A 57,046-nucleotide genomic window follows, 5' to 3' on the forward strand; every position below is an offset into this window, starting at 1 on the left:
AAAGGTCCGCCGCTGGGTTGCGTCCCTTCGTTTTACTGGTGACGGCCTGTTCGCAAAACTCAATGTCACTTTCGGACAGGCCATATTCCTGCATCAGCTCGGCTGCCTTGGCGGCGGCGGCGAGTGCCTCCGCCTCGGTGCATCCGCGCTCCGTGGTCATCTGGCGCAGGGCGGCAATACGCTTGGCTAAGGCTTCGCGGTTCATGCTTCACCTGCCGGTTCCGATATGCACTCTACACGCGTTACGCGATGTTCAAGAACCCGGCTATAGCCGGTAGCTTGAGAACGAGCGAGATCATCGGTGGTGACGAGCTTGTCACCCACGCCGTGCGGTTGGGCCAAGTTTACGTAATGGTTGCCACTAGCCCACGCCCAAGCCTGTAACGGGCCTGCATCGACAACCTTGCCGATCCCATCGCCCATATCTTCGACGTCCCACCACAGGAAGTCCTGACCATCGTCTTCAAAATGAAACCGGATCATGACCATCCTCACGCGCTGGCGGCATCGAGAGAAACGGGCTTGTAATTGTCCGTCTCGCCCACACGCTTGTAGACGCGAAAATACCGCTTGGAACCGACCACCTGCATGCTGTCGATGATTGCGGTCATGGCATTGAGCCAGCGAGGATCATCAATATCCAAGCGACGCAGGGAAAGGATGCGGTCAACTGAAACCTGCCCCTCCTTGTCCACCTGAAAGGCATGGTCAACCAGAGCCTTGATATTCTTGTTAGAACCCTTCGACCATTCATGAATGCACTCGTCTACGAGCGATTTAGCGACCTGCAAACGCTCGTCAAAGGACTTTGTTTCGCCGCGCTGAATGACGATCTTCACCGATCCGTCATAGTTATAAAGGGTCATGTTACCCTTCGTGCCACGAGGCTTCGCCTTGTATTGGGCGGCTGATCTATCGACAAACTCGCCAACGAGATCGAAACACCGATCGCGGAAATCCGCGATCTGGCCAGATAACATCACTGCTTCGTTGAATATTGCGTTTACAAGCAAATCGCGTTCGCGGTCGATCGGCTTGACCTTATCCTTTGGAACAAGGTGGCCGTCACGATCGCGGACATAGCCTGCAGGGATTTGAATGCTGGAATCAGACATAGGGAAATTCCTTCTAGCGGTAGGGTCAGGGCTTCTGGCGATCGCTGTTGATGTTAAGCAGCACGACATTGGAGCCGGGCTGGGTCGCGTGATCGACAATTGTCGTCACAACCGGATGCGCTTCCATGCATCCGGTGGCACGATAACGGGCGATCTCATGGCCCATCTGTTGGGCGATCATGCCGTTGATCAGAAAGAGTTCCGACAGGTTGCGGATGTCAGCTGGCCGGAAAAAATAACCCGCGATCTCGTATTGCAGGATATTTTTGCGCGCCAGAAACAAGCTCTCGCTCAACTCGTATGGATTGCGGATCATGGCTTCCTCCCGAATTCAGGGCGCAAAATCTTGCCGTCGCGAGGAACGGGCCGAGCCGTCAATGCCGCCGTTGCTTCCGCCTCCATGAAGGCACGGCCTTGCCGGTCCATTTCCAGATGCCGGAAACCCGTAAGCTCTAGCTCCATGGCGACCGCCAGTTCGGAGCAAAGCGACAACTTGGCGTAAAGGTCGGGGCAGCGGTGGGCAGGAATGGGATTGTCAGCATCATACCGACCAAGCTCATCCGCGATGATCTTGAGAGTTCTGGACAGTTCGATGCTCATGCCACCAGACCTTCAACATCGCGGTTTTCCCAAGCCTTTTTGACGATGTCGTAAGTCACGGACATGCCGAGGCCCTGCGCAACTTCGTTTGCCAGCCGCATTGTCTTATCGATCTGGCGCAATGCGCCGCCCTTCATGCCGATGCCAAGCAGAAGCTCAACGGTGGCCTTGTCGGTCACGTCCCACGCTTCGATAAAAGCGAGCAAATCTTCCTTGTGAGGCTTGGCATAGTTCAGTCGCTTTCCGATGCGGCTCCGAAGCTGCGCGTTCTTCGAACCTTCGGACGGCATATCCTGCCGCTTCGTGTAACGACTGTGGATTTCATCATTGCCGATCAGCGCCACACCGCAGTTGTAAACGTCGACAAAGTGCCGGAGCTGGTCGATTGCCTCATTAACGAGGTTCTGGGCCTCGTCCACGATAAGCAGGGTTGGCGCACCGGCGCGGGCGAGCCTGTTGCCGATTGCGCGAGTGAGCTTCGCCGGGTTGTGCTGCATCACCTCAAGTTCCGAGGCAAGATCGACCATCATGCCGTGCACCGTCCGCGTGTGCGGCGACATTGTGACCATGTAGACATGCGGGCGCGTGGCGCGGTACTGGCGGCAAGTCATGGTCTTGCCGACGCCTGCAGGCTGCGTGACCATAACAAGGTCAGGCCCCTTCTGCGCCCACTTCAGCGCGGCTTCGATCTCTGCCGCCGTGCGGGTCAGGAAGAATGATGGAGAGGACGGCAGCGTATCAAGCTCCGCAGCCTCATCGACCGCATCAAGCCATTGCTGAACAAGCTTGTTCTGCGCATCCAGCCGACCATTGTAGCGGCCCGAAAACCATGCGGAAAATGTGCTCTCCGGCATACCGATACGGCGAGCCGTTTCTATCTTGCTCCATTTGTTGACACTCACCACAGGCAAAAGCCGGTCAATCAGCGCCCACCAAGTATCAATGTCCTGTTGGGTGCGGTTGGCAGTCAGTTCCGGGCCGGTCAAAGGTCGCTCCCAGGCATTGGCTGCACGATTGCCTATTGTGTTATTCACGTCTTTCATTTACGAGGTTCCTTGATTGTTTGGACTATTGGGCGGGATTTCTCCCGCCCTTCTTTTTGGAACCGTACTCACTACTTACCGGCTCATGCTTCCCTTGCGGGAACTGGATCACCGTGGGTTCGTCCCCACGAAGCGCACGGGCAAAGCCGCGCTCGAAGTCTTCCTGACTGATTGCATCCGCAACCGCTTCTTCCTGCACCGCGAGATTGCCTCTCGCGATGCGCGTCACCTTCGGGCGGACCGGCTTAGGTTCTTCGGTTCTGGCTTTTTCGCCCTGGTAAATCAGCTCACCCAACTGCTTTGCTGACAGTTTCCGCTTCGCCTCGGCGGTGGCCTTCAGCCCCTTCAAGTAATCGCGGCGGGCGCGAGCATGGTTGCGGGCGGCGTCCTGATCGAAGAAGCCGGTATCGGCGATACATTCGGCATCGCAGATCAGCGCATTGTTGAGGTCATAGACCTTGATCGTGCCGTGAAGATCATCTGGATCAAACCGGATCGTGATCTTCTTCCCGGCATGTTGGGTGAGCGCGCTATTCCAGTAGCGGTTGCCCTGGTAATGGATTTCGCCATTGCCTTTCTGTGTGCGGATGATCTCGGACGCGAGCAGCCAAAGCGATTTCTGCGCGGTAGTTGGCTGACTGACTATTGCGGTTTCCATGCTGGCCGCAAACGTTTCATCGAAGCTGCGGCCCGCGCAGTTTGCCGATCGGCGGCCCGCCTGCGCGTTGTGTTCCGCGACCTGTTCCGAAACGTGCATATGGAAATCAGCGAGCGGAATGGCGCGGGTGCCGTAATTCTCCGGTTTGTTGGCCGTGGTGTTGCCGGTATAGGCCCCGGCGCAAAACGGATGCTTTGATATGTTCTCGGCCAGATCGCGCCATGCGCGCTCAATCGGCTTGGACTGACCGGAAAAGGGGTTGGTCCAGTGGATTTCGATGCCGAGCGTTGTCAGAAGGCCGCGCGGGTCCTCGTCCTTGACCTTAAAGCGATAGCGGTTCGCCGTCCCGCCTGAAATCCAGTGCGAGGCAAAGGCCCGACCGTTGTCGAGGACGATCCCTTCGGGAATACCGAACTTTTCCACCATGTCGCCGATGACAAGGCGCACCGTTTCCTTGTTTTCGCTGTCTGAGAGACGCCAGGAAAGGATTTTGCCGGAATACAGGTCTTGTATGCCGAGCAGGAACATGCGCACCGGGGCTTCAGACCATGGCACCTTCACAAACACGTCGAGCTTGTGGCCGTCCATGTTCACGACCTGCATGGCATGCAGATGGGCGCGGGTTCGGCGCTGTGCTGGATAGAGCATCTTAGCTTTTTCCTTGCCGTCGCGGGCCAAGGTCTGCACTTCGGCGGGCACTTCCGCATCCAGGCGGCGGCGCAGCGCGCGTTCTGAAGGAACCGGCGTCCACTTGTTCTTTTTCGCCACCTTCACCATGCGCCGGTAACAGGCCGAAAAGCTCGGACGCTCCGGGCGCAAGTAGTCTGCGGTCAAAAACTCCCATGCTTCTTGGCTGCATGCCGACGGCTGTTTGCTGGCGGTCGAAGCTGGCGCCAGCGCTGGCAACCAATCGGCACGTGGAAGATGATGCAGCTGTGCCCGCCAATTGTAGATGGACGCGCGGCTGACGCCGTATCTGCGCACCGCAATCAGAACGGCGCTCGTCATGTCGGCTGCGGCACCTGCGGCCAGCAGCTCATCAATAAACGTCAGAATTTCGAGGCGTTTTTCACACTCGGCCTTAACGTCTGCCGAAAGCGTCTCAAAACGCGCCCAAAGAGCCGCTTTCTTTTCTGCCTCGGCATCGCGATCGTCATTGGCAGGTGCGCTGTGCACTACCAGAAGGCGGGTGCGGGCAGACTGCGGCAGAAGATCAATATGATATTCCCAACCACCGCCGCGACGTTCGGCCTTGCGCGCCTTGCCCTCAATGTGCTTCCAGCCTGAGTTTTGCGCGAGAAAATCAATCCCACGCCGGGTTTGCGGCAGTCCGGGCAGTTTGTGCGCCGCCAGTTCGGGAATCGTGTACCATTCCTTCATGATTGCCCCCGGCGCTTCACATTCACGGGCACGGACATGAGCTTCTTGAGTTTCGCCTTCAGTTCGCGTTGCTGCTGTTGAACGGCGGCGATCTCCGCAAGGCGGACCTCATCGCCTTCCAGCAATGTTAGGCCGTCTTCGGAAACCACCATGTCCCAAAGCCAGACCGCGCCGGTTGCCCGGACGAAAGCTTTGAAGCGCACAAGGCTGATATCGTGCGTGGCCCGACTTTCTGCCGTGTAGGCGTCAAGGGCCGCTTTGGTGAGATTAGGAATGCCAAGGTATTGCGCCATGCGCGCCGCGATCACCGGGCGCTCATAAGGACACTGCCGGATCGCCTCGGACATGGCTCGGCGCAGCTTGGAGCGGAAGCGCTGTAAGTCGATCTGCGAAGCGGGGGCGCGAACCGGAAAGAGTTCTTCGGGAAAGAAATCAAACTGATCTGGATGGAGCTTGCTCATGCCGCGTTCTCCTGGACAGCATTCGCGTCAACATGGGCAAGGATACGCGCCTGGGTTTCAGGGCTGGCATCGTTCCAAAGCTTGACGAATGTCGAGAAAATCATCGTCTGCTTATCGGTCGCTGCCGGACGCGGCGCATCGTCAATAAGCTGCAACGCCTTGTTCAAGTCGCCTTCCTCACGGAAGGCGATTGCAGCGCGGCGCTGAAGCGCCGGTTCCAGCTTGGCAAGCTTCAGGAGAGCCGATTGATTGTCGGCAATCGAAGTGCCGCGTACAGCCGCGCGCACGTCCGGGTGAAGATTTTGTGCGATCTTGTTAAGGCGCTCGACCGATCGCTTGGAAAGGCCGAGGCGGTCCGCAACGTGTTCAGAAAAGCTGACGGTTTCGGTTTCGCCATCGAGCAAAGCGACAAGTTGTCGTTTTGCTCCCTGATCGCCGCCGCGTGTAATTGCGCCGTTTTTTTCTTCCCACAATTCGCGGTAAGCCTTGACGAACTCCGCGCGATCAATGGCGGAAAGCTCATTGCGAAACAGGTTTTCGGTGATTTCCTGCAAAGCCGCTTCGGTCTTGTCGGCCTCGACGATCAAAGCATCAATCTCGATGTCACCGTTGAGGACAACACCGCGCAAACGATGCGCCCCCGCAATCAGCGTAAACTTTCCGCCCTTCGCATTTGGCGTAAAACGCACTGTGATAGGGTTTAAAAGCCCATGTTCAGCAATCGAAAGGGCAATCGCCTGGGCGTGATCTTCCTCAACGGCGCGAAGCCTGTCCGTGACCACAATATCGGCTATGGCAATACGCTTAAACTCGGCCATTATGCTGCTGCCTTCTCAAGTTCTTGTTCAAAAAGGGTCTCTGCTAGGGCCGTCATGCGTCGATACGCATCCGCGAACGCCTCGGTCTCAAGGCGGCGGTCAACTGCATGTACGGCGAAGGAAACGGAGGTTCGCTGACGCGCCTGCATCGTGACAATCCGCCGTTTTGGCACGCCGAATTGCGTAGCGAGAATGTGAATAGCGACCTGACGCGCCAGCAGGGCGTCAAACCAGTTATGCGGCGGATCGATAATGTCGCGCAGTGCCAGATGCTGAAATCCGCCTTGCTGCACCGCCGCATAGCAACATGCAAGCATGGTCTGGAGGCGTTCTTCCTCGGAAAACGGGTTGAACATGGTTCACCCCGCAACCTGCCGGATCATGGTGGCCATTACCGCCGCGATAGCGGAAACGACGATCCAGATCGTGGGGTAGATGCTGACCATTCGGGTGACGTTGAGGCGAAACCCGCAGCAATTTTCTGTGGCAATTTTGTCATTGAGTTTCGGCATTGAGAGCCTCGCAAAGTTCTGTGATTGTTTGGGCTGTGGCGCGGCGGTGTGTTTGAGATATCAGCCGGGACGGACCTCGCGGGGGCATAATCCGTCTTGTCAAACACGCGGTTTGCGGTGTCTGATGCTAGGCTAGAATATCCTTTCCGCCGCCGCGCCACGCATCACGCAGCGTCCTTTTGGGGAACGGGGGCAGGCTTGCCGCGTGATGATCTGGAAGGGTATTCAGAAACGTGAATGCGATTCCGCTTCTTCGGATAGCGATCGCAGAAGACGACCTCGACCGGGACGCCGAGCACATCGGCGATTGCGCGTTCGGCGGGTTCGTTGGGGCGGGTCCAGATATTCTTGACCCCGGACAGGGATAGTCCATAGTCCTTGGCAATGCCCGCGAGCGTTTTCTTCTGACGACGCAAGCGGGAAAGTATCTCGTGACGGTCCCATACAACGGGGTCTGTCATGGGGTTTCTCCTCAAGAAGCGGATGTTGGCCCATCCGCTTTTTGTTGGCTCGTTTGGTGCAATTGTTGCCGGTCTTTTCCGGCGACCAAAGTAGGGATAATGCAAAATTCGGGACTTGTAAACCCGGATTTTGCATTAATTGGTGTTGGCTGTGGCTAGACCTGAAACGGCTAAGACGCCGCTCGCAGCGCGGCTGCGCGAAGTTCGAAGAGCAGCGGGCGACATTCCACGCGCTGCGTTCGCGGAACAGCTCTCAATCAGCGAAAAAACGCTGGGGAACTATGAGCGTGGAGACAACGAACCTACGGCGTCCGTGCTGGGCGCTTATCAGTCAGTGCTGGGAGCAAACCTACATTGGATCATCACTGGCGAAGGCAGTATATTTGACGCTGATCGATCACCGGCTCGCAAGCTTCCTGCCATTGAACCCGTATTATTGCGTACGCTAGGCCAACTTGTGCGCAGTACCTTTAGAGAGGAAGATGGGCGTATCAGCGACCTGGACCTAGTCGTAGAAACGGGCAATGCGTACAACGATCTCCGTGCCCTGGTCGATGATCTGACTGATCCAGAAGCGGTTGAGGAAGCACTACCGATCGTAAAACGCCGACTTAAAAAGAGGTTATCCGACACTGCGGATAATCCTGCAGATCGTAAACACTCGGCTTGATCCTAGTGCGTGCCTTCCCGATAGCTCTGCTCACAAATTTTGTGTGGGACTGGAGCGCAATTGCATTCTAAGAATTTCCAGATACGTGCAATCTTCGGGGCTCCATGTTTGAGCGCCGGTTGATAGCTACTTATTGGATAAGCGTTAGAAGTTACCGGTTATTTCCGTGCAGATATGGCGAACACTCAGGAGCGTACCCCTCGCAACGAAAACGGCACTTCGGATAGTCTGGGACGACTGCGGGGAAGCGCTTTCCCAAGTGGGCGTCGACAAAACAAACTTCTGCTCGTTGTCTTTCCCCAATCCAACGAACTGCCCACTAAGAAAGACCGGCTTGTCTGATCGATTGACAACCGAAAAGCTCACACCCAGTTCAGTTTGCCCAGGTGCAAGCGGGCTTTCTTTTTCGCTCAGAACAAAATTATTGACCGTTATCCGATCCGTTCCGCCCGACACTTGGCTGATTTTCTCGATCGGCATGCATTGGAAATTACCGACTGCACTTTGGATTACTTCCCCCGGTGTAGCTGTTCCCAGCACGACCGCCGTCATCAATGAAACGCCTACAATCATGAACTTGCCCCCGCTGCAAAATCAGTAGGGGAGAAATAGCGTCCCGCTAATAAATGCACAATCCATACTGATTAAACTCCGCGTGATCACAGGCATCTGGCCGGTCACCAACGTCCGACCTCAGCATGCAAAAATGGCGATGGGCGTCTTCCATCTTAAATTTGGCATCAAAACAGACTGGAGTAGGAATAACCGTCTGTTATTATTATGCTATTTTCCACCGAGGCCCATGTTGGAACGAACTTCCATCTTTAATTTTACATTTTCACATATTTTCTGCCGTTCGGGTGGACAGCTTTAAAAATCGTTGTTTTTCGGTAGTATCAATAAAATCAACGATTTGAGGACACTTAAAAGGATTTTGAGGGGTTTTCAGCGGACGCTTAAGGGGCTGGCCCGATTTTCGGCGTTCAACCACTTCCTGCTTGATTTCCCGCTGACCCGGTGTCAAAAACGGCTCGTCGCCAGCTTCCGCCGGCTGATATTTAAGCCCTTGAATTGCCGCCGCTTTTCACTTGTTTTCGGGCAGTTTCAGATATTCCCATAAAATCCACTAACCAGTGTCAAACTACATTGCGCTTGGAACACATCGTTCGAAACCCGACCATCGAACGACAAACTCAATTGGCAGCAGAAGCAATGATGCGGCAAAGTCCTTCGCGTACGACTGACTTGCTCGTCGCCTGTCCCGCCTGAATGGTGAAGATCGCATCGACACGCGTGCTCTTGCCCTGCGCCCGGGCAGTGACGCGCAAGGTCTGGATCCGGCCCGATCCGGTCGTTTCCTGAAAAGCCTCGATAGAAGCGAGCTGCTTGTTCACCTTGATACCCGAAAACCCTTCAGCGGCAATGGCTTGTGCCAGACGCTGCAAGGCGGCCGCAGACTTCACGCCGGTAAAGCTCTGTGTCGAGCGATAGCTCACGGATGTTACCAGCGGAACGCCATCGGATTTGAAATTCTGTTCGCACGAAGCCGCAAACCCCACTCCGCCGGTGGCAAGGGTCAACAGACCCGCAAACAGAAACACCCGCATTCATTCCTCCTTCAACCGTGTTCAACCATCGTACTATTAGATCGTCGCAACTGCTTCGCCAACGGGAAGTTGATGCCCATGCGGCAACACTTCACTGGATTGTGGCCGGTACAGCGACTATATCCGCGCCATAGCCCGTTTTTCCGGCGCAAAGATATCAACAGGCGACATGACCGTTCTCACCAATCAGCCTCACCCATCCATCGACCCGGCTTCAATCGAAAGACTGGTGACGACGTTCTATGGACGCGCGCGCGAAGATGCAGTCATCGGGCCGATCTTTGCCGATGCGGTCGATGATTGGGATCACCACATCGCGCAGATCGCCGCGTTCTGGTCGTCGGTCATTCTCAAGACCGGCAATTACGAAGGCCGCCCCATGGCCCCGCATCTGAAACTGGGACTGAAGAACGAACATTTCGACCGCTGGCTCGACCTTTTCGAGAAGACCACGCGCGAAATCTTTCCGCGGGATGCTGCAATCATCTTCATCGACAGGGCTCGCCGAATTGCCGACAGTTTTGAAATGGCAATCGCTACAAATACGGGACAGATCGCCGCGCCGCGGCATTCGCGCCGTCCTCTTTAACCAAAAGAGCACGCAACTCTTGCGGGCAATGCCACATATCTTGTCATTGAATATTTAACTATATAAGCACGTCTTCAGAACAGGCGGGCCGCAATGCCGCTGCGTCAACAGAAAATAAAGGCTTGCGGGAGCAGAAAAAGCCGGACGCATACTGATGTGTTTGCGATGTTGCTAACATTCGCAACATATCACTTGCATAAAGAGACAGAATTTCGAACAGTTGCCGCAGCTTTTCGAGAGGCTTGAGAGATCGTGCCGTCGCATCAACCCAGACGCGAACCTTCGACTTGAGCGAATAAGCAGGGAGTTAGATTATGAATGAATCCATTCGCGAACTTTTGGCCAAGGTCGGCGGTCTGCCGGGACCGGTGACGGACATTGCCGATGATGCCGATCTTTACAGCGCAGGCCTGTCCTCCTTTGCCTCGGTTCAGCTCATGCTCGGTCTGGAAGACAAGTTCGATATCGAATTTCCGGATCAGTATCTGAACCGCAAGTCTTTCGCGAGCATCAAGGCCATCGAACAGACGATCACCCAGATTCTCAAGGACAAAGAGGCCGCATAATGAATGCCGGGGCGGGAAACAGTCTTTCAGAGCGCGCAGGCCGCGTAGCGGCCATAGCGGGTAAATTTTCCGATAGCGTCGATAAGGAAGGCCGCTTCCCGCGTGAAGCAATCGATGCGATGAAGGCCGAGGGTCTGCTTGGCATTCAGGTGCCGAGCGAACTGGGCGGCGAAAGCGCGGAGATCGACCAGATTGCGGAATTGTGCTGCATTCTCGGTCAGTCCTGCGCATCGAGCGCGATGATCTTCGCGATGCATCACATCAAGCTTTCAAGCCTGGTGGAACACGGCCAGACGGTCGAATGGCACCGGGACTTCATGCGTAAAATCGCAAAGGATCAGCTGCTGCTTGCTTCGGCTACCACCGAAGGCGGCATTGGCGGCGATCTGCGCAATTCGATCTGCGCTATCGAAGTCGAAGGGGACAAGTGTCGCCTGGAAAAGAACGCCACCGTCATTTCCTATGGCACCTATGCTGATGCCATCCTGATCACATCGCGCTCCCATAAGGATGCCGCATCGTCGGATCAGGTGATGACGGTGTTTCTGAAAGACCAGTACACGCTCGAAAAGACGCATGACTGGGACACGCTCGGCATGCGCGGCACCTGCTCGGAAGGGTTTGTGTTCCGTGGCGAGGCCGACAAGGTGCAGATCCTGCCGCATCCTTTCGCGGAAATCGCAGCGCAGTCCATGCTGGCGCAATCCCATACGCTGTGGAGTTCGCTCTGGTACGGGATCGCTGTCGACGCGGTCAACCGGGCCCAAGCATTCGTGCGCGCCGCCGCAAAGCGCAATCCCGGCGCGCCGCAGCCTGGTGCATTGCGCGTCGCCGAAGCGTCCAACATGCTGCAGATGCTCAAATCCGAAATCGTTGCCTGTCTGAAGACCTATCGCGAAGCCAGGCATCATCCCGACAAGCTGGCCTCGATGGGTTTTGCGATTGCGATGAACAATCTCAAGATTGCCGCTTCACAGATGATCTTGCAGATCATCAATCACGCCATGCTGGTCTGCGGCATCATGGGCTACAAGAACGATACGCCCTTCAGCCTCGGACGCCATCTGCGTGACGCGCATTCCGCGCAGCTGATGATTTCAAACGAGCGCATCCTCGGCAATACCGCCACCATGCTGCTCATCCACAAACAGAACACCAGCCTTTTGGGATAACCGCCATGGATGCTCAGAGATCATTTCTCGACCGGCTTTTCGATTCCGGTCTCCTGATCGACACCGGCGTGGAAGGTCTTTACGGACGCTCCGGCCAGTTCGAAGATGTCATCCAGGCATTTGAACGCCTGATCGACCGTACCGGAGGCGATGACGGCGCCGAGGGAATCCGCTTCCCGCCCGGCATGAACCGCGCTTTCTTCGAAAAAAGCGGCTACATGAAAAGCTTCCCGCAACTGGCTGGCACCGTGCACAGCTTCTGCGGCTGCGAGCTTGACCACGTCAACCTCATCAAATGCATGGATGAAGGCAAGGACTGGACGCTGGAACAGAAGGCAACGGACATCGTTCTGACGCCGGCAGCCTGCTATCCGCTTTATCCAACCGTCGCCAGGCGCGGGCCGCTGCCGCAGGGCGGCGGGCTTTACGACCTGCAATCCTATTGCTTCCGTCACGAGCCATCGGTGGACCCTGCCCGCCAGCAGCTTTTCCGCATGCGCGAATATGTGCGCATGGGCACTGAAGCCGATGTGATGGCGTTCCGCCAGCTCTGGATCGATCGCGGCACGGAAATGATGAAAAAGGTCGGGCTGCCGGTGGAAATCGACGTCGCCAACGACCCGTTCTTTGGCCGTGCAGGCAAGATGCTGGTCAACAACCAGCGCGACCAGAACCTGAAATTCGAACTGCTGATCCCGATCACCAGCGTGGAAAAGCCGACCGCCTGCATGAGCTTCAATTATCATCAGGATCAGTTTGGCGTGAAGTGGGGTCTCTCGCTCGACGACGGTTCGGTGGCCCACACGGCCTGTGTCGGCTTCGGGCTGGAACGCATCGCACTGGCGCTCTTCCATCACCACGGTCTGGATGTCGAAATCTGGCCGGAAAACATACGCAAGGAATTGTGGGGCTGATCGCACTCATGCAGGCTGTTTTTCCGAACATCGCGCCCGACCGTTACACGCCGCACGCCTTGCATGCCCAGACGCGTATCTGGCCGGAAACCAACTGTTATGTTGATCTTTGGATCGAAGTGCTGGCAACATTGGGGGGCGCTCCGGAAGCCATGCTCGGCTTCACGCTGACGCAGGATTTCGAGGGCGACCAGTTCACCTTCTTCAAGGTGCCGCTGGAAGACCTCGAAGCCCTTTACGGCGTGCGGGCGACGGAGCTTGCAATTTTCGACCGTGTGGAAAGCCATGTCGCCGAGCAGATCGCGCGCGGACGCCTCTGCATGATCGAAATGGACAGCTATTTCATGCCGGATACGCATGGTGTCAGCTATCGTACTGAACATGGCAAGACCACCATCGCCATCAACCGCATGGATGTTGAAAACCGCCAGCTCGATTATTTCCACAATGGCGGCTTCTACCATCTCGAAGGCGAGGATTTCGATGGCGTTTTCCAGCGTCATCTGACGGATGCCGACCTGCCCTTCCTGCCCTATACGGAATTCGCCAAGTTTCCGAAGCACGTGCCGGACGAAGCCCATCAGCGACGCGTGGCTGCAATCCTTCTGCCACGCCATTTTGCGCGCAGGCCGAAGGAAAACCCGATCCGTGCCTTTGCAAGCGTGTTCCCCGCTCAGGTGGAAGCAATCGCGGAACGCCCGTTCGGCTTCTTCCATAAATATGCGTTCAACACGCTGCGCCAGCTCGGCGCCAATTTCGAACTTGCGGCAAGCCATCTTGAGTGGCTCGGACAAGGCAAGAGCTTTGCAACGGCGTCCGCAGATGCCTTGCAGGTTGCGGAAACGGCAAAGGCGGTTCAGTTCCAGCTTGCTCGTGCCGTCATGCGCAAGAAGTTCGACGCACTGGGCGGAACGCTTCAACCGGCAGCAGATGCCTGGGATCGGCTGATGGCAGCGCTTGCAACGGAACTGGGTCGCGATGCCGCTTGAATTCAATCCGACGACCCGCCCGCTCTCGACCGGCTGGCGGCTCGTTCTCACCGGTCCAGATGCGGCGCAAACGCCGCACGACGCCAGGTCCGGTGAGGTGATCAAGGACGCACCGGTGCCCGGCACGGTGGCGGAAGCTCTGGAAAAAGCGGAGCGCTTCGACCGACACAATCCCCTTCCGCTCGACAATCAGGATGCCTGGTATTTCCTCGACCTAGACGAGGCACCCGGCCCTGCCATGCTGCATTTGGGCGGGCTTGCCACCATCTGCGATGTCTTTCTCAATGGGAAACTGCTGCTGCAAACCGACAGCATGTTTCTCAAACATGATCTGCCCGTCACGCTGACCGGCAAAGACGAACTTGCGCTGTGTTTTCGCGCGCTCGCGCCCCGTCTCAATCAAAAAGGCCCGCGTGCCCGCTGGCGCACGCAGCTGATGAACACGCAAGGTTTGCGCCTCATCCGCACGACCGCGCTTGGCTATATGCCGGGCTGGTGCCCGGAAGTCCAAGCGGTGGGACCATGGCGTCCCGTCACAATCAGCCGCGCCCATACCGAAGCCATTTCAGGCATCACCATCCGGGCAAGATTGACCGAAAGCGCCAATGGGGAACTTGAAGCCAGTTTTACTTATAGCGGCGGCGCCGGAACGCTGGTCCTCCATTGCGCAGGGCAACGGGCCCTTTGCGAGCGCCAGACCAGCGGCGAGTGGACTGCGAAGCTGACGCTCCCCAATGTTGAACCATGGTGGCCGCATACGCATGGTAATCCGGCACTTTACGATGTTGAACTTTCGCTCGACGGCGAAATGCGGCTGCTGGGGCGCGCGGGCTTTCGCCGGATCGAGGTCGACCGCGGGCCGGACGGCAAGGGATTTGCGCTCAAACTCAACGGCGAAAAGGTTTTCTGTCGCGGTGCCGTATGGAGTTCTGCGGATATCGTCCGCCTTCCTGGCACACGCAGCGATTACCAAGCGTGGCTGAAGCTCGCGCAGGAAGCGGGCATGAACATGCTGCGGTTAAGCGGCATCACCGCCTATGAGACGCCGGATTTCTACGCGCTTTGCGACGAGCTTGGCATCATGGTGTGGCAGGACTTCATGTTCGCCAATTTCGATTATCCGGTGAAAGACGAGGCATTTGTCGCGAAGGTGCAGGCAGAAGCGTCGCAGCTTCTTGCTGCCATCGGACCGGCGCCATCGCTGACCGTGCTTTGCGGCGGCAGCGAAATCTACCAGCAGGGCGCTATGATGGGCCTGCCGGAGACGACATGGAAAGGCCCGCTTACCGAGGAAATCCTGCCGGCTATCGCAGGCAAGATTTGCCCCGACATTCCCTATGTGCCGAATTCGCCCTGCGATGGCGCCCTGCCCTTCATCAGCAATGAAGGCGTCAGCCATTATTACGGCGTCAGCGCCTATTGCCGCCCGCTGGAAGATGCGCGCCGGGCGGAAGTGCGCTTTGCAACAGAATGTCTGGCCTTCGCCAACGTGCCGGAAGCACGCACGCTGAAAACCCATCTTGATGTGCCGCCTGTGCACGATCCGCGCTGGAAGGCACGCCTGCCGCGCGATCGTGGCGTATCCTGGGATTTCGAGGATGTGCGGGATAGCTATCTGGAGATGTTATACGGTTACGACCCCGCGCGGCTGCGACGCGAGGATGTGGAACAGTATCTCCACCTTTCGCGCGCCGTCACGGCGGAAGTGATGGAAGCGACTTTTGCCGAATGGAGACGTCCGGGAAGCACGTGTTTCGGCGGGCTTGTCTGGATGTTTCAAGACCTTCTGCCGGGTGCCGGGTGGGGCATGATCGATGCGACCGGCGAACCCAAGCCGTCCTGGCACGGCCTCAAGCGTGCCTTTCGTCCGCAACAGCTTGCCTTGACCGACGAAGGCGTCAACGGCCTTGCGATTCATATTCTGAACGAACAGGCAGAATCCGCTGATCTTTCGCTTGAATTAGCTTGCCTGCGCGCTGGTTCGCAGCCGGTGGTTTCCGGTCGCCGCGATCTTTCGATGGGAGGTCGTTCAGCGATCACCATTCCGGCAACTGATCTGTTCGGCGCGTTCTTCGATGTCACTTACGCCTATCGTTTCGGCCCTCCGGCGCATGACGTGACGGTGGCGCGATTGAAACGTAATGATATTACCATCGCCGAGGCGTTTCACTTTCCGCTCGGACGGACGAAGGCCTTTCACGACGCCGCCATCGAAGCCCTAATTGTGGAAGAGAACGGGAACTGGTTTCTTGATCTCAAAACACCGGTTCTGGCCCAATCCGTCAGCATCGATGCGGGCGACTGGCGCCCAGCCGACAACTGGTTTCACCTCGCTCCCAACGAGACGAAACGCATCACGCTTATCCCGCGCAACGAAACACCGGAAAAACCGTCCGGCGAAATTCGTATCGCTGGTTCGTCCCGGATCGTCTGGTTCTGACTATTTCAGGGCCAGGGAACGGATCGCGTCGATATAGATCTTGCGTGAATGTTCCGGTGTCAGATTGTGATCGGCATCGGGAATGATGGCAACCGACACATTGTCGAAGCCTTGCACGCCGCTGCCTGCCTGATCGAAATAGAAATTGAAATGTTCGCGCCCGGGGTCCTTTTCGGCATAGACCAGCGCCAGCGGCACATCACGCTGTTTCAGTTCGTCAAAAGCCGAGTAGACCGCCCGCCCTTCCGCTGTGCGGCTGCGCAAAAGCTTGCGTGCCAGGCCGCGAATGCGGCCGGCCACCCCGCGTGTGAGGTTGCGCAGTATGGCGCGGATATCCAGTTCCCCCCGGAGCAGGCGCTGGAACGTTTCGGCGCGCAAGGCACGGCTGCCGTAATCCTCCAGCGTGCGATTGCCTTCGCGAAGAGCCTCGTCGATCGAGCGTCCCGGCGCCCAGTAGAAGGTGACGGGATTGACGAGAACCGCGCCGGAAATGCGCTCGTCCTTGAGGGCCGTGTTAAATCCCAGGAACGCGCCGCTGCATCGGCCGGCAACAACCGGACGCCCCCAGCCGAGCACCTCGAGATAGTCGAGAGCTTCTGCAACATCTGCCTCGGGGCCGTGGGTGTAAAGCACCTGTTCCGGCATGCCGGGGTTCGGTGGGCTGTCGCCCGCATTTGCAATATCGAAGCGCAGCGAAGCGACGCCTTCCCGTGCGAGCTTGCGCGCCATATCGACGGTCGTGCGTCCCCATCCGACGCGACGGTCGTAGGATGAGGAAAGGAACATGACCGTCCTGCCCTGCTGTTTGCCAGAAGGGGCACAGAGAACACCTGAAAGCCGGTTTTCGGAACCGAAAGAAACAGGCGTTTCGATAAAACCGTCGCCCCGTAACGTGCCGCCAAGAGCGCTTTCGTCCGGCGTATTTTGTGCAGGCGTGGAACCTGCCAGCCCCGCCACCCAATCGACAAGCCGGCCAGCTACCTCCAGCGGCAGGCGCGAGATGACGGGGTTGGAAATCAGTTTGTCGTAATCGGCGAAGGCCTCAACCGTGACGTCGCTGCCAAGCTTTTCCAGATGGGCCGCGAGTTCTGCATCGTTGGGACGATCCGTTCGCGCCAGTAACAGGCACCGGGGCGCAGGTTTTGCTTCCAGCGACAGGAGATTGATCTTCTTCACATCGGCGGCTACTTCCGGCTGCATGGTCAGGGAGGCGATGGAAACGCTGTTCCTGATCCTTTGCTCGTCCGTCAGTCCGAGATCGGCATCGACCATGCTCGACCAGACAGCCAGTTCACGCGTGTAGAACCGTCCGGAGATAACCGGTGCCAGAAGCGCCAGGGCCGCAACACCGTCGATCTGCGATGCCGTTTCGGCAGCAACGGCTCCTCCAAGGCTTTGCCCGATGATAACGACGCGACTTGCCCCCGACAGGACACGGGCTTTCCGGGCCGCCTCGACCAGCGTATCGCGCCAAAGACCCAAACCTTTGGAAAAATCGATGTCGTCGCGCCCGTCGCCGGTGCCCGGCCAGTCGAAACGGAAGGAACCTATGCCCCGCGCTGCAAGCCTGTCGGCGATGCTGCGCCAGAACTTCCGCGTCGTGCAGAGTTCCTCCAGCCCCCAGGGGCTTGCAAACAAGACGACCGTATCCAGAGCTTCACCAATGGGCCGCTGATAAAGCCCGAGCGTATCACTGAAGACGAGAGGGCTGGCGGCAGACCGGACGGTATTTGCCGATTGCCTGAAGGATGTTGCGTTTTCCACCCTGTCATCCATGCCCGATGCATCCCCAATCTCAGAAGTACCCTCTGCAATAATGGAAATCGTGCCCGGCACAAGGATTTATCGCACTGATTGAAAAAACATAACCCTGCCGCACGTCGAGCGCGGCAGGGTTGCAACAGGTGAAGCTGAGTAAAATCGCTCCTGGAAATGAGAACGATCAGGCCGCAGGCTTGGTCTTTTCGCCTTCCAGCAGCTTCTCGTGGCGCAGCAGCATGCCGTAGAGATCGCGCGGCTCGTCGGGGTCTGCAAGCAGGTCCAACTGCTCATAGAGGCCGGTATCCTTCAGCTTGTCGCGCACATAGCGCAATGCCGAAAAATCTTCCGTGGCGAAACCAACGGAGTCGAACAGGGTGATCTGTCGTGCATCCTTGCGACCGGTGATCTTGCCGGTGATGACTTCCCAAAGCTCATTGACCGGATAATCTTCCGGCAATTGCTGGATTTCGCCTTCGATGCGGGTCTGCGGCGGATATTCGACAAAGATGTCGGAACGGCGCAGGATATCGCCGTGCAGTTCCGTCTTGCCGGGGCAATCGCCGCCAACCGCATTGATGTGCACGCCGGCGCCGACCATGTTGTCGGTCAGGATCGTCGCATTGGCCTTGTCGGCGGTGACAGTGGTGATGATATCCGCGCCTTCGACAACCTCTTCAATCGTCTTGCAGGCGACGATGTCGAAACCGGCACCCCGCAGGTTGCGAATGCACTTGGCGGTGGCTTCCGGATCGAGATCGTAAAGACGAAGCTTGTCGACGCCGAGCAGTGCCTTGAATGCCAGAGCCTGGAATTCGCTCTGCGCGCCATTGCCGATAATGGCCATCGTGCGCGAGTTCTCACGCGCCAGATGCTTTGCAGCAACTGCCGAAGTCGCAGCAGTGCGCAGCGCGGTCAGGATGGTCATTTCGGTCAGCAGCATCGGATAGCCGCTACCCACATCGGCCAGCACGCCGAAGGCGGTGACGGTCTGGAGACCTTCACGCGTGTTTTTCGGATGGCCGTTCACATATTTGAAGCCGTAAAGCGTACCATCGCTCGTCGGCATCAGCTCAATCACGCCTTCCTTCGAGTGCGACGCCACGCGCGGCGTCTTGTCGAAGTTTTCCCAGCGACGGAAGTCTTCTTCGACATAGTCGGCAAGTTCCTTGAGGAAGGTTTCCACGCCGACGGACAGCACCAGCTTCATCATATGATCGACGCTGACGAAGGGGACGATATTGAGGTTGGGTTGGGTCATCATTGCTCCTTGAGCATGTTTCAATAACTAATCGTCGGGCGGTCCATGACACTGCGGCCAAGCAGGCTCGCCATCAGGTCCACCATGACGGTGGCGGTACGTCCGCGTTCATCGAGAAAGGGGTTGAGTTCGACGAGATCGAGGCTCGTCACCAGCCCGCTGTCGTGCAGCATTTCCATGATGAGATGCGCCTCGCGGAAGGTTGCGCCGCCCGGGACCGTGGTGCCGACGGCAGGCGCGATGGACGGATCGAGGAAATCAACGTCGAGACTGACATGAAGAAGGCCGTCTTCGGCTTTCACGCGCTCAAGGAAGCGGCGCAGCAAGGCCGCAACGCCATGCTCATCAATCAGGCGCATATCATAGACGGCGACTTCGGTTTTCTTGATTGCTTCCCGTTCCGCCGGATCGACGCTGCGAATGCCGAGCATGCAGACATTGGCAGGATCAACCGGTGCGGCAAGCGTCGGGAAATAGCCTTCGAAGCCTTTCTGGCCGGTGTAGTAGGCAACGGGCGTTCCGTGCAGATTGCCGCTGGTTGTCGTTTCCAGCGTGTGGAAATCCGTGTGGGCATCGAGCCAGAGCACGAACTGCTTGCGTCCCTTTTCAGCCGCACGGCGCGCAATGCCCGGAACGGTGCCGGCGGCAAGAAGGTGATCGCCACCGAGGAAGATGGGGAAACCATCCGCACTTTCGCGATAGGCGGCTTCGCTGATTGCCTCGATCCAGGCAACGGCATGGGGTAGCGCCTTGATTGCTGGGTTCGGATGCTCCAGCGACCGCTGGACAGCCGGTGCGAGATTGCCGAGATCGGTAAACTCGTGGCCGAGTTCCTCGATAGCCGTAGCAATGCCCGCGGCACGATAGGAATCGGGGCCCATATTGCAGCCCACGCGGCCGGTACCTTCCTGAACGGGCAGTCCCAGAATCTTGCAATGCATAAAGTGGAGTCCTTCTGAATATCCAGATCAAGATTCACCATTTACGCTTGGCGATGTGAAGCAACCGGATTGGCAATTTTATCGGTTTGGTTTATCAGAATGTCGGTTTGGCTTTTCAAAATGGAGAAAGCATGGACGATCTGGATGAAAAGCTGATTACGCTTTTGCGCCACAACGGGCGACGCAGCATTTCGGATATTGCTATCGATCTCGGTGTTTCGCGGGCAACCGTGCGGGCTCGCATGGAGCGGCTGGAAAATTCCGGCGATATCATCGGCTATACCGTAATCCTGCGCTCGGATGCTGTCGATCTGCCGGTGCGCGGCATCATGATGATCGAAATCGAAGGCCATGTGGCCGATCGTGTGGTCAAGGCGCTTGGCGGCTTTTCGGAAATATCGGCGATCCACACCACCAATGGCCGCTTCGATCTGGTGGTGGAACTGGGCGCTGCCACGCTCACCGATTTCGACGCTGTCCTGCGCCGCATCAGGCTGGTGCCGGGCATCAAGGCCAGCGAAACCAATCTGCTGCTGGCCACACCGCGCTCGACACGAGCAAGGCTCTGATAACAAAAACCCGGCATTTTCGCCGGGTTTTGTATTCTCGTGATCAGGCAAGCACGGGATAATCCGTATAACCCTTGGCGCCACCGCCATACATATGCTGCTGGTCGAGTTCGTTCAGCGGCGCATTGTCCTTAAGGCGACGCACGAGGTCCGGATTGGCAATGAAGGGCTTGCCGAAAGCCACGACGTCGGCGCGACCGCTTTCGACTTCCTCTTCGGCAAGCGCGCGGTCGTAACCATTATTGACCATCCACGCCGCCTTGCCTCCCGCATCGCGATAGACCTGCTTGAGACGCGCATAATCGAAGGGCTGCGGTCCCTGCTGGAAATCGCGCGGACCACCCGTCGCGCCTTCAATGATATGGACATAGGCCAGACCGTATCCCGCCAGTTTCTCGACCACATAATCGAACAGCGGCTGCGGATCGGGATCGGAGGCATCATTGGCTGGCGTGACCGGCGAAAGACGTATACCGACTTTGCCTGCACCGGCCGCCTTCGTCACGGCATCGACGACTTCAAACAGGAAACGGGCGCGATTTTCGATCGAGCCGCCATATTCATCGGTACGGTGATTGCTGCCCGAACGGAGGAACTGGTCGATCAGGTAACCGTTGGCCGCATGGATTTCCACGCCATCGAACCCCGCCACTTCAATCGCATCCCTCGCAGCCTTGCCGTAGGTGGCAACGATTTCCGGCAGTTCGCTCTTGTCCAGGGCGCGCGGTTCGGAGGTCGGCGCGAAGCCGCCCGTGCCGTCAGGCTGAACAAGATAGGTCTTCGACTTGGCCGTGATCGCGGAAGGCGCGACCGGCTGGCCACCGTTCGGCTGCAAGGTGGTGTGTGAAATACGGCCCACATGCCACATCTGCACGACGATCTTGCCGCCTGCGCTGTGCACGGCGTCGGTCACGCGCTTCCAGCCAGCGAGCTGTTCGGCGGAATAGAGACCCGGAACATCGGCATAGCCCTGTCCCTGATGGCTGATCGGCGTTGCCTCGGTGATGATGAGGCCGGCACTCGCGCGCTGTTCGTAATACGTGACGTTGAGGTCGTTTGGCACGGCGCGCGGCGAACGATTGCGCGTCAGGGGGGCCATGACGATGCGGTTTGCGAGCTTGAGATCGCCTACGGTAACGGGATCGAACAATGAAGCCATGGATACATTTCCTTCAAGTGGGAAAGATTGGGCAAGTGGGAAAGGTCGGTTTCAGGATGGATTAAAGATCGGAAAGGGCTTTGACGAAGGCGGCTATCGCCTCCTCGTCGCGCTTGTAGAAAGTCCATTGCCCGACGCGGTGGGGCGTGATCAGCCCCGCTTTGGTCAATACGGACAAATGGGCGGAAACGGACGACTGGGAGAGGCCGCACCGTTCGAACTGGCCCGCGCACACGCCCATCTCCAAAGGCATGTGCTGGCCGGAGAAATGATTCTCCGGCTCCTTGAGCCAGCTCAAAATGTCGAGACGCACAGGATTGGCGAGCGCTTTTAATATCTCGTCCAGAGGTATAGGCTGAACATCCGACATCGCAGTCACCTCGCTGATCTTCCAATGCGTATCGTCATTACCCGATATAAGTATTGCTAAAATCCGATTTAAAAAGATGCGGGCAGTTCACATCGCCGTGAACACGAACGCTGACGCCTTTCCTGTGGAACATCGATACTGCCTTGATTGCGCCGAACCGGCATCCGATTATGTTCGGCGCGACTATTAAGAAATGGAAGTTACATGGCCGATATTACCAAGCGCATTGCCGGGATCATCGCGGCGGAAATCAACGCAAAACCGGATCAGGCGCTCGCCGCCATCGGCCTGCTGGATGAAGGCGCGACCGTGCCTTTCGTTGCCCGCTACCGTAAGGAAGTCACCGGCGGCCTTGACGATACGCAGCTGCGCCAGCTTTCCGAACGCCTCGCCTATCTGCGCGAACTGGAAGCCCGTCGCGCTTCGATCCTGGAATCGATTGGCGGTCAGGGAAAACTGACGCCTGAGCTGGAGCTGAAGATCGCAGGCGTCGCAACCAAGGCCGAGCTTGAAGATCTTTATCTGCCCTATAAGCCGAAGCGCCGCACCAAGGCGGAAATCGCCCGTGAGCGTGGCCTCGGTCCGCTTGCCGAGGCCATTCTGACGGACCGCAAGCTTGTGCCTGTCGAAATCGCGGCGCAATACATCACCGCCGATGTTCCCGACGTAAAGGCAGCGCTCGATGGCGCACGCGACATCATTGCCGAAGGCTTTGCCGAAAACGCCGAGCTGATCGGCAATCTGCGCAACTATCTCAAGGAACGCGCAGTTCTCCGCTCCCGGGTTGTCGATGGCAAAGAGGCCGCTGGCGCGAAGTTCTCCGACTATTTCGACCATTCCGAACGTTGGGCAAATGTTGCGGGCCACCGGGCCCTCGCCATGCTGCGCGGGCGCAACGAGGACTTTCTGTCGCTCGACATCGAGATCGACGCCGACGATACCGCGCCTGTGAAGCCGGTCGAACGCAAGATCGCCGCCGCCTATAATATCGGCGGAACGCTTCCCGGCGACCGCTGGCTGATGGAAGTTGCAGGCTGGGCATGGCGCGTGAAACTTTCGCTGTCGCTGTCGCTCGATCTGATGCGCGACCTGCGCGAGCGTGCCGAAGAAGAGGCCATCAATGTCTTCGCCCGCAACCTCAAGGATCTGCTGCTCGCAGCGCCTGCCGGTTCGCGCGCCACGATGGGGCTTGATCCGGGCATCCGCACCGGGGTCAAGGTCGCGGTGGTCGACGGTACAGGCAAGTTGCTCGACACGACGACGGTCTACCCTTTTCCACCAAAGAACGACGTGCGGGGCACACAAGCCGAACTTGCAAGCCTGATCCGCAAGCATAAGGTCGAATTGATCGCCATTGGCAACGGCACCGGCAGCCGCGAAACCGAGCGGCTTGTCATCGACATGCTTTCCGACATGCCGGCACCAAAACCGCTGAAAGTCATCGTGTCGGAAGCAGGCGCATCGGTCTATTCAGCATCCGAAACCGCAGCCGCCGAATTCCCGCAGCTCGACGTGTCGCTGCGCGGCGCCGTTTCCATTGCGCGGCGTCTGCAGGACCCGCTGGCCGAGCTCGTTAAGATCGAGCCGAAATCCATCGGTGTTGGCCAGTACCAGCACGATGTCGATCAATCCCGCCTGGCGCGTTCGCTCGATGCAGTGGTCGAAGACGCCGTGAACGCGGTCGGCGTCGATCTCAATACGGCTTCCGCTTCATTGCTGGCGCGTGTCTCGGGTCTGGGAAAGTCGCTCGCCGAGGCAATCGTGGCGCACCGCGATGAAGCCGGAGCCTTCAAGAACCGCAAGGAACTGTTGAAGGTCGCACGTCTCGGCAACCGCGCTTTCGAACAATGCGCAGGCTTCCTGCGCATTTCCAACGGCACGGAGCCGCTCGATGCCTCCTCCGTTCACCCGGAAGCCTATGGCGTCGCCAAGAAAATCGTCGCCGCTTGCGGTCGCGATGTGCGCAGCCTCATGGGCGACAGCGCAGCGCTGAAGGCACTTGATCCGCGTCTTTTTGTCGATGAGCGTTTCGGTCTGCCGACCGTGCGTGACATCATTGCCGAACTTGACAAGCCGGGCCGGGATCCGCGCCCGGAGTTCAAGACCGCGACCTTTGCCGATGGCATTGATGACATCAAGGACTTGAAGCCCGGCATGCTGCTTGAAGGAACGGTGACCAATGTCGCGGCCTTCGGTGCATTCGTTGATATCGGCGTGCACCAGGACGGACTTGTCCATGTTTCGCAGCTTGCGGACCGTTTCGTCAAAGCCCCTCATGAAGTAGTCAAGGCTGGCGATGTGGTGAAGGTGCGCGTGACTGAAGTGGATGTGCCTCGCAAGCGCATCGGCCTGACGATGAGAAAGGACGGCGGCGAAGCCCCTGCCCCACGCGGGAATGCAGGCCGAGATCAGCGACCCGCCAAGAACTTCGCGCCGCAACGCAAACAGGAGCAGCCATCGACCGGCGGCTTCGGCGCCGCATTGCTGGAAGCGATGAAGAAGAAATAGAAAACAGCGAACGGCTTTTACGAACTTATGTAAAAGCCGTCAGCTTGCTGCTGGTTGCAAGGGGCGATGGATTTGCCCTGAAATCCTTCGACCAACGGCAATCATCGGCTTTTCCACATAGCGATACGTTAAGATCGAAACCGCCAAGGATGCAATCACGCACAATGCCATTGTGATGAGATCGCTTATAGCGCCTGTCGGCGGCAGGAGCAGGTAGATCGTCCAGCAGACCGGAACGTGAAACAGATAGATCGAATAACTTATCTCACCGGTTGAGGATAAAAGCTTGGATTGCGGTCTCATCGTCCAGAGTGACAGAAGAAAGACGGAATAAGCAGCAAGATAAGATGCAATGACAGGCAATTTTCCCACGATGAAAAACGTGTCGTTTCGAGCAAGGGAAAAGTCTCCAATCGAGACAATGATGCCCATTTGTACAATAATCAGCACCAGAGCCGCCGATAAGGTGCCCCTTTCTTTCTCAATGACGGTAAGACGAAGCAATAATCCGCAAAACAGGAACGATAGATGAAGCCCGATATATACAACGGGCAGATTGATGCCGAGAGAACGTAGCAGGATCGGTCCCCCCGTTGAAAGCGCCAACAATAATCCGGCAGCCAAGATCAGCATCGGTTGGCGCAAAATTCCAGCCATGAAGGCCACGGCGATCAAGATATAGAAGATTAGTTCGATAAAAAGCGTCCAGTAAACGCCAGAAAGCCAAGGCTGTCCGAATGCATTCGCCGCCATTGTCGCATTGGCTAGCAGCGTTTTCAGTTCAGGGGCACCGCCCGTAAACACCAGATAACCATACATGAAAATCAAAGACAGCCAGAACGCCGGGTAAAGACGGAAAAAACGTCCGATTGCAAATCGTCTGATCGGCTGCAGCTGGTCGCTCTTGATACTGAAAGGCACCACAAAACCGCTGATCAGGAAAAACAATACAACGCCAAAACGGCCAAAATCGAAACTGGAAATTATTGAGTTAAGAGAACCAATCAGGGTCGTATTCTGATTTGACGCCTCTCGGAGAAAGTCGCCAAGAATGTGATGAAACAAAACTGATATAGCCGCGATTGCACGCAAGCCATCGATATTGGAAAACCGCCCTGCCCCCATGTTTCTCCAGAGCCCCCACACGAAACATCGTATCTGGCATATATCAGTATATTTTACACTACAAGTTGAATATCCTAAATCTTGTTACCTATCGGAAAGCCGGTTGAGGCTTTTCTCACCGGCATGTCAGCGGTGGGAATGATCCAGCCGTTGCGGATGGCGACGCGTACCTCATCGCCCTCTTCCAGCCGCACGGGATCGCGCACCTCGAAATGCAGATGAATATCCGGCTTCGCGACCGACGATGCCTCAATGCGCGAACCGCCGCCTCGATAAACCGAGCGCTTGACCCGCACGGGAATGCCGCCGGTTTCGGTCAATGTCAGGTCCTCTGCCCGAACGCAGAGCTGCGCATTGGCGCGTGGCATTTCCGTGCCTGAACAACGCACCTGTGCGCGGCTGCCCAACACCAGCGCTTCGCAATGTCCCGCTTGTGCAAAGGATACGACCTCCGCAGGCAATACCATGCCGTGCGCGATGAAGGACGCGACCATTGCGCTCGCCGGCTCCTCATAGAGTTTGCGTGGCGTGTCGAACTGCTGCAGCCTGCCATGGTCCAGCACCGCAATCCGGTCGGCGAGCGCCATGGCCTCAGCCTGATCGTGGGTGATGTAAATGATCGTGGTGCCCGTGCGCTTGTGAAACGCCGCAAACTCGTCTTCCATCGACGCCCGCAGATGCACGTCGAGATTGGCGAGAGGTTCGTCGAAAAGGACGAGAGACGGTGCAGCCACCAGACAGCGAGCCAGCGCGACACGCTGCCGCTGACCGCCCGAAAGATTGGCCGGACGGCGATCACCAAAACCGGCGAGATCGACGAGCGCCAGCGCCTCGTTCACGCGGCGTTCCCGCTCGGCCCTGGCAACCTTTGCCACCCGCAGGCTGTAACCGACATTTTCGGCCACGGTCATATGCGGCCAGAGCGCATAATTCTGGAAGACGATACCGACCTGCCGCTTTTCGGGCGGCACGCTGCCACCAATATGAGAAACGCGGCTGTCACCAATATGGATTTCACCGCCATCGACATCTTCAAATCCCGCGATCATGCGAAGAAGCGTGGTCTTGCCGCAGCCCGACGGTCCGAGAATGGCAACAAACTCGCCATCCTTCACATCGAGAGACACGCCGGACAAGGCCTGAAACTCATTGAAGCTCTTGGAAACAGAAGCGATTTTCAGTCGCGCCATGGCAGCACTCCGTTTGGAAGACGCCGCGCAAACAGATTGGTTGCAAGCATCAGCATGAATGTCACCGCAACAGCCAGCATGGAAATGGCTGCCGCATAGGCGGAATCGCCCGCCTGTTCGAAAGAAAACATCACCACGCCCAGCGTTTCCGATCCCGACGCCCAGAGAAGCGCTGAAACCGTCAACTCACAGAAAGCGGTCATGAAGATGAGCACGCCGCCCGCGAGCGTCGCCGGTGCGACGAGGGGAAATATAATGGTCCGCAGGCGATAGAAAAGCCCCGCGCCTGCAACACGCGCGGCCTCCTCCATCGCACGGTCGATCTGATGCAACCCGGCGACCGTCGGCCGCAGAGCCAGCACGAAGAAGCGCGCAAGATAGGCAAACAGGATGATCCAGAGCGTGTTGTAAAGACTGACGCCAATCACCGGCAGCGGTTTCAAAAACAGTAGCAGACAGGCAATGGCCAGCACCACGCCCGGCAGAGCATACGGCATTTCGGCTGCAAAATTGAGGATCGGCGTCCAGCGACGCTTGCGCCATGCCAGCATATAGGCAAGCGGAACGGCGATCAGCACAGCGAAGAACGCTGCCGACAGTGACAGGACCACGCTATTGCGAAACGCGCGCGCGGCACCGGCATGTTCCATAAGGACGAAGCGGAAATTTTCGACTGTCGCGGTCGCAAAGGTCAGCGGCACGCCGTAAGCCGGAACCAGAGCGGAAAGCGTGAGCCCGATCAGCGGCAGGAAAAGTACGACCACGATCAGCAGCCAGGCCGAGGCTTCCACCGGCACGCGCCAGCGGCCAAGCGCAAAGGGAGCGGCTGGCAGAGACGTCGAGACAATGCGGAAATCACGTCTGCGGGACGCATATTCCTGCGCAGCAATGCCAGCCATGGCAATGAGGCCGATCAGCACGGACAGCACGGCGACACCGGAAAGCACAGACGGGCCGCCGCCCGCAAGACGCTGATAAATCAGCGTCGGCAAAACCAGATAATTCGACGGTATGCCGAGAAATGCCGGAATGCCGAAATTCCCCACGCAGGAAACGAAGGCCAACGCGGCAGCACCGATAATCGACGGCGTCATCAGCGGCAGGATGATGGTGCGTAACACGGTCCATTTGCCGGCACCGGCGCTAAGTCCCGCTTCCACCAGTTCGCGTGGCAGTTTGCGCAAACCTGCGCGCACGATCAGGAAAACCAGCGGGCCGTATTGCACACCCAGCAAAAAGATGATGCCCCAGACGGAATAGAGCGGGTTGCGGCTGCCAAGCGGCGGCGCCAATCCCACAATCTTGAGGAACTGGCTTGAAGGCCCGAAAAGCTGGAGCCAAGCCAGCGCCGTTACTTGCGGAGCGATCAAAAGTGGAGTGACGTAGAAAAGCACGAAGACATTGCGGCCGCGCATGTTTGTCAGCCCGACGAGCAATGCCGCGACAATGCCGAACACCAGCGCCAGCAAGGTTCCGCCAATGCCGATCTGCAACGAATGCCATGTCGCAACCCAGGTCGACTGGCTTCCGAGTGTCTCCACCAGCGCCGAAGTCGAAAACTGCCCCTGCGGCGCGACCAGTTCGACCAGCAGCCTGCCCATCGGCAGAAGCGACAGAACCGCCACGATCAGTGTTATGCCAGCAATCAGGGCCGCATCGCGGCCCTGAAGGTCTCTCATGATGCGCATCGAGATGCCTTATCCGCCAAACAGCTCGGAGAACTGCTTCTTGTCGGCATCAGTCTGATCGAGAACCTTCTGGGTGTCGATAGACATGATGTTGATCTTGGTGCCTTCCGGCAGCCAGGCAGGACGGCCAACACCTTCCTTGGCAGGCAGATAACCCTGCTCGAGCGCCAGCTTCTGGCCGTCATCCGACAGGATGAAATCCACGAACTTCTTGGCGCCATCGACATTCTTGGCGGTTGCCATGATCGCGACCGGTTCAGTCACCGCGGGCACGCCTTCCGACGGGAATACGAACTCAACCGGCGAACCCTTGGCCTTGGCATTGAGCGCCATGAAGTCAACGAGAATGCCATATGGCTTTTCGCCACTCGCAACCGACTTCAGCACAGCGCCATTGCCTTTGACGCTTGCCAGCTCGTTGGCCTTGAGGTTCTTGAAGTAATCCCAGCCCAAATTCTTGTTGAGCGCGAAGCCGCTCAGCAGATAGGCGGCAGCGCCGGAGTAAAGCGGGCTCGGCATGACAACCTGACCCTTGTAGTCGGCCTTGGCAAGATCGGCCCAATGTTCAGGCTTCTGTGACGCGCCTGTGTTGTACGCTATGCCGGTGGTGATCAGTTTGGAACCGAAATAAGTCTTGTCGGCATCGTAGCTATCTGCGGCGAAACCATCGACCTTGGCCTCTGGATAAGCAAGCAAGCGCTTGTCCTTCTTGAGGCCTTCCATCGTCACCGCATCCGCAATGAGAAGAACGTCGGGCTGCGGTGCGCCAGCCGCAAATTCGGCAGCAAGCTTGGTGAGGAGTTCGCTCGTGCCCGAGCGGAAAATCTGCACATCCGTATCGGGATTGGCCTTGCGGAACGCTTCAACCGTCTTGGTCGCATCCGCTTCCGGCTGCGAGGTATAAAGCGTCAGCGTATCGGCCTGCGCCACGGCGATGGAAAGAGCAAGAAGCGCAGGTACGACAGCGGCCCGCTTCAACATCTTGTTCATGGGATTCGCTCCTCGAATTTCTGTGTAATGTTCGCCAGCATGACCAGCGATGCCGGTGCGATCCTGACGCGTGCGAAGTGATAACGCGCAGATACTGCCATGGCGATAGGCACGTTCATTTCCATTCATGGTGCACCTGTCAAACATCCTGCAACGTGAAACCGGAAAAGCAAAAGCCTTCCGGCGGAATCATTCCATCGGAAGGCTTGTAAGGCATTGAGGCAGTTGCCGAACAGCCATCCGTTTCTCCTGATTTGGAGAGATGCGGATGGCATTAGAGGAATTGCACTGCGGTTTTATGACAGCCGCAACCTATCCCCGGCGAACCGTTCGGCAGATCAGATAACGATCTCGGCGACATGCGCAATCTGTGCGCCAGCCTCGTAATAGGCTTCGCGCAGACCACGGAAATTCTGTTCCTTCGGATCGCTGACCGGCAGCGGCAGGTCGTCTTCCTTGATCTCACCTGAAACGAGTTGCGAAAGCAGTTTTCCGAAGACGGTACCCGGCGCGATGCCGCGGCCATTATAACCGGAGAACCCGACGACATTGCGCGCCAGGCGATGGAATTTCGGCAGGCTGTCATCGGTCATGCCGATCTTGCCATACCATTCGGCTTCGAACTCGACTTCGCCGATTTGCGGGAACAGTCGCTTCAACGACTTCTTGGCCCATGCCTTGTGCACGGCAGCACCCGTGTTGCGCAGCGCACCGACGCTGCCGAACACCAGGCGGCCTTGGCTGTCAAAACGGAAGGACGAAAGCACTTCCTTCGTATCCCATACACCCTGACGCTCCGGCAGAATGCTCTTCTTGAGATTGTCCGACAGCGGCTTTGTAGCCATGTTGAAATATGGCAGATGGACCAGTTCGGCGCGAACTTCCGCCCACGGCGCATTGGTATAGGCGTTGGTTGCCACCACGACCCAGTTGGCCGTTACGGAACCCTTGGCGGTCTTGACCACCCATTTGCCGTTCTTTTCCTCAGCGCCGGTCACGGGGCTTCCGGTAAAGATGGTCGCGCCAGCAGCAACGGCGGCATGGGCAAGCCCGCGCACATAGGCCAACGGCTGGATCGTACCGGCGCGCAGATCGAGCAGCGACCCGGCATAGGCATTCGTGCCGACCTTGGCTTCGGTTTCTCTCGCATCAAGCAGCTTCACATTCGCGCCACGGCGCGCCCACTGCTCATAACGATCTTCAAGTTCTTTCAGACCCTTCTTGCCGACGGCGCAATGAAGCGTGCCCTGCTTCTCGACTTCACAGGCAATCTTGTGTTTCTCGATAATCTCAAAAACCAGCTTCGGCGCATTGCCGAGGACATCGAGCAGACGGTCGCCATATTTGTGGCCAAGCACGCCGGGCAGATCATCCGGCATGACCCACATGCCCGCGTTCACCAGGCCGACATTGCGTCCCGAACCCCCATATCCGATCTCGATGCCTTCAAGCACGATGGCCCGCGTGCCTTTTTCGGCCAGATGCAAGGCCGTCGACAGGCCGGTGAAGCCGCCGCCCACAATCACCACGTCCGCAGTCAGATCACCTTGCAGCGCAGTCGTCTTGGGAGCGGCAGGGGCGGTCTTTTCCCAAAGACCATGGGAGCGCGGATCGTTCAGCATCGAGACAACCATTTCATACCGAGCATTTCCAGCAAAAGTGTGAAGCGGTTTTGCGTTCGGAAATGCGTAAAAACAAACAGTTAGAGCGGTTCCCGGTCTTTTTCATGATCGACCGCTCTCGTGGAATACGGGCACCCTGCCCGGTTGTTTCTATTTCACGCCGCGAAAGCCGCTTGGACAGCGTTATTTGCGCAACAATTCATTCCGGTTTGGAATGAACCAGCATCGAATAATCCGTATTTCCAACCTGTCCGGCAATCCACTGGCAGAAGACCTGCGTCAGCGGGTTTTCCAGTTTTCCTTCCGGGACAACGAGATAATATTCATTCTCGGTCCGCATCGGCTTCTCGAAAAGCATGACCAGTTCACCGCTGCGCAACTCCTGCTCGATCAGATATAGCGGCAGAAGCGCGAAACCCAGCCCAGCCAATGCTGCACCTATAACCATCGAGAACTGGTCGAAACGGTGGCCGCGATAGGCCGACTGTCCTTCGACGCCGCAGCTTTCAAACCATTGCGCCCACATTTTGGGTCGTGTCGCAAGATGCAGCAAAGGTTCGTTTTCAAGTTCTTCCGGAGCGGACGGATGACGGGCCTTCAACAGGCTTGGACAAGCGACCGGCACAATAACCTCACTACACAGGAAAGTGCAGGTGGCGTGGGCCCATACCGGCTGTCCATAATGGATGGCCAGATCGAAGGGCTGTTCCTCGAAATCGAAAACGCCGGAACGCGACGCTACATTCAACGCGATCCCCGGATGCTTCTCGACGAAATCAGGAATGCGCGGCATCAGCCAGCGCGTGCCGAATGTCGGCAGGGTCGCCACGCTGAAAGAAGAGGTGGACTGCGCCGAAGCCATGGCGCGCAACATCGTATCCTCTGTCTGATTGAGAAGACGCCGCACTTCCGGCAGAAACTTGCGGCCGGCATCGGAAAGCAGAATGCGCTGGCGAATGCGCTCGAAAAGCAGCACGCCGAGCTGGCTTTCGAGATCCTTGATCTGACGGCTGACAGCGCTTTGGGTGAGATTGAGCTCGTGCGCGGCCTGGGTGAAACTTCCGTGACGGGCAGCACATTCAAAGGCTTGCAGCGTGGCGATGTCCGGGATCAGTCTTCTGCTCAGCTTCATTCCATTCTCGCATTAACATAGTTGCTTTCGTCGCAAGCATAACCGCAAAACGGTCTATATGATACATTTTCATCATAATCCATGCATGATCCTCCCAAACAAGACATGCGCCACCCGAAGATGCCCCACTCGACGGAAATTTTCGCCATGAAAGACCAGAAATTCGTTTCGCCGGACACCATTCGTTCCGCCTTCTCGGCTGCGATGTCTGCCATGTACAAGCAGGAAGTGCCTGCTTATGGCACATTGATGGAACTCGTTGCCGATGTGAACGCCAAGGTGCTGGCGGATGACAGCCACCTGCATGAACGCCTGACGGAAACAGATTCGCTTGAGCGCATCTCGGAAGAGCGCCACGGCGCAATCCGTCTCGGCACTGCTGCCGAGCTTTCCATGATGCGCCGCGTGTTCGCGGTCATGGGTATGTTCCCGGTCGGCTATTACGATCTGAGCGCCGCTGGCGTTCCGGTCCATTCGACAGCCTTCCGCCCGGTCGCCGATGCCGCCCTGAAACACAACCCGTTCCGCGTCTTCACCTCGCTTCTGCGCCTTGACCTCATCGCCGATGAAAAGCTGCGCGCTGAATCGGAGGAAGTTCTCTCCAAGCGCAACATCTTCACCGCTGGCGCCATCGCGCTCGTCGAAAAGGCGGAAGCTGAAGGCGGCCTCAACGATGAAGATGCCAAGGCCTTCGTCGCTGAAGTGCTGGAAACTTTCCGCTGGCACGATCACGCCAATGTCAGCGCCGAACTTTATCATCGCCTGCATGATGCACATCGCCTCATCGCCGATGTCGTTTCCTTCAAGGGTCCGCATATCAACCATCTGACGCCGCGCACGCTCGACATCGACGCCGTGCAGGCCCAGATGCCGGAACGCGGCATCAACCCAAAAGCAGTTGTTGAAGGCCCACCAACCCGCAAGTGCCCGATCCTCCTGCGCCAGACCTCTTTCAAGGCGCTGGAAGAAGAAGTATCCTTCGTCAACCCGGACGGAACCTGGACACCGGGTTCGCATACCGCCCGTTTCGGCGAGATCGAACAGCGCGGCGTGGCGCTCACGCCAAAGGGCCGTGCGCTTTACGACAAGCTTCTCAACGACACCCGCGCTATTGCCCGCCCTGCCCCGGACGGCTCGAATGCGGCTGAATATGTGAAGGCGCTGAGCGATACTTTCGCGGCCTTCCCCGATACATGGGCTGGCGTGCGTGAGGAAGGCCTCGGCTACTTCGCCTATTCGGTCAAGGATGCGGCACGTCTTGCAGCTTTCAAGCCGGATACCGATATCGAGGTTCTGATTGAAGCAGGCGCAGTTCAGTTCGACCCGATCATCTATGAAGACTTCCTGCCGGTCAGCGCTGCCGGTATATTCCAGTCCAATCTGGGCGACGACGAAACGCAGGATTTTGTTGAAAGCCCCAACCAGAAGCGTTTCGAGGATGATCTGGGCGCGAAAGTGCTTAATGAATTCGAGCACTATGCCCGCATCGAACGCGAATCCATCGAAGCCGTTCGAGCAGGCCTGAAGGGCCTCGAAGCGGCGGAATAAACGCATAACCCCGAAAAGTTGCAAACTTCTCGGACAGGATTATGCGCAAACAACTCATACAGAGAGGAAAGCCATGAACACCGCTGTTAGAAAAATCGACGTGAAGAAGGAAGCCGCCGATCTGCTTTCCAAACTCGGCGTGGATGCATCCGCCTATACCGGTGGCGACCTTGCCGGTTTCAGCCCTGTTTCGGGCGAACAGATTGCTGCGGTCAAGACCCACAGCAAGGAAGACGCCGTCAAGATCATCGACAAGGCCGACGAAGCCTTCCGCGCCTGGCGCAACGTTCCAGCACCAAAGCGCGGCGAGCTGATCCGCCTGCTCGGTGAAGAGCTGCGTGCTTCCAAGGAAGATCTTGGCCGTCTCGTTTCGCTCGAAGCTGGCAAGATTCCTTCGGAAGGCCTCGGCGAAGTGCAGGAAATGATCGACATCTGCGATTTCGCGGTCGGCCTGTCGCGCCAGCTGTACGGTCTCACCATCGCAACCGAACGCGCTGGCCATCGCATGATGGAAACCTGGCATCCGCTCGGCGTCGTTGGCGTTATCTCTGCCTTCAACTTCCCCGTCGCCGTCTGGTCGTGGAACGCCGCTCTTGCAATCGTCTGCGGCAACTCGGTCGTCTGGAAGCCGTCTGAAAAGACCCTTCTGACCGCTCTCGCCTGCGATGCGATCTTCAAGCGTGCCCTGAAGCGTTTCGGCGATGCGCCGGAAGGCATCTCCCAGCTTCTGCTCGGTGATCGTGAAATCGGCGAAGTCCTCGTCGACAGCCCGAAGGTCCCGGTCGTTTCGGCAACCGGCTCGACCCGCATGGGCCGCGAAGTCGGTCCGCGCCTTGCCAAGCGTTTTGCTCGCGCAATTCTCGAACTTGGCGGCAACAATGCCGGCATCGTCTGCCCGTCGGCCGATCTCGACATGGCGCTGCGCGCAATCGCTTTCGGCGCAATGGGCACCGCTGGCCAGCGCTGCACCACGCTGCGCCGTCTCTTCGTGCATGAAAGCGTTTACGACGCCCTCGTCCCGCGTCTGCAGAAGGCATATGCCAGTGTCACTGTTGGTTCCCCGCTTGAAACCAGCGCTCTGGTCGGTCCGCTGATCGACAAGGTTGCTTTCGACAACATGCAGAAGGCGCTCAAGGAAGCGGCTGCTCACGGCGGCAAGGTACAGGGCGGCGAACGCGTCGATGCTGGCCATGAAAACGCTTACTATGTGCGTCCGGCCATTGTCGAAATGCCGAAGCAGGAAGGCCCGGTTCTCGAAGAAACCTTCGCTCCGATCCTCTACGTCATGAAGTATTCGGACTTCGACGATGTTCTGGCGAGCCACAATGCTGTCGGCGCAGGTCTTTCCTCGTCGATCTTCACGCTCAACCTGCAGGAAGCAGAGCGCTTCCTTTCGGCTGAAGGTTCGGATTGCGGCATCGCCAACGTCAACATCGGCACGTCTGGTGCGGAAATCGGCGGCGCATTCGGCGGCGAAAAGGAAACCGGCGGCGGTCGTGAATCGGGTTCGGACGCGTGGAAGGCCTATATGCGCCGCGCAACCAACACCATCAACTACTCGAAGGCTCTACCGCTGGCACAGGGCGTTTCCTTCGACATTGACTGATCGGTCTGGTTCAGGATCAAAAGAAAACCCCGCTTCGGCGGGGTTTTTTATTGGCACAACATCAGCGATTAGCGGAGATTGTGGTTATGACATGCCGAAAATCGTGGCTTTTGAGAACCGGCGCGCAGCGTACTTGAGTACGTGAGCACCGGAAGCGCAGAAAGACGCGATTTGCAGGCCGTCAGAACCGCAATATCACCCCATGCGTTCGGAGGCGAAGGAACCGGGAGAAGCAGGGAATACGACGGTGCGGTTGCCGTTGAGGAATGAGCGGTGATGGATATGGGCGTGAACGGCTCGTGCCAGAACCTGCGCTTCCACGTCACGGCCAATCGACACATAATCGGCAGCGCTCTGTGCGTGCGTGATGCGCGCCACATCCTGCTCGATGATCGGGCCCTCATCAAGATCAGCCGTCACATAATGCGCGGTTGCGCCAATCAGCTTCACACCGCGCTCATAAGCCTGCTTGTAAGGATTTGCACCCTTGAAGGACGGCAGGAACGAGTGGTGGATATTGATGATCCGGCCCGACATCTTCTGGCAAAGCTGGTCGGACAGAACCTGCATGTAACGCGCAAGCACCACCAGTTCGGTGCCGGTATCTTCCACGATATCCAGAAGGCGCTGCTCGGCTTCCGGCTTGTTGGCCTTGGTTACGGCGATGTGATGGAACGGAATGTCGTGATTGACGACAACCTTCTGATAATCGAAATGGTTGGAGACCACGCCGACAATATCGATCGGCAGTGCGCCGATCTTCCAGCGATAGAGAAGATCGTTCAGGCAGTGGCCGAAACGCGAAACCATCAGCAATGTCTTGGTGCGGTGCGCGTTGTCGTGGAACTCAAAATTCATGTCGAAAGGGGCCGCCACGGACGCAAAGCCCTCACGCAGCACGTCGAGCGCTACGCCTTCTTCGGAAATAAAACTGACGCGCATGAAGAAGCGACCGGTGTCCAGATCGTCGAACTGGGCGCTATCGATGATGTTGCAACCCTTGCCGGCAAGATAACCCGAAATCGCGGCAACGATACCACGGGTGGACTTGCAGGTGACGGTCAGGACAAAATTATGCATCGGACTTCCTCAAATTTTCGAAGGCGCAAGCCAGGGCGACCACATCGCGAACCTAATCCACGAAGCGGCCCCGGCCATGCCAGAATGCGTAATGCACTGACGGGATTGCGCTATCAAGCGACTTTGGAAGAAAGATTGTCCAATTTTGTTTCGAGCCGCATCCCGCGTTCCGGGATGCGGACCAGCATCAAAGATGCGGGTTGCGATTACGATAGCGGGCAACCAGCGAGCGGTTCACATCGCCCGAGCCCGGCATGTTGGCGCTGAGATAGATCGGGGCGTCGCCCTCGCCCACCAACCTTGCCGCCACATCGGCAAAAACGGCATTGAGAATGGTCACACCAAGCGCGGTTGAAACCGGGCCAACTTTCAGCGCGCTGCCTTCCACTTCCAGCACCGCATCCCCCGCTGGCGCGTCATTATCCAGAACGACATCGGCCAGAGAAAGCAATTGCGTGCGCCCCTTGGCGATGGCGTTGGAATAGGTGACGGAGGTGACCGCAATAACGGCAGCGCCCTTCTCACGCGCAAATCGTGCTGCCTCGATGGGAGCGGCATTGACGCCGGAATTCGACACGACGATCAGCACGTCGCCTTCGCGAATGCCATAGCGTTCGAGAATTGGCAGCACCGCTCCTTCGATCCGCTCGAAATGCGAGCTTGCCACCGCCCCGTCCTGCAGCATGATCGCCCCGCAAAGAATGGGCACGGTGATTGCCAGTCCGCCTGCACGATAATGCAGCTCTTCCGCCATCATATGCGAATGGCCGGTGCCGAACACATAAACGCGGCGATCCGCCTTGGCCGCAGCGGCGATGAGTTCAGCCGCCCTGGCCATCGGATCGGCAAGACGATCCCGCAGGCCGGAGAGCCGGGCGATCAGATCATTGAAATAACGATCGGTGATTTCGGTCATCGGCCTTACCCCGCGATCTGCTTTTCACCCGAAAGCCACGTGGCTTTCGCAAACAATCCGTCATCAATATGGACCGCATCCATTCGCATGCCGGGGCGGAATGTACCGCGATCATCAAGACGCAGATAGCGCGCGGGGTAGTGGCTCGCCATGCGCAGCGCCTCGGCCAGCGTGAGTTCCAGCTCGGCTACGCCAAAACGAACAGCCGACGCCATGTCGAGATCGGAACCGGCAATGGTGCCATCCGCCAGCACAAGCTTGGAGCAGATGCCGCCCGGCACACGACGGACGGCGCGCCCGTTGATCTCGAAGCTTTCAGAGTCCGATCCGACCAGAGCCATGGCATCCGTCACGAAAAACAGATGCGCGTCGCCGCGCTTTGCCCTGAGCGCAAGCCGCAGCGCCATCGGATCGACATGATGGCCATCGGCAACGATGCCGCACCAGATGTCGGGATGATCGAGCGCCGCGCCTGCAAGCCCCGGTGCACGGTGGCCGATCTGGCTCATCGCGTTGAAAAGATGGGTGACACTCCGCGCACCGGCATCGAAGCGCTTGAACGCCTCTTCCGCTGTAGTGTCGCTGTGCCCGATGCTGACGACGACACCGCCATCGCTCAACCGGCGCACCTGATCCGGCGTGACCTGCTCGGCAGCAAGCGTGACCAGCAAGGTGCCGATCTGCTTTGCCGTATGAATATAGAGCGCAATATCGGCATCATTGACGGGACGCATCAGTTCCGCCAGATGCGCACCTTTCCGTGCGGGCGCCAGATGCGGCCCCTCAAGATGCAGGCCGGCAACGCCTTTGTCGGCCTTGACCGCTTCAATCGCCGCTTCGATGGCGCGGTCGCGAACCGGCGTCGTATCGGTAATCAGCGTGGGCAAAAGGCTCGTCGTTCCATATTTGCGATGCCCCTTGGCAATCGTGAACATGGTTTCAGGCGTAGGCTGATCGTTCAGCATGCGCCCGCCGCCACCATTCACCTGCGCATCGATGAAGCCGGGAGCCAGAACGCCGCCATACAGACGCTCGACCTCATGGGCCTCGCCGAGCGAGGCTTCCGGCACAATGGCTTCGATCCGGCCATCGCTGAACACCAGCGCGCTCTGGTCGTGAAAGCGCTCGCCGTCGAAGATGCGCGCCCCTGCTATTGCTGATTTTTTCGTCATACCGTCACCGTAACCTTGTTGAGATTGCGCGGCTTGTCGGGATCGAACCCCTTGCGGCGCGTGACCGCTTCAATGACGCGGTAATAATTGATGAGGGAAACCAGTGGATCGAGATGCGCGTTACCCGTGCTCGCCGATGGCAACCGGAAGCCCGGCGTTTCCGCATCGGATAGCGATACGATGCTCGCTCCGAACGAGTGCAGCCGCTTGAGCGCCTGCATGTTGGTGTCAAAGGCTTCGTCGCGTGGCAGGAAGGAAACGATCGGGAAGCCCTCTTCCACCAGACGCATCGGACCATGCATCAGTTCGGCCAGGGAGAAAGCTTCGGCGTGGATATTCGCGGTTTCCTTTGCCTTCAGCGCAGCTTCGAGCGCAATCGCAAAGGCCGTGCCGCGACCGCCGGTATAAAGCGAACGCGCATTGAACAGAAGGTTTTCTACCGCCTCGCGGCCATCGGGCCGTGTTGCAGCAAGCGCTTCCGGCAGGCGTTGCAGTCCGGCTTGCAGGCTTGCGTCACCGCTGGCAGAAGCAACGACGCCCGAAAGCGCGGCAACCGCGGCGATGAACGACTTGGTTGCAGCAACGCTTTTTTCTTCACCGGCATGGAGCGCCAGCACGACGTCGGCAGCGTTACCAAGCGGGCTATCGACGACGTTCACGACGGCGATTGTCGTTGCACCACCTTTTTTGGCGGCTTCCTGCGCCGCAACAATATCGGGGCTGGCACCCGATTGCGAAACGGTGAAATGCAGGCCGTTCTTGAGCTTCAGGTTGGAACCATAGACCGATGCCACCGATGGACCGATCGACGCGACGGGAATGCCCATCGTGATTTCCATCAGATATTTGAAGAATGTTGCCGCGTGGTCGGACGAACCGCGTGCGGCGGTGGTGATGACGGCAGGTTCGCTCTTCTGGAAGATGCGCGCGATTTCCGCGAACGTGCCTGCCTCCTTCTCAAGCAGACCGGCGACGACGGCTGGCGACTGTTCGGTTTCCTGCAGCATCAGGGAGGAAGGGCTGTTCATGGTCATTCTCCAATTTTCAGTTCCGCGACGAAGTCATAGGCATCGGCGCGATAATGCGAACGGGTATATTCGACGATCCGGTCGTCTTCGAGATGCGAGACTCGCTCGATAAGAAGTGCGGGCGCGCCCCGATGCACGCCAAGCAGGCGGGCTATGCCGGGATCGAGCGTGACCGCCGTCAGGCGTTGCAAGGCGCGTACCGGCTTGTGGCCGCGCCGCGCCAGAGCGCCGTAGAGCGAGGTTTCATCGACGCGATCCTGATCCAGAAAATGGCGTGGAACCACCGCGCGCTCAAAAGCCATCGGCACTCCATCGGCGAGACGCAGGCGGTCAAGCCGCACCACGGTCGTATCGACACCGACCCCCAGCCGGAAAGCTTCGTCCGGCGATGGCCTGTCGACCTTGTTGGTGACGACGCGCGCGCCCGGCTCCTTGCCGCGCGACAGCATGTCCTCGGAAAACGAAGTCAGGCGCCACAGATGCTGGCTGATACGTGCCGGGCGCTCCGCGACGAAGGTGCCGCTGCCGCGCCGCGCTTCCACCACGCCCTGTGTCAGCAATTCCTTATAGGCATTGCGAACGGTGATACGGCCGACGCCAAGCTGCTCCGCCAGATCGCGCTCCGGCGGCAGGCCGACAGCGGGCGCAAGCTCCCCTTCCTCGATCAACTCACCGAGAATGCGTGCGAGGTTCCGGTAAAGCGGCCCCGTAAGCTGCGGATCATGCAGGCCGCGCTCTTCAATCGCCGTGATCAATGTGGTTCTATTCATAACTTACATAATAGAACCTATATAGAACCAATGGCAAGTGACAATCTCATGAAAAAAGCCCGGTCGTAACCGGGCTTTTTCGTTAATGCGATGGCGAAGCAGTATGTGCCTCGGCTGGCGGCGCATCGCCGTTGCGTTCCGGCTCCTTGATCCGGAACCAGGCGACATAGAGCGCCGGCAGGAAGAGGAGCGTGATTGCCGTGCCCGCTATGATGCCACCCATCATGGCATAGGCCATCGGTCCCCAGAACACTTCACGCGCGATAGGGATCAGCGCCAGGCTTGCCGCCGCCGCCGTCAGGGCAATGGGGCGCATTCGGTGCTGGCTCGCCTGTGTCACTGCATCCCATGGGTGCATGCCCTCGGTGATATGCTCCTCGATCTGCACGATCAGGATGACCGAGTTGCGGATGAGAATGCCGACCAGCGCCAACACGCCGAGGATCGCCACGAAACCGAGCGGCTTGCCGCTTGGCAGCAAAGCGGCAACGACACCGATCAACCCGAGCGGTGCCACAGCCACCACAAGGAACAGCCGCTGGAAGCTCTGCAACTGTATCATCAGAACCGTTGCCATGACGAACAGCATCAGCGGAACGACCGCCGCAATTGGTCCCTGGCTCTTGCCGCTTTCCTCCACGGTACCTGCCGTCTGGACATAATATCCCGCTGGCAGCTTGTCGGCGAAGGTCTTGATGGCTGGTTCCAGATCCTTGACGATCGTATCCGGCATCGTCTTGTCGATGATGCCGGCGGCAACCGTGATGGTGGGAATACGCGACCGACGATAGATAACCGGCTGCTCCAGCTCATACCGGAAATTCGCAATCGCCGCCAAAGGCACCGAAGTCCCGTTGCCGGTTGCGATCTGGAGGCTCTGGAGCGTATCGATCGAATCCCGTTCCTGCTTCTGCGCCCGTGCGATCACGTTGATCAGGTAGATGGAATCCCGCACCTGCGTGATCGTAATCCCGCCAACGATACCGTTGAGGGTCGTTGCAATATCCTTCGAGGATATGCCGAGCTTTCTCGCCTTGTCCTGCATCACATCGACGCGAATGACCCGGCCAGGCTCGTTCCAGTTATAGTTGACAACGCCAAGCCGCTTGTCGGCGCTCAGGATACCGGCAAAATCCTGCGCCACACCCCGCAGCTTCTGGATGTCCGGTCCCGAAATGCGATACTGCACCGGACGCCCTACCGGCGGTCCAAGCTCCAGATATTTCACATAGACGTCCGTACCGACATAGTCCTTGCGCAACACCTCGTTGAACTTGTCGCGGAGCCTGTCGCGCGCTTCAATGTCCTTGGCAACGACGACCATCTGCCCGAAATAGGGGTTCGCCGGCTGCACATCGAAGGATAGGATGAAGCGGATAGCCCCTTGCCCGATATAGGTGCTCCAGTGATCCACATCCGGATTATCCCTGAGCATCGTCGCTTCGAACTTTTCCATCTGCGCTCTGGTGTCGGTGATGGAACTGTTCTGCGGCAGCGTCCAATCGAGCACCAGTTCCGGGCGGTCCGACTGTGGGAAGAACTGCCGTTCGATGAAGCCCATCCCGAAAACCGACACGGCAAAAAGTGCGATGGTCGCGATGATCGTGATCCATTTATGCCGCATGGCCGCGAGCAGGACCTGCGAGAATATTTCGAAGAAGCGGCTTCGCTTTTCTTCATGCGCCTTCATTTTCTTCGGCAGGAAGGTGACCCCCAGCAAAGGCGCAAACAGCACTGCCACGATCCACGAGACAATCAGCGAAACCGCAATTACCACGAACAATGTGAACGTGTACTCACCGGCCTGGCTGCTGTTGAGCCCGATCGGTATGAAGCCGGCAATGGTCACAAGCGTGCCTGTGAGCATCGGGAAAGCCGTACTGGTATAAACGTAGGTTGCCGCCTTGTTGATCGGATCGCCTGCCTCCAGCCGCGCGACCATCATTTCCACCGCGATCATCGCATCATCGACCAGAAGGCCGAGCGCAATGATCAGCGCACCGAGTGACACGCGCTGCAGCGATATATCCAGCAGCGACATCGCCAGGAAGGTGATCGCCAGCACCAGCGGGATCGACAGCGAAACGACAAAGCCCGCTCGAACGCCCAGACTGACGAAGCTCACCGCCAGAACGATGACGACAGCCTCGAACAGCGCTCTGGTAAAGCCGGATACCGCATCCTTAACGACTTCTGGCTGATCCGCGACCTTGAAGACATTCACGCCAACGGGCAGTTCCTGCGTCACCTGGCTCATCATCTTGTCGAGCGCTGCACCAAATTCCAGCAGATTGCCGTTCGGCTTCATGCCGATGCCAAGGCCGATGGCGTCCTGCCCGTTGACCCGGAAAATCGATGTCGGCGGGTCGACATAGCCACGCGTAATCGTCGCCACATCGGAAAGACGGAAGAAGCGATCATTGACGCGCAAATTCACCGCGCGCAGGTCGGCTTCCGACGTGAATTGCCCGCTGACACGCACGCTGATGCGTTCCGGACCGGCTTCCACGACACCGGAAGGCGTAATGGCGTTCTGGTCCTGCAAGGCTTGCAGGATTGCCTGCTGGTCCAGTCCGAGCGCCGCAACCTGACGTGTGGAGAATTCCAGATAGATCGCCTCGTCCTGCGCGCCGATCAGCTCAACCTTGCCGGCATTCGGCAAGGTGAGAATTTTCGCTCGCGTGCTTTCGGCATAGTCCCGCAGTTGCCGCATCGAAAGACCATCCGACGTGAAAGCAAAGACATTGCCGTAAACATCACCGAACTGGTCGTTGAAATATGGCCCGAGAACGCCTTGAGGCAGTGTGTTCTGAATGTCGTTCAGAAAGTGACGCACCTCGGTCCATGATTTTTTGACCTGTTCGGCGCGCGCCGTATCTTTCAAAAACACGAAAACGACCGATTTGCCCGCCGTCGTTATGCTGCGGGTATAGTCGAGCGTATCGAGTTCCTCTAGCTTCTTTTCCAGCCGGTCCGTAACCTGATTGAGCGTTTCCTCAACGGAGGCTCCGGGCCAGTTGGCCTGCACGACCATCGTCTTGACGGTAAATTCCGGGTCTTCCTCCCGGCCGAGATCGATATAGGAAATAAAGCCCGCGACTAGAAAGACGAGCATGAAGTACCAGACCAGGGACCGATGGTTCAGAGCCCAGTCAGACAGATTGAATCCTTTCTTCACAGACCCGTTCCTTTCGCGTCCAGGCGGACTTTCTGTCCTTCCTTCAACTCATTCACACCGGCAATCGCAACGTAGCTTCCGATATCGACACCCTCGGCGACAAAACTGCCGCCGCGCCGCTCGATAACCTGCACGTCGTGAAGGGAAACCGTCTGTTTGCTGGGGTCGATGACCCAGATTCCGGTCTTGCCGTTTTCCTCGTGCAAGGATTGGATCGGGATCGTTACCAGGTTCTGTTCGGGTGCGTCCATCGCCGCCCGGATCGTCGCGCCGAGGCGAAAGCCGTCGGGCGGATTGTCGAGGGCAATGCGCACGCGCCGCGTGCGCGTCTGGGGGTCCGCCTGCGGGGCGACCTCACGCACGGTCCCCTTTCCGGTCACAGTCGGATCGGCCTGAAGCTGCACATTGAATGGCGTGTCCTGTTCAAAATATTGCGTCATGCTGTCGGGAATATCGAGGACCGCTTCTCGAACATCCGGACGTGCGACCGTCATCACGGTTTGTCCTGCGGCGACAACCTGCCCCACTTCGGCGCTCGTTGCGGAAATGACGCCATCGTAATCCGGGCGCAACACGGCATAGCTGCGCTGGTCCTGCGCCTTTTTCAGACCCGCCCGGGCCTTTTCGAGCCCCGCGTGAGCGCTATCCCGCGCCTGCCTTGCCGCATCATAATCGGCCTGGGAAACATTATTGCCCTTCAGCAGGATACGCTGGCGCTCCTCGCTTGCCGAGGCGTTGGCAAACTGTGCTTCCGCGCTCGCCAGATCGGCCCGCGCGGACTGGACGGCAAGATCGAGATTGGCAGGATCGAGCATGGCCACCATCTCGTCCTTCTTTACAAGATCACCCACCTGAACAGGCCGATTGATGATCCGGCCCAGCACACGGAAGGCAAGATCGGTGGAATAACGAGGCTCGATCGTACCGGCAAAGCCCGTCTGCGTTACAGGCTTGGGCTCGACCACCATGTAAAGGACCGGACGCGCGACGTCCGAATCCGCCTGCTTGTCTTCTTCCTTGCCACAGGCGCTGAGCAGAACCGCCGCGCCAAGCAAGGCGACATAACCCGCCGCGCGGATCGTGGGAAACTGGATTGCCGTTTTCATTGTGCAACGAGCCCTTCCTGTTCCGGCATGATCTCGGCCGGTTCGCCTGAACGCAGCATCTGCGCACCCTTGGTGACGATCAGCTCGCCTTCCTGTAGCCCGCTCTCAACGAGCAACCGGCCTTTTTCGTAGGCGAGCACCTTGATCGGAACCAGCGTTGCCACTTTCGAATCCTTGGAAAGCCTCCAGACAGCCGTGCGTCCTGCATCCGAGGTCATCGCGCTCCATGGCAGAACGACGACCTTCACACTTTCCATATGAACCGTGCCCGTCACCGTGGCGCCCAACGCCATCTGGGGCGGGGTTTGCGCTATCCCGACCTTGACCCGCACAGTGCCGGTCTGCGCATCGACCACCGGCGAAATTTCGCGGATCTTTCCTTCGGCGCTTATCGAAGCATCGGAGAGAAGGGAGATCGTCACACCCATCCCGATCTTGGCATGGTTGACCAGCGTTTCCTGCACGTCGAAGACCGCATCGCGCGGACCGTCCTCGGCAATGGAAAACGCCGTCTGCGCTGCCTGCACCACCTGACCGGCCTCTACATTGCGCGCGGTGATCACGCCTGAAACAGGCGCCTGCAACTCGGTGTAGGACAGTTCGTCGCGCGCGTTGTTGAGCTGGCTTTTCGCACTGGCAAGGGCGCTTTGCGTCGTCTGAAGGTTCTGGGTTGCCTGATCATAGGTGCTGCGCGTCGTAAACCCTTGCGCCCAGCAAGGCCTTCTGTCGTGCAAAGTTGGCTTCCGCCTGCACCAGCTGCGCCTGCGCGGCATCCTTGGAGGCTTGCGCAACGCGCAGATTAGCCTGCTGTTCGACATCGTCGATACTGGCGAGGGGCTGTCCCTTTTCCACATGCTGGCCGACTTCGACCAGACGCTGAACCACCTGACCGTTCAGCCGGAACGACACATTGACAAGCGATCGCGCCGCTATCGACCCGGATAATGTCAGCTTTGGCTGATAATCACTGGCGACCGCTTTGACCGCCGCCACCGGGACGACATTGAGTTCATCCGCCCGCGCCTGAAACGTTGCGCCCGGCACAAGCAGCCCCATGCAGGCAAGGACTATGATGGCCATCCCGAAACGGGGAAAAACGTGCCGGTTCACGACGCGCCCTCCTCCATTCCGCAAACCGTAAACAAATGAATTTACTGCCATTTACACGAATCTCGCTGGTTCGGTTCGTTTGAGAGTGCAACGAAAGCCACGCACGCGAAAGCGGCGTCGTAAAAGATATGGTTTCATATTTCTCGCTGTCAAAATCTCTTCGGAAATGTTTACACCAAACAATTGGGCGGCTTTTGCCTTTCATCAGAAAATTTATAAGTAAAAAGGTAGGTACGAGCAGAGTTTGAAGAAATGTCCCGGGAACACCGGCGATTGCCTTCTACCCTTGCACCTCCCGGACAAGCCTTTGCCCGGCAGCGTTCAATTCATAACGTGTGCGCTGCGTGCGCGGATCGCGCTGCCTGATCCGCACATAACCATGGTCCTGCCCGAGCACTGCAATTTCCCGGAGCACGAGAGCATGGGCAACGCCGAGCAACCGCGCAAAGGTTCGGCTGTCTGAGGCGATATCCAGCGCCAGCCCAGCCACAATCCCCGCACCGAGCGCGCTAAGATTGCCGGACGCAGCCATAAGAGCATCGACGAACGCCATATATTCCGCCTCGCTCTCGTCCATCATGCGGCAGCCGACTTCAGGGGACGGAACGAAACAATCACCGACTTTGAGGTCGGCGTGTAGCTTTCATCCCCGGAACTGGCGAGCGGCACCAGCACGTTCATTTCCGGGTAGTAGCCTGCAATGCAGCCGCGCGGAATATCGTAGGGCACGAAGCGAAAATCGCGGGCAATCCGCTCCACGCCGTCATCGAATTCGCCAATAATATCAGCCCGGTCGCCGGCCTCGACGCCGAGATCGGCCATGTCGTCGGCATTCATGAAGACGACCTGACGTTCGCCATAGACACCGCGATAGCGATCATCCATGCCGTAGATGGTGGTGTTATACTGGTCGTGGCTGCGGAATGTCTGCAATACATAGCGTCCGGGCGTGCCGCGCGCCTGCTGGTGCTCGACGGATTCCGGCAGGGCGCCAGTCCAGAAAGTGGCCTTGCCCTTCGTCGTGTTCCATTCCAGTTCCCGGGCGGAGTTGCGCAAATGGAAGCCCGCGCGGAACCCGCACGCGCTTGTTGAAGTCGTAAAAGTCCGGCAATACGCGGGCAATACGGTCGCGGATGAGATCATAATCGTCGGCAAGTTCCAGCCAATTGACCGGCTGGGGCCCAAGCGTCGCCTGCGCCATGCCTGCAATGATCGCCACTTCCGAGCGCAGATGCGGTGAGGCAGGCGCATTGATGCCGCCCGAACCATGCACCATGCTCATGGAATCCTCCACCGTCACGATCTGCGCAACGCCCTTGGAGTTGAGGTCGATTTCAGTGCGTCCCAGGCACGGCAGGATGAAGGAATCCTGCCCCGGCACCAGATGCGAATGATTGAGCTTGGTTGCGATATGGACCGTCAGGCGCTGGCTGGAGAGCGCTTTCGAGATAAGCGGGCTGTCCGGCGTTGCCCGTGCAAAATTGCCGCCAAGGCCGATAAAGGCCTGAGCCGATCCGTCGAGCATCGCGCCGATGGCGCCCAGAACATTATGCCCAGGCTCGCGCGGCACGTTGAAGCCGAACTCCTTTTCCAGCGCATCGAGAAATGCCACCGGAGGCCGCTCGTTGATGCCAACGGTGCGGTCGCCCTGCACGTTGGAATGGCCGCGCACCGGACAGAGGCCCACGCCCGGTCTGCCGATATTGCCGCGCAGCAGCATGAAATTGGTGATTTCCCGGATCGTGATAACCGAATGGCGGTGCTGGGTGATGCCCATCGCCCAGGTGCAGATGACCCGTTCGGATTGCATGTAGATCTGCGCCGCACGTTCGAGCGACTGTCGCAGAAGACCGGACTGATCCTCGATCTCCTCCCATGAGGTCGCGTCGACAGCCGCACGATAGGCTTCCAGTTCCGCCGTATGCGTGCTGAGAAAGGCCCTGTCGAGAATCGATGGCTTGCCTGCGGCGAGCGCTGCATCGTCTGTCGCGAAAACCGCCTTGGCCATGCCGCGGAAAGCGGCGAGGTCGCCGCCAAGACGCGGCTGGAAATAATCGCTTGCTATGGCTTCGCTGCCGCCATGCAGCATTTCAAGCTTGTTCTGCGGATCGGCAAACCGCTCCAGCCCGCGTTCACGGATCGGATTGAAAACGACAATGCGCGCGCCGCGTTCAGCCGCACGGCGCAGATCGCCCAGCATGCGCGGATGATTGGTGCCCGGATTCTGACCGACGACGAAAATGGCGTCTGCCATTTCGAAATCTTCCAGAAGCACTGTGCCCTTGCCGACACCGACCGACTGCTTCAGCGCGACACCGCTTGCCTCGTGGCACATATTGGAGCAGTCGGGGAAATTATTGGTGCCATAGGCGCGCACGAACAATTGATAGAGGAACGCAGCCTCGTTGGAAGCGCGGCCAGACGTATAGAACTCGACGCGGTTCGGACTGTCGAAGCTCTTGAGAATATCGCCGATGGTCTTGAAAGCCTCGTCCCATTCGATGGCTTCATATTGATCAGTCGAAGCGTTGTAACGCATCGGATGGGTCAGGCGACCGGTATTTTCCAGATCGTAATCCGTCCAGCTGCGAAGCTCGGAAACCGTATGTTCGCGGAAAAAGGCAGGTGTGGTGCGCCGGTCGGTTGCCTCCCAGGCGACAGCCTTCACGCCGTTCTCGCAAAACTCAAACGAAGAGCCATGTTCCGGATCACCCCAGGCGCAACCGGGGCAATCGAACCCGTCAGGCTGGTTTGCCTTGAGAAGCGTGCGCGCGCCGGAGAGTGGAGCGCCGCTGGCGAGCAATTGCTTGCCGCAGCTTTTCAATGCACCCCATCCACCCCGCAGCAGCGGATCGTTTGCCGATGAAACCGGTTTTGGTGGCCTTGCTCATCCGTTACCCTCTAACCCGATTGCGGGCTCAGTTGCAGGAACGCCTTCTCTGATCGGCAGGAAGTTGCCTTGGGCGTGTGGCATTACCATAAGAGGAATTAGCCGGTCCTTCAATTAACCGCGAGGCAATTGTTATTCGATACTTGTTCGTACTTGATTTCAGCCGCGCGATCCGTCATGCGATTGGTCAAGAAAAATTACCACAAGGGGTGGGATAGATGCCCAACATCGTTGAAATCGCCGATCTGAAGCGGCTTGCCCAGCGCCGCGTCCCCAAGATGTTCTTTGATTACGCGGATTCTGGCGCCTGGACCGAGTCGACCTACCGCGCAAACGAGGACGACTTCAAGAAGATCAAACTGCGCCAGCGCGTTCTCGTCGACATGACGAACCGCTCGCTGGAAACGACGATGATCGGTGAAAAAGTGTCCATGCCGGTGGCTCTCGCCCCAACGGGTCTGACCGGCATGCAGCACGCTGACGGCGAAATGCTGGCGGCGCAGGCAGCTGAAGCCTTCGGCGTTCCCTTCACCCTTTCGACCATGAGCATCTGCTCCATCGAAGACGTTGCTTCGGTCACCAAGAAGCCGTTCTGGTTCCAGCTCTATGTGATGAAGGACCGCGACTTCGTGAAGAACCTGATCGGCCGCGCCAAGGCTGCGGGCTGCTCTGCATTGGTGCTGACGCTCGATCTCCAGATTCTGGGCCAGCGCCACAAGGATATCCGCAACGGCCTTTCCGCCCCGCCGAAATTCACACCGAAGCATATCTGGCAGATGGCGACCCGTCCGGGCTGGTGCCTTGGCATGATGGGCACCCAGCGCCGCACCTTCCGCAACATCGCCGGTCACGCCAAGAACGTCACCGACCTTTCCTCGCTCTCCTCCTGGACGGCGGAGCAGTTCGACCCACAGCTCAACTGGAACGACGTTGCCTGGATCAAGGAACAATGGGGCGGCAAGCTCATCCTCAAGGGCATTCTCGATGCCGAAGACGCAAGAATGGCGGCGAAGTCCGGTGCAGATGCGATCATCGTGTCGAACCATGGCGGACGCCAGCTCGACGGCGCGCCATCTTCAATCTCCATGCTGCAGCCGATCGTTGATGCTGTCGGCGACGCGATCGAAGTTCATGTCGATGGCGGCATTCGTTCCGGCCAGGATGTGCTGAAAGCCCGCGCGCTCGGCGCGCAGGGTGTCTTCATCGGCCGCCCGTTCCTCTACGGCCTCGGCGCCATGGGCAAGGACGGCGTAACGCTGGCGCTTGAGATCATCCGCAAGGAGCTGGACGTCACGATGGCGCTCTGCGGTAAGCGCGACATCAACGAGATCGACAAGTCGATCATCCATTCCATTAACTTTTGACGATGTCTGGAGCCGGCCCCGTGCCGGCTCCTATACTTTAGCTATTACTTATAAAATATCGCGCTTGGCGCGAGTGCCGGTAGAAAATACACCGCAGGGTTACTTAATAACCAAGTGTTAAACATATCTCTTTACCATATCCGGCAATGCGGCTTGTGAGCCGATTTTCTGTTCGGATTTGGAGTGGGAACCGATGAAGTGCATTTCCGCCATTGCCATCGTGGCTGTCAGTCTGATGGCGGGATCGAGTGCGGCCTTTGCCGCTGATATAATTGCAGAGCCTGTTATTGAGCCAATGCCGGAACCGGTCAATGCCTCCGGCTGGTATATCCGTGGCGACCTCGGTTACAATTTCAAATCCAGCACGGGCGGTGAGTGGAACTTCTGGAACCAGTTCGATCCGCCCTATCGCGGCATTGACGACACGCTGCGTTACGACGATTTCAACCTCAAGGCAGGTGCAACCTACGGCGTGGGTGTCGGCTATCGCTTCACCGACACATTCCGCGCCGATGCCACGCTGGACTACTTCCGCGCAGGCATCAACGGGCGCACCCCCTGTCCGAGCTATGTGAAGTCCGGGAAGGGGCTCAATCCGGTTGAGGACAATTGCAACTATGAGGATTCGTCCACGGCCAATATCTGGACGGCCATGGCCAACGCCTATGTCGACCTGCCGCGTACCGGCCCTGTCACGCCTTATCTCGGCGCGGGCCTTGGTGCTGCCTATGTCAGATATGACGACTGGAAATCCCATGAAGTCTGTGCTGGCTGCACCTATTCCAGCGAAAAGGGCGGACTGGACAGCTGGCGTTTTGCAATGGCTCTCATGGCCGGCGTCAGCTATGACCTCACCGAACAACTCAAGCTGGATGTTGGCTATCGCTATATGCGTATCAATGGCGGCAAGGCCTATGGATACGATGCCGACGACCGCAACACGAACCCTTACGGCAACGCCGAAGGACCGGGCGCTACCGGAACGCAGGCCAAGGACAACGGTTTCAACATGCACACGATCCGCGCCGGTCTGCGCTACGAATTCCGTTAAGCATCCTGCTCACTTGAATAGCAAAGCCCGGTTCAGCCGGGCTTTCTTCATTTCAGCCGCGTGAAACCGGCGCTTTCGACAACAGCACCGTGCGGATGGCGAAACTGGAATGAATGCGCGCGACGCCGGGCAATCGCGACAGGATTTCCTTGTGAATGACCTCATAGGCCGCAGCATTTTCAGCTTCGACGCGCAGAATGTAATCTGCATCACCCGTCATGAGATAGCATTCCTGCACTTCGGGATGCCGCCGCACCGCTTCCTCGAAACGGTTCAGAAATTCCTCCGTCTGCCGGTCGAGTGTAATGCGCACGATGGCGACCAGCCGCTCATCGCCACCGGATGAGCCGACGATGGCCGTATAGCCACGGATAACGCCGCTTTCCTCCAATATCTGCACCCGTCGCAGACAGGCGGACTGGGAAAGCCCCACCTCGCTGGCCAGCAGGCTGTTGGTCATGCGACCGTCACGGCGCAGGCAGCGGATGATGTTGCGGTCTATACTGTCGAGCGTTGCCATGAATAATCTTCAACCGAAAAGCTAAAATATGCGCAAGTTGTGCGGAAATTCGCATAATATGCGATAAATAGCAAAAACATTCGAATAGTCTTCGATTAATATACGAGCAAGCTGTGGGTGTGAGGAGCGGCCGGGTTTCTCCGCCGGGGCTTTATACGCTCTGGGCGGCGCGCGATCCATATCGCCAGCGGCTTTCAGGCGTTCTCATTGAGTAGTCGGATGCTTGGAAAGAACCGCGTAAATGGTTGATATGGCGATGCAATTTTCACAGGACGAGCGTGACCTTGCCGCCGGCGGCGTCTTGACCATCGATCTTGCGGCGCTGCGGCACAATTATTCGGCCATTGCCCGTCATATCGCGCCCACGCGCGCCGCCGCTGTCGTGAAGGCGGATGCCTACGGCCTCGGAGCGAGCCGCGTTGCCCCGGCCTTTTACGATGCCGGTTGCCGTGATTTCTTTGTCGCCCATCTTGGCGAGGCCATTGCGCTGAAGCCGTTTCTCCAGCCCGATGCGACACTTTACGTTCTGAACGGCCTTCAGCCGGGAACGGAAGCAGCCTGCGCTCGCGACGGCATCCTGCCCGTGCTGAACTCACTCGAACAGATCGAAAACTGGGGGGCACTCGCCGCCAGACAGGGCAGGAAACTGCCTGCCCTTCTGCAACTCGATACCGGCATGTCGCGTCTTGGCCTCTCCGCCAGTGAATTCGAGCGTCTTCTGGAAAATTTCGCGCTACTGGACAATATCGACATCAAGTTTGTCATCAGCCATCTGGCCAGCGGCGACGAGCCGGAAAATGCGGCAAACGCGCGCCAGCTTGCCAATATGACGGCCCTGCTTGTGCGACTGCCGAAACTTCCGGTTGCCTTCGCCAATTCCGGCGGCAGCTTTCTTGATAAATCCTATCATTTCGACCTCGCCCGCCCCGGCGTCGCGCTTTATGGCGTTGGGCCCGAAAATGAGATCGTTCCTGTCCTCACCCTTTCGGCACGTGTCATTCAGGTGCGCGATATCGACAAGGGCGCGGCGGTTGGCTATGGCGGCACCTATGTCGCTGAAGGCCCGATGCGGGTTGCGACCATTGCGGTGGGCTATGCCGATGGCTGGTTCCGCTCTCTCAGCAACAAGGGTTCTGCCTTTTTTGGCGATACGCGCCTGCCGATCATCGGTCGCGTCTCGATGGACTCGATCACGCTTGACGTCAGCGCATTGCCGGAAGGCACGCTGAAACTCGGCAGCCTTGTGGAACTGATTGGTCCGCACCAGCGTCTCGAAGACGTGGCGCGCGACTGCGACACCATTCCCTATGAAATTCTGACTGCGCTCGGCAACCGTTATGCACGTGTCTACGTGGAGAGCGGCGCGAGCGACATAAAAGCATAAGACAAGAGGCGAACATGCAGATCACCATCCTCGGCAGCGGCGTCATCGGCGTTACGACCGCTTACTACCTCGCCAAGCTCGGTCATGAGGTAACCGTTGTCGACCGCGAAGAAGGCCCGGCACTGGAAACGAGTTTCGCCAATGCCGGCCAGGTTTCGCCCGGCTACGCCTCGCCTTGGGCTGCTCCCGGCATCCCGTTCAAGGCCGCGAAATGGCTGTTTCAGAAGCACGCGCCGCTCGTTCTGCGCCCGACCTGCGATCCGGTCCAGTACAGCTGGCTTCTGCAGATGCTCGCCAACTGCACCGACAGCCGCTACAAGATCAACAAGACCCGCATGGTGCGCGTGGCCGAATATGCGCGCGATTGCCTTGTCGATCTGCGCAAGGATACAGGCATCGAATACGATCAGCGCATGCAGGGCACGCTCCAGCTGTTCCGCGAACAGTACCAGCTTGACGGCATCGGCAAGGACATTGAGGTGCTGCGCCAGGACGGCGTGCCGTTCGAAGTGCTCGACCGCGAAGGCTGCGTCAAGGTGGAACCGGCGCTTGCGCATGCGAAGGACAAGTTCGTCGGTGGCCTGCGCCTGCCGCATGACGAAACCGGCGACTGCTTCAAATTCACCAATGCGCTGGCAAAGATTGCCGAAGGGCTTGGCGTGAAATTTCGCTTCGGCGTCAACATCAAGTCGCTGCTGATGTCGGGCGGCAAGGTTTCCGGCGTCGAGACTTCGCAAGGCATTCTGACCGCCGACCGCTATGTGGTTGCGCTTGGCAGCTACACGCCTGCACTGGTCAAGTCGCTCGGCCTCAACGCCCCGATCTATCCGGTGAAAGGCTATTCGATTACTGCGCCGATCATCAATGAAGAACGCGCCCCGGTTTCGACCGTACTCGATGAGAGCTACAAGATCGCCATTACCCGCCTTGGCGACCGCATCCGTGTCGGCGGCATGGCGGAAGTGTCGGGCTTCACCAAGGATTTGCCTGCCGCGCGCCGCGCAACGCTGGATCTGTCGGTCACCGACCTGTTCCCGGGCGGCGACCTGAAAGCTGCAACCTTCTGGTCGGGCCTGCGCCCGATGACGCCGGATTCCACGCCGATCATCGGTGCAACGCGCTACGACAACGTGTTCATCAATGCCGGTCATGGAACGCTTGGCTGGACCATGTCGTGCGGTTCCGGCAAGCTGCTCGCCGACCTTATTTCCGGCAACAAGCCGGATATCCGGGCGGACGACCTTGGCATTTCCCGCTACGAATAAGAGAATGCCTGTGCGCCGTCAAAAACTTGGCGGCGTGCAGGCGCTGACGATTTCGCACGGCACCGGCCCGACGCAACGAAACCGGTGCGGCAGCTTCGAGGAAAAATAATAGGCATCGCCCGGCCCCAATATGCGGCGCTCGGCTCCAACCGTCACTTCAATGCGGCCTGAAATGACGATGCCGCCCTCCTCGCCCTCGTGCATTAGAAGCACTTTGCCCGTGTCCGAACCGGGCTCATAACGCTCCTTCAGCATCTGCAACGAACGCGAAAACAGGTGGTCCCCCACCTGCCGGTAGGAGATCGGCCCCTTGCCGATTTCCACAAGCTCCTCCGCCTGATAGAATACCTTGTGCGGCGCATCCGGTTCGAGCGCGAAAAACTCGGCCATGCCGATGGGAATACCGTCGAGAATGCGCTTCAATGCGCCGACCGACGGGTTGGACTGATTGGCTTCGATGAGGGAGATGGTCGAATTGGTCACGCCTGCCCTTTTGGCAAGCTCGCGCTGTGACAGATTCTGCCGCATGCGCACATAACGAAGCCTCCCGCCGATATCGATGCTCATCGAACCTTCCCTTCATGTTTATGATGTTCGATATAGCACAAACCTGACAATTATCCCACATGAAAACAATAGCTTAATATTCTGAAGAAAAGGACTTGTTGCCCTTCGCAAAGCGTGTCCTGCTACCCTCAAACAGGAGGACACCATGCTCACCAAAACCAATGCGCCAAGCCTTGAGAATTTCTGGATGCCGTTTACCGCAAACCGGCAGTTCAAGGCAGCGCCTCGCCTGCTCGCAAGTGCTTCGGGCATGTACTACACCGACACCGACGGCAATCAGGTTCTGGACGGCACGGCAGGTCTGTGGTGCTGCAACGCCGGTCATGGCCGCAAGCGCATTACCGAAGCGGTCGAACGCCAGATTTCCACCATGGATTTCGCGCCCACCTTCCAGATGGGCCACAACGTCGCCTTCGACTTTGCCGAAAAGCTCGCCGCCATTGCGCCCGGCGGACCGGATGCGAAGCTCGACCGCGTGTTCTTCACCAATTCCGGCTCGGAATCGGTCGACACCGCCCTGAAGATCGCCATCGCCTATCAGCGCGCCATCGGCCAGGGCACCCGCACCATGGTTCTGGGCCGCGAAAAGGGCTATCACGGCGTTGGTTTCGGCGGCATTTCCGTCGGCGGCCTCGTCAATAACCGCCGCGTCTTCCCGCAGATTCCCGCCGATCACCTGCGCCACACGCTCGATATCGAGAAGAACGCCTTCTCCAAGGGCCTGCCTGCGCATGGCATCGAACTGGCGGATGATCTGGAACGCCTGGTGCAACTGCATGGCGCGGAAAAGATCGCTGCCGTCATCGTTGAACCGATGTCCGGTTCGGCTGGCGTCATCCTGCCGCCGAAGGGCTATCTGGAGCGCCTGCGCGCCACGGCAGACAAGCACGGTATCCTCCTGATCTTCGACGAAGTCATCACCGGTTTCGGCCGCCTCGGCACGCCGTTTGCCGTCGATTATTTCGGCGTTGTGCCTGACCTCGTGACCACCGCCAAGGGCCTGACCAACGGCGCCATCCCGATGGGCGCGGTCTTCGCCAGCCGCAAGGTGCACGATGGCCTGATGACCGGCCCGGAAAACGCCATCGAGCTTTTCCACGGCTATACCTATTCCGGCCATCCGGTTGCCTCCGCCGCCGGTCTCGCCACGCTGGAAGTTTATGCCGAAGAAGGTCTCCTGACCCGCGGTGCGCAGCTTGCCGACCACTGGCAGGAAGCGTTGCACTCGCTCAAGGGCGCTTCGAACGTCATCGACATCCGCAACCTCGGTCTGGTCGGCGCCATCGAGCTTTCATCGCGCGAAGGTGCACCGGGTGCCCGCGCCTATGACGTCTTCGTGGATTGCTTCAAGAAGGGCCTGCTGATCCGTGTCACCGGCGATGTGATTGCCCTTTCGCCGCCGCTGATCGTGGAAAAGGAACAGATCGACACGATCGTTTCCATCATCGGCGACGCAATCAAACGCGCAGCCTGACCAACACCCAGGTCATGCTGCCTTTTAGCCGCCGCTGTTCCCCTGCGGCGGCTTTTTTCCACTCCACTTATCCCTGCGAGGGCGTGAAGTTCGCCACAAGCGCATGGCTGTCTCCGGGATAGGTAAAGCGCACATGCGTCACCGGCTGATCAGCGTTCCAGGTCTGGCGTTCGATCACCAGACAGGGCGAACCCAGCGGAATACCAAGCATGCCCGCATTTTCCTGCGTGGCGGCAATTGCGCGGATGGAATGTTTTGCGCTGCTCCACGGCACGCATGAAACAAGCCAGGGGCCAGGCGAATTTTCGGCAAAGTCGGTTGACGCCGCCGTTGGAACCGCATCCAGACTGATGATGCGCTCCTCCAGGGCAAAGACGCGCTTGCCCGCAAAGTGACGGCAGACGAGTTCCACCAGCGGCGTATGGCGCGGCATATCGATATGCCTTGCGTCGGCTGGCCCGCTCAACCGCTCGCGCCTGCTCGTCAGTTCGAACCGATAGGCGACACCAAGCGCCGCCACCTCATCGCGAATATCGTGGATTTCGAGGATTGCCGCCTGCGACTGCGGAAAGGAGACGAAGCTTCCCGACCGGCGCTTGCGCTCGATCAGGCCCGCCTTGGCAAGCTGGGTCAGCGCCTTGTTCACGGTCATGCGCGAACAGCCGTACTGTTCCGTCAGTTCATGCTCGAACGGGATGCGATGGCCGGG

The 57,046-nt window shown here is 58.3% G+C and carries 53 protein-coding genes and 2 pseudogenes (2 of these 55 only partly in view); 16 read left to right on the forward strand and 39 right to left on the reverse strand.

Annotated elements, in window-relative coordinates; all coding sequences use genetic code 11:
- The 12 genes from OINT_RS08780 to OINT_RS08830 form a co-directional block, all read right to left on the reverse strand.
- Window positions 1-205: the 5' end (the start) of a DUF7168 domain-containing protein gene (locus OINT_RS08780; protein WP_006467442.1), read on the reverse strand. 485 nt of this gene lie to the left of the window's left edge; 205 of the gene's 690 nt are visible here — the first part of the coding sequence; it begins with the start codon at window positions 203-205; its stop codon lies beyond the left edge, outside the window.
- Window positions 202-483, reverse strand: a complete 282-nt coding sequence (locus tag OINT_RS08785) for a hypothetical protein (RefSeq protein WP_039852738.1) — start codon at window positions 481-483, stop codon at window positions 202-204. The genes OINT_RS08780 and OINT_RS08785 overlap by 4 nt, the downstream gene beginning before the upstream one ends.
- An 8-nt stretch (window positions 484-491) precedes the next feature.
- On the reverse strand, window positions 492-1,115 hold the full coding sequence (locus tag OINT_RS08790) for a DUF3164 family protein (protein WP_006467444.1): 624 nt from the start codon (window positions 1,113-1,115) through the stop codon (window positions 492-494).
- A gap of 25 nt (window positions 1,116-1,140) precedes the next feature.
- On the reverse strand, window positions 1,141-1,431 hold the full coding sequence (locus OINT_RS08795) for a hypothetical protein (protein ID WP_006467445.1): 291 nt from the start codon (window positions 1,429-1,431) through the stop codon (window positions 1,141-1,143).
- Window positions 1,428-1,715 carry a hypothetical protein gene (locus OINT_RS08800; RefSeq protein ID WP_006467446.1) on the reverse strand — a complete coding sequence of 96 codons (288 nt, stop codon included), beginning with the start codon at window positions 1,713-1,715 and terminating at the stop codon, window positions 1,428-1,430. The genes OINT_RS08795 and OINT_RS08800 overlap by 4 nt, the downstream gene beginning before the upstream one ends.
- Window positions 1,712-2,758 carry an AAA family ATPase gene (locus OINT_RS08805; RefSeq protein ID WP_006467447.1) on the reverse strand — a complete coding sequence of 349 codons (1,047 nt, stop codon included), beginning with the start codon at window positions 2,756-2,758 and terminating at the stop codon, window positions 1,712-1,714. The genes OINT_RS08800 and OINT_RS08805 overlap by 4 nt, the downstream gene beginning before the upstream one ends.
- A 25-nt stretch (window positions 2,759-2,783) precedes the next feature.
- A complete protein-coding gene (locus OINT_RS08810) occupies window positions 2,784-4,796 on the reverse strand; it encodes a transposase domain-containing protein (RefSeq protein WP_006467448.1) in 2,013 nt (670 codons plus the stop codon).
- Window positions 4,793-5,257, reverse strand: a complete 465-nt coding sequence (locus OINT_RS08815) for a hypothetical protein (RefSeq protein WP_006467449.1) — start codon at window positions 5,255-5,257, stop codon at window positions 4,793-4,795. The genes OINT_RS08810 and OINT_RS08815 overlap by 4 nt, the downstream gene beginning before the upstream one ends.
- Complete coding sequence (locus tag OINT_RS08820; protein WP_006467450.1) at window positions 5,254-6,075, reverse strand: ParB N-terminal domain-containing protein; 822 nt, start codon at window positions 6,073-6,075, stop codon at window positions 5,254-5,256. Before OINT_RS08820 ends, OINT_RS08815 begins: the two co-directional genes overlap by 4 nt.
- A complete protein-coding gene (locus tag OINT_RS08825) occupies window positions 6,075-6,431 on the reverse strand; it encodes a hypothetical protein (RefSeq protein ID WP_006467451.1) in 357 nt (118 codons plus the stop codon). Before OINT_RS08825 ends, OINT_RS08820 begins: the two co-directional genes overlap by 1 nt.
- A 3-nt stretch (window positions 6,432-6,434) precedes the next feature.
- Window positions 6,435-6,587, reverse strand: coding sequence for a hypothetical protein (locus tag OINT_RS23815; protein ID WP_006467452.1), 153 nt, complete (start codon window positions 6,585-6,587; stop codon window positions 6,435-6,437).
- Between the two features lie 164 nt (window positions 6,588-6,751).
- On the reverse strand, window positions 6,752-7,048 hold the full coding sequence (locus OINT_RS08830; protein ID WP_039852742.1) for a helix-turn-helix domain-containing protein: 297 nt from the start codon (window positions 7,046-7,048) through the stop codon (window positions 6,752-6,754).
- Between the two features lie 151 nt (window positions 7,049-7,199).
- Here OINT_RS08830 and OINT_RS08835 point away from each other — a divergent pair, with 151 nt between their 5' ends.
- Window positions 7,200-7,718 carry a helix-turn-helix domain-containing protein gene (locus OINT_RS08835; protein WP_172491101.1) on the forward strand — a complete coding sequence of 173 codons (519 nt, stop codon included), beginning with the start codon at window positions 7,200-7,202 and terminating at the stop codon, window positions 7,716-7,718.
- A 144-nt stretch (window positions 7,719-7,862) separates the two neighbouring features.
- Here the strand turns inward: OINT_RS08835 and OINT_RS08840 are convergent, their stop codons facing one another.
- The 3 genes from OINT_RS08840 to OINT_RS08845 all read right to left on the reverse strand — a co-directional run bounded on the left by OINT_RS08840 (window position 7,863) and on the right by OINT_RS08845 (window position 9,325).
- Window positions 7,863-8,291 carry a hypothetical protein gene (locus OINT_RS08840; protein ID WP_006467454.1) on the reverse strand — a complete coding sequence of 143 codons (429 nt, stop codon included), beginning with the start codon at window positions 8,289-8,291 and terminating at the stop codon, window positions 7,863-7,865.
- Between the two features lie 265 nt (window positions 8,292-8,556).
- Window positions 8,557-8,742: a hypothetical protein gene (locus tag OINT_RS23555; RefSeq protein WP_138920919.1), complete on the reverse strand. Its 186-nt coding sequence runs from the start codon at window positions 8,740-8,742 to the stop codon at window positions 8,557-8,559.
- A gap of 169 nt (window positions 8,743-8,911) precedes the next feature.
- On the reverse strand, window positions 8,912-9,325 hold the full coding sequence (locus OINT_RS08845; protein ID WP_006467455.1) for a hypothetical protein: 414 nt from the start codon (window positions 9,323-9,325) through the stop codon (window positions 8,912-8,914).
- A gap of 169 nt (window positions 9,326-9,494) precedes the next feature.
- Between OINT_RS08845 and OINT_RS08850 the strand changes: the two genes are divergently transcribed.
- The 6 genes from OINT_RS08850 (at window position 9,495) to OINT_RS08875 (ending at window position 15,995) form a co-directional block, all read left to right on the forward strand.
- Window positions 9,495-9,914, forward strand: a complete 420-nt coding sequence (locus tag OINT_RS08850; protein WP_006467456.1) for a group III truncated hemoglobin — start codon at window positions 9,495-9,497, stop codon at window positions 9,912-9,914.
- Window positions 9,915-10,228: 314 nt separating this feature from the next.
- Window positions 10,229-10,480 carry an acyl carrier protein gene (locus OINT_RS08855; RefSeq protein WP_006467457.1) on the forward strand — a complete coding sequence of 84 codons (252 nt, stop codon included), beginning with the start codon at window positions 10,229-10,231 and terminating at the stop codon, window positions 10,478-10,480.
- The gene (locus OINT_RS08860) at window positions 10,480-11,652 is read left to right on the forward strand and encodes an acyl-CoA dehydrogenase family protein (RefSeq protein ID WP_006467458.1); all 1,173 of its coding nucleotides are present in this window, start codon (window positions 10,480-10,482) and stop codon (window positions 11,650-11,652) included. The genes OINT_RS08855 and OINT_RS08860 overlap by 1 nt, the downstream gene beginning before the upstream one ends.
- Window positions 11,653-11,657: 5 nt before the next feature.
- Window positions 11,658-12,566 carry an amino acid--[acyl-carrier-protein] ligase gene (locus tag OINT_RS08865; protein ID WP_006467459.1) on the forward strand — a complete coding sequence of 303 codons (909 nt, stop codon included), beginning with the start codon at window positions 11,658-11,660 and terminating at the stop codon, window positions 12,564-12,566.
- Window positions 12,567-12,574: 8 nt separating this feature from the next.
- On the forward strand, window positions 12,575-13,555 hold the full coding sequence (locus OINT_RS08870) for a DUF1839 family protein (RefSeq protein ID WP_036565128.1): 981 nt from the start codon (window positions 12,575-12,577) through the stop codon (window positions 13,553-13,555).
- Window positions 13,545-15,995: a glycoside hydrolase family 2 protein gene (locus tag OINT_RS08875; protein ID WP_006471595.1), complete on the forward strand. Its 2,451-nt coding sequence runs from the start codon at window positions 13,545-13,547 to the stop codon at window positions 15,993-15,995. The genes OINT_RS08870 and OINT_RS08875 overlap by 11 nt, the downstream gene beginning before the upstream one ends.
- Here OINT_RS08875 and OINT_RS08880 read toward each other — a convergent pair whose 3' ends face one another.
- The 3 genes from OINT_RS08880 to rocF form a co-directional block, all read right to left on the reverse strand.
- The gene (locus tag OINT_RS08880; RefSeq protein ID WP_006471596.1) at window positions 15,996-17,771 is read right to left on the reverse strand and encodes an alpha/beta fold hydrolase; all 1,776 of its coding nucleotides are present in this window, start codon (window positions 17,769-17,771) and stop codon (window positions 15,996-15,998) included. It lies immediately after the preceding gene.
- Between the two features lie 166 nt (window positions 17,772-17,937).
- Entirely contained in the window at window positions 17,938-19,014 is a 1,077-nt protein-coding gene (locus tag OINT_RS08885; RefSeq protein WP_006471597.1) for an ornithine cyclodeaminase, read from the reverse strand.
- Window positions 19,015-19,034: 20 nt separating this feature from the next.
- On the reverse strand, window positions 19,035-19,955 hold the full coding sequence (gene rocF / locus OINT_RS08890) for an arginase (protein WP_006467464.1): 921 nt from the start codon (window positions 19,953-19,955) through the stop codon (window positions 19,035-19,037).
- 131 nt (window positions 19,956-20,086) lie between these two features.
- Between rocF and OINT_RS08895 the strand changes: the two genes are divergently transcribed.
- Window positions 20,087-20,524, forward strand: a complete 438-nt coding sequence (locus OINT_RS08895; protein ID WP_006471598.1) for an Lrp/AsnC family transcriptional regulator — start codon at window positions 20,087-20,089, stop codon at window positions 20,522-20,524.
- A gap of 43 nt (window positions 20,525-20,567) precedes the next feature.
- Here OINT_RS08895 and OINT_RS08900 read toward each other — a convergent pair whose 3' ends face one another.
- Both OINT_RS08900 and OINT_RS08905 read right to left on the reverse strand, forming a co-directional pair.
- Window positions 20,568-21,683, reverse strand: coding sequence for an alkene reductase (locus OINT_RS08900; RefSeq protein ID WP_006467466.1), 1,116 nt, complete (start codon window positions 21,681-21,683; stop codon window positions 20,568-20,570).
- Between the two features lie 61 nt (window positions 21,684-21,744).
- On the reverse strand, window positions 21,745-22,053 hold the full coding sequence (locus OINT_RS08905; RefSeq protein WP_006471599.1) for an ArsR/SmtB family transcription factor: 309 nt from the start codon (window positions 22,051-22,053) through the stop codon (window positions 21,745-21,747).
- Window positions 22,054-22,257: 204 nt separating this feature from the next.
- On the opposite strand from OINT_RS08905, the gene OINT_RS08910 reads away from it, so the two are divergent.
- Entirely contained in the window at window positions 22,258-24,561 is a 2,304-nt protein-coding gene (locus tag OINT_RS08910) for a Tex family protein (RefSeq protein ID WP_006471600.1), read from the forward strand.
- A gap of 39 nt (window positions 24,562-24,600) precedes the next feature.
- Here OINT_RS08910 and OINT_RS08915 read toward each other — a convergent pair whose 3' ends face one another.
- The 6 genes from OINT_RS08915 to OINT_RS08940 all read right to left on the reverse strand — a co-directional run bounded on the left by OINT_RS08915 (window position 24,601) and on the right by OINT_RS08940 (window position 32,308).
- The gene (locus OINT_RS08915; RefSeq protein WP_115168627.1) at window positions 24,601-25,686 is read right to left on the reverse strand and encodes an acyltransferase family protein; all 1,086 of its coding nucleotides are present in this window, start codon (window positions 25,684-25,686) and stop codon (window positions 24,601-24,603) included.
- Window positions 25,687-25,760: 74 nt separating this feature from the next.
- Window positions 25,761-26,876, reverse strand: coding sequence for an ABC transporter ATP-binding protein (locus OINT_RS08920; RefSeq protein ID WP_006467470.1), 1,116 nt, complete (start codon window positions 26,874-26,876; stop codon window positions 25,761-25,763).
- Window positions 26,864-28,564, reverse strand: coding sequence for an ABC transporter permease (locus tag OINT_RS08925; RefSeq protein WP_006467471.1), 1,701 nt, complete (start codon window positions 28,562-28,564; stop codon window positions 26,864-26,866). Before OINT_RS08925 ends, OINT_RS08920 begins: the two co-directional genes overlap by 13 nt.
- Before the next feature lie 9 nt (window positions 28,565-28,573).
- Window positions 28,574-29,554 (reverse strand): ABC transporter substrate-binding protein, encoded by a 981-nt coding sequence (locus tag OINT_RS08930; RefSeq protein ID WP_006472861.1) that lies wholly within the window; start codon window positions 29,552-29,554, stop codon window positions 28,574-28,576.
- A gap of 338 nt (window positions 29,555-29,892) precedes the next feature.
- Window positions 29,893-31,176 carry an NAD(P)/FAD-dependent oxidoreductase gene (locus tag OINT_RS08935; protein ID WP_006472860.1) on the reverse strand — a complete coding sequence of 428 codons (1,284 nt, stop codon included), beginning with the start codon at window positions 31,174-31,176 and terminating at the stop codon, window positions 29,893-29,895.
- 199 nt (window positions 31,177-31,375) lie between these two features.
- A complete protein-coding gene (locus OINT_RS08940) occupies window positions 31,376-32,308 on the reverse strand; it encodes a LysR family transcriptional regulator (protein WP_006467474.1) in 933 nt (310 codons plus the stop codon).
- Between the two features lie 147 nt (window positions 32,309-32,455).
- On the opposite strand from OINT_RS08940, the gene hglS reads away from it, so the two are divergent.
- Window positions 32,456-33,856, forward strand: a complete 1,401-nt coding sequence (gene hglS / locus OINT_RS08945) for a 2-oxoadipate dioxygenase/decarboxylase HglS (RefSeq protein WP_006472858.1) — start codon at window positions 32,456-32,458, stop codon at window positions 33,854-33,856.
- 73 nt (window positions 33,857-33,929) lie between these two features.
- A complete protein-coding gene (amaB, locus tag OINT_RS08950) occupies window positions 33,930-35,462 on the forward strand; it encodes an L-piperidine-6-carboxylate dehydrogenase (RefSeq protein ID WP_006467476.1) in 1,533 nt (510 codons plus the stop codon).
- Between the two features lie 195 nt (window positions 35,463-35,657).
- On the opposite strand, the gene purU is transcribed toward amaB, so the two are convergent.
- The 10 genes and pseudogenes from purU to OINT_RS09000 all read right to left on the reverse strand — a co-directional run bounded on the left by purU (window position 35,658) and on the right by OINT_RS09000 (window position 48,713).
- Window positions 35,658-36,542: a formyltetrahydrofolate deformylase gene (purU, locus tag OINT_RS08955; RefSeq protein ID WP_006467477.1), complete on the reverse strand. Its 885-nt coding sequence runs from the start codon at window positions 36,540-36,542 to the stop codon at window positions 35,658-35,660.
- Between the two features lie 187 nt (window positions 36,543-36,729).
- The gene (locus tag OINT_RS08960; RefSeq protein ID WP_006467478.1) at window positions 36,730-37,458 is read right to left on the reverse strand and encodes an SIS domain-containing protein; all 729 of its coding nucleotides are present in this window, start codon (window positions 37,456-37,458) and stop codon (window positions 36,730-36,732) included.
- A gap of 5 nt (window positions 37,459-37,463) precedes the next feature.
- Complete coding sequence (gene nagA, locus OINT_RS08965; RefSeq protein ID WP_006467479.1) at window positions 37,464-38,630, reverse strand: N-acetylglucosamine-6-phosphate deacetylase; 1,167 nt, start codon at window positions 38,628-38,630, stop codon at window positions 37,464-37,466.
- Complete coding sequence (locus OINT_RS08970; protein ID WP_006472855.1) at window positions 38,627-39,658, reverse strand: SIS domain-containing protein; 1,032 nt, start codon at window positions 39,656-39,658, stop codon at window positions 38,627-38,629. The genes nagA and OINT_RS08970 overlap by 4 nt, the downstream gene beginning before the upstream one ends.
- A gap of 2 nt (window positions 39,659-39,660) precedes the next feature.
- Complete coding sequence (locus OINT_RS08975; protein WP_006467481.1) at window positions 39,661-40,428, reverse strand: GntR family transcriptional regulator; 768 nt, start codon at window positions 40,426-40,428, stop codon at window positions 39,661-39,663.
- A gap of 82 nt (window positions 40,429-40,510) precedes the next feature.
- Complete coding sequence (locus OINT_RS08980; protein ID WP_006467482.1) at window positions 40,511-43,606, reverse strand: efflux RND transporter permease subunit; 3,096 nt, start codon at window positions 43,604-43,606, stop codon at window positions 40,511-40,513.
- Window positions 43,603-44,712: an efflux RND transporter periplasmic adaptor subunit gene (locus tag OINT_RS08985; RefSeq protein WP_006467483.1), complete on the reverse strand. Its 1,110-nt coding sequence runs from the start codon at window positions 44,710-44,712 to the stop codon at window positions 43,603-43,605. Before OINT_RS08985 ends, OINT_RS08980 begins: the two co-directional genes overlap by 4 nt.
- Window positions 44,709-45,873 (reverse strand): annotated as a pseudogene (locus OINT_RS08990) (efflux RND transporter periplasmic adaptor subunit). Before OINT_RS08990 ends, OINT_RS08985 begins: the two are co-directional and overlap by 4 nt.
- A 229-nt stretch (window positions 45,874-46,102) precedes the next feature.
- Window positions 46,103-46,402 (reverse strand): hypothetical protein, encoded by a 300-nt coding sequence (locus OINT_RS08995; protein WP_006467486.1) that lies wholly within the window; start codon window positions 46,400-46,402, stop codon window positions 46,103-46,105.
- A pseudogene (locus tag OINT_RS09000) lies at window positions 46,399-48,713 on the reverse strand (FdhF/YdeP family oxidoreductase). Before OINT_RS09000 ends, OINT_RS08995 begins: the two are co-directional and overlap by 4 nt.
- 217 nt (window positions 48,714-48,930) lie before the next feature.
- On the opposite strand from OINT_RS09000, the gene OINT_RS09005 reads away from it, so the two are divergent.
- Window positions 48,931-50,076, forward strand: a complete 1,146-nt coding sequence (locus OINT_RS09005; RefSeq protein WP_006467487.1) for an alpha-hydroxy acid oxidase — start codon at window positions 48,931-48,933, stop codon at window positions 50,074-50,076.
- Between the two features lie 193 nt (window positions 50,077-50,269).
- On the forward strand, window positions 50,270-51,127 hold the full coding sequence (locus OINT_RS09010) for an outer membrane protein (protein WP_006472849.1): 858 nt from the start codon (window positions 50,270-50,272) through the stop codon (window positions 51,125-51,127).
- Between the two features lie 52 nt (window positions 51,128-51,179).
- On the opposite strand, the gene OINT_RS09015 is transcribed toward OINT_RS09010, so the two are convergent.
- Window positions 51,180-51,647: an Lrp/AsnC family transcriptional regulator gene (locus tag OINT_RS09015; protein ID WP_006467489.1), complete on the reverse strand. Its 468-nt coding sequence runs from the start codon at window positions 51,645-51,647 to the stop codon at window positions 51,180-51,182.
- A gap of 241 nt (window positions 51,648-51,888) precedes the next feature.
- Here OINT_RS09015 and alr point away from each other — a divergent pair, with 241 nt between their 5' ends.
- Entirely contained in the window at window positions 51,889-53,031 is a 1,143-nt protein-coding gene (gene alr / locus OINT_RS09020) for an alanine racemase (protein ID WP_006467490.1), read from the forward strand.
- Between the two features lie 14 nt (window positions 53,032-53,045).
- The gene (locus tag OINT_RS09025; protein ID WP_006467491.1) at window positions 53,046-54,296 is read left to right on the forward strand and encodes a D-amino acid dehydrogenase; all 1,251 of its coding nucleotides are present in this window, start codon (window positions 53,046-53,048) and stop codon (window positions 54,294-54,296) included.
- 18 nt (window positions 54,297-54,314) lie between these two features.
- On the opposite strand, the gene OINT_RS09030 is transcribed toward OINT_RS09025, so the two are convergent.
- Window positions 54,315-54,863 (reverse strand): cupin domain-containing protein, encoded by a 549-nt coding sequence (locus OINT_RS09030; protein WP_006467492.1) that lies wholly within the window; start codon window positions 54,861-54,863, stop codon window positions 54,315-54,317.
- 145 nt (window positions 54,864-55,008) lie between these two features.
- Here OINT_RS09030 and aptA point away from each other — a divergent pair, with 145 nt between their 5' ends.
- The gene (gene aptA, locus OINT_RS09035; RefSeq protein WP_006467493.1) at window positions 55,009-56,337 is read left to right on the forward strand and encodes an omega-aminotransferase AptA; all 1,329 of its coding nucleotides are present in this window, start codon (window positions 55,009-55,011) and stop codon (window positions 56,335-56,337) included.
- A gap of 67 nt (window positions 56,338-56,404) precedes the next feature.
- On the opposite strand, the gene hutC is transcribed toward aptA, so the two are convergent.
- Window positions 56,405-57,046 carry the 3' portion of a histidine utilization repressor gene (gene hutC / locus OINT_RS09040; protein WP_006467494.1) on the reverse strand. It continues 102 nt past the right edge of the window, so 642 of the gene's 744 nt are visible here — the last part of the coding sequence; its start codon lies beyond the right edge, outside the window; the stop codon is at window positions 56,405-56,407.

The sequence above is a fragment of the Brucella intermedia LMG 3301 genome (assembly GCF_000182645.1).
Classification (GTDB): Bacteria; Pseudomonadota; Alphaproteobacteria; order Rhizobiales; family Rhizobiaceae; genus Brucella; species Brucella intermedia.

Coding starts and splice junctions, on each gene's coding strand:
- OINT_RS08785 (WP_039852738.1), bottom strand. CDS start 483: ATGATCCGGTTTCATTTTGAAGACGATGGTCAGGACTTCCTGTGGTGG.
- OINT_RS08790 (WP_006467444.1), bottom strand. CDS start 1,115: ATGTCTGATTCCAGCATTCAAATCCCTGCAGGCTATGTCCGCGATCGT.
- OINT_RS08795 (WP_006467445.1), bottom strand. CDS start 1,431: ATGATCCGCAATCCATACGAGTTGAGCGAGAGCTTGTTTCTGGCGCGC.
- OINT_RS08800 (WP_006467446.1), bottom strand. CDS start 1,715: ATGAGCATCGAACTGTCCAGAACTCTCAAGATCATCGCGGATGAGCTT.
- OINT_RS08805 (WP_006467447.1), bottom strand. CDS start 2,758: ATGAAAGACGTGAATAACACAATAGGCAATCGTGCAGCCAATGCCTGG.
- OINT_RS08810 (WP_006467448.1), bottom strand. CDS start 4,796: ATGAAGGAATGGTACACGATTCCCGAACTGGCGGCGCACAAACTGCCC.
- OINT_RS08815 (WP_006467449.1), bottom strand. CDS start 5,257: ATGAGCAAGCTCCATCCAGATCAGTTTGATTTCTTTCCCGAAGAACTC.
- OINT_RS08820 (WP_006467450.1), bottom strand. CDS start 6,075: ATGGCCGAGTTTAAGCGTATTGCCATAGCCGATATTGTGGTCACGGAC.
- OINT_RS08825 (WP_006467451.1), bottom strand. CDS start 6,431: ATGTTCAACCCGTTTTCCGAGGAAGAACGCCTCCAGACCATGCTTGCA.
- OINT_RS23815 (WP_006467452.1), bottom strand. CDS start 6,587: ATGCCGAAACTCAATGACAAAATTGCCACAGAAAATTGCTGCGGGTTT.
- OINT_RS08830 (WP_039852742.1), bottom strand. CDS start 7,048: ATGACAGACCCCGTTGTATGGGACCGTCACGAGATACTTTCCCGCTTG.
- OINT_RS08840 (WP_006467454.1), bottom strand. CDS start 8,291: ATGATTGTAGGCGTTTCATTGATGACGGCGGTCGTGCTGGGAACAGCT.
- OINT_RS08845 (WP_006467455.1), bottom strand. CDS start 9,325: ATGCGGGTGTTTCTGTTTGCGGGTCTGTTGACCCTTGCCACCGGCGGA.
- OINT_RS08850 (WP_006467456.1), top strand. CDS start 9,495: ATGACCGTTCTCACCAATCAGCCTCACCCATCCATCGACCCGGCTTCA.
- OINT_RS08855 (WP_006467457.1), top strand. CDS start 10,229: ATGAATGAATCCATTCGCGAACTTTTGGCCAAGGTCGGCGGTCTGCCG.
- OINT_RS08860 (WP_006467458.1), top strand. CDS start 10,480: ATGAATGCCGGGGCGGGAAACAGTCTTTCAGAGCGCGCAGGCCGCGTA.
- OINT_RS08865 (WP_006467459.1), top strand. CDS start 11,658: ATGGATGCTCAGAGATCATTTCTCGACCGGCTTTTCGATTCCGGTCTC.
- OINT_RS08870 (WP_036565128.1), top strand. CDS start 12,575: ATGCAGGCTGTTTTTCCGAACATCGCGCCCGACCGTTACACGCCGCAC.
- OINT_RS08875 (WP_006471595.1), top strand. CDS start 13,545: ATGCCGCTTGAATTCAATCCGACGACCCGCCCGCTCTCGACCGGCTGG.
- OINT_RS08880 (WP_006471596.1), bottom strand. CDS start 17,771: ATGGATGACAGGGTGGAAAACGCAACATCCTTCAGGCAATCGGCAAAT.
- OINT_RS08885 (WP_006471597.1), bottom strand. CDS start 19,014: ATGACCCAACCCAACCTCAATATCGTCCCCTTCGTCAGCGTCGATCAT.
- rocF (WP_006467464.1), bottom strand. CDS start 19,955: ATGCATTGCAAGATTCTGGGACTGCCCGTTCAGGAAGGTACCGGCCGC.
- OINT_RS08895 (WP_006471598.1), top strand. CDS start 20,087: ATGGACGATCTGGATGAAAAGCTGATTACGCTTTTGCGCCACAACGGG.
- OINT_RS08900 (WP_006467466.1), bottom strand. CDS start 21,683: ATGGCTTCATTGTTCGATCCCGTTACCGTAGGCGATCTCAAGCTCGCA.
- OINT_RS08905 (WP_006471599.1), bottom strand. CDS start 22,053: ATGTCGGATGTTCAGCCTATACCTCTGGACGAGATATTAAAAGCGCTC.
- OINT_RS08910 (WP_006471600.1), top strand. CDS start 22,258: ATGGCCGATATTACCAAGCGCATTGCCGGGATCATCGCGGCGGAAATC.
- OINT_RS08915 (WP_115168627.1), bottom strand. CDS start 25,686: ATGGGGGCAGGGCGGTTTTCCAATATCGATGGCTTGCGTGCAATCGCG.
- OINT_RS08920 (WP_006467470.1), bottom strand. CDS start 26,876: ATGGCGCGACTGAAAATCGCTTCTGTTTCCAAGAGCTTCAATGAGTTT.
- OINT_RS08925 (WP_006467471.1), bottom strand. CDS start 28,564: ATGCGCATCATGAGAGACCTTCAGGGCCGCGATGCGGCCCTGATTGCT.
- OINT_RS08930 (WP_006472861.1), bottom strand. CDS start 29,554: ATGAACAAGATGTTGAAGCGGGCCGCTGTCGTACCTGCGCTTCTTGCT.
- OINT_RS08935 (WP_006472860.1), bottom strand. CDS start 31,176: ATGCTGAACGATCCGCGCTCCCATGGTCTTTGGGAAAAGACCGCCCCT.
- OINT_RS08940 (WP_006467474.1), bottom strand. CDS start 32,308: ATGAAGCTGAGCAGAAGACTGATCCCGGACATCGCCACGCTGCAAGCC.
- hglS (WP_006472858.1), top strand. CDS start 32,456: ATGAAAGACCAGAAATTCGTTTCGCCGGACACCATTCGTTCCGCCTTC.
- amaB (WP_006467476.1), top strand. CDS start 33,930: ATGAACACCGCTGTTAGAAAAATCGACGTGAAGAAGGAAGCCGCCGAT.
- purU (WP_006467477.1), bottom strand. CDS start 36,542: ATGCATAATTTTGTCCTGACCGTCACCTGCAAGTCCACCCGTGGTATC.
- OINT_RS08960 (WP_006467478.1), bottom strand. CDS start 37,458: ATGACCGAAATCACCGATCGTTATTTCAATGATCTGATCGCCCGGCTC.
- nagA (WP_006467479.1), bottom strand. CDS start 38,630: ATGACGAAAAAATCAGCAATAGCAGGGGCGCGCATCTTCGACGGCGAG.
- OINT_RS08970 (WP_006472855.1), bottom strand. CDS start 39,658: ATGAACAGCCCTTCCTCCCTGATGCTGCAGGAAACCGAACAGTCGCCA.
- OINT_RS08975 (WP_006467481.1), bottom strand. CDS start 40,428: ATGAATAGAACCACATTGATCACGGCGATTGAAGAGCGCGGCCTGCAT.
- OINT_RS08985 (WP_006467483.1), bottom strand. CDS start 44,712: ATGAAAACGGCAATCCAGTTTCCCACGATCCGCGCGGCGGGTTATGTC.
- OINT_RS08995 (WP_006467486.1), bottom strand. CDS start 46,402: ATGATGGACGAGAGCGAGGCGGAATATATGGCGTTCGTCGATGCTCTT.
- OINT_RS09005 (WP_006467487.1), top strand. CDS start 48,931: ATGCCCAACATCGTTGAAATCGCCGATCTGAAGCGGCTTGCCCAGCGC.
- OINT_RS09010 (WP_006472849.1), top strand. CDS start 50,270: ATGAAGTGCATTTCCGCCATTGCCATCGTGGCTGTCAGTCTGATGGCG.
- OINT_RS09015 (WP_006467489.1), bottom strand. CDS start 51,647: ATGGCAACGCTCGACAGTATAGACCGCAACATCATCCGCTGCCTGCGC.
- alr (WP_006467490.1), top strand. CDS start 51,889: ATGGTTGATATGGCGATGCAATTTTCACAGGACGAGCGTGACCTTGCC.
- OINT_RS09025 (WP_006467491.1), top strand. CDS start 53,046: ATGCAGATCACCATCCTCGGCAGCGGCGTCATCGGCGTTACGACCGCT.
- OINT_RS09030 (WP_006467492.1), bottom strand. CDS start 54,863: ATGAGCATCGATATCGGCGGGAGGCTTCGTTATGTGCGCATGCGGCAG.
- aptA (WP_006467493.1), top strand. CDS start 55,009: ATGCTCACCAAAACCAATGCGCCAAGCCTTGAGAATTTCTGGATGCCG.